62 protein-coding genes and 4 pseudogenes (2 of these 66 cut by a window edge) are annotated in these 55,265 nt (G+C 59.9%); 52 read left to right on the top strand and 14 right to left on the bottom strand.

Annotation, left to right across the window (positions count from 1 at the left end; all coding sequences use genetic code 11):
* From P3T25_RS19150 to P3T25_RS19125, 6 genes are all read left to right on the top strand, one after another.
* Window positions 1-2,465, top strand: partial view of a hypothetical protein gene (locus P3T25_RS19150; protein WP_429358700.1) — the 3' portion only. 28 nt of this gene lie to the left of the window's left edge; 2,465 of the gene's 2,493 nt are visible here — the last part of the coding sequence; its start codon lies beyond the left edge, outside the window; it ends in the stop codon at window positions 2,463-2,465.
* 108 nt (window positions 2,466-2,573) lie between these two features.
* Window positions 2,574-3,314 carry an acetoacetate decarboxylase gene (locus P3T25_RS19145; protein ID WP_429358699.1) on the top strand — a complete coding sequence of 247 codons (741 nt, stop codon included), beginning with the start codon at window positions 2,574-2,576 and terminating at the stop codon, window positions 3,312-3,314.
* Window positions 3,315-3,325: 11 nt separating this feature from the next.
* Window positions 3,326-4,108, top strand: a complete 783-nt coding sequence (locus P3T25_RS19140; RefSeq protein ID WP_429358698.1) for a 3-hydroxybutyrate dehydrogenase — start codon at window positions 3,326-3,328, stop codon at window positions 4,106-4,108.
* Between the two features lie 550 nt (window positions 4,109-4,658).
* Complete coding sequence (locus P3T25_RS19135) at window positions 4,659-5,957, top strand: TAXI family TRAP transporter solute-binding subunit (RefSeq protein ID WP_429358697.1); 1,299 nt, start codon at window positions 4,659-4,661, stop codon at window positions 5,955-5,957.
* A 1,921-nt stretch (window positions 5,958-7,878) separates the two neighbouring features.
* Window positions 7,879-8,079: a hypothetical protein gene (locus tag P3T25_RS19130; protein WP_154560257.1), complete on the top strand. Its 201-nt coding sequence runs from the start codon at window positions 7,879-7,881 to the stop codon at window positions 8,077-8,079.
* 642 nt (window positions 8,080-8,721) lie between these two features.
* Entirely contained in the window at window positions 8,722-8,994 is a 273-nt protein-coding gene (locus tag P3T25_RS19125) for a hypothetical protein (protein WP_429358696.1), read from the top strand.
* Between the two features lie 404 nt (window positions 8,995-9,398).
* Here P3T25_RS19125 and P3T25_RS19120 read toward each other — a convergent pair whose 3' ends face one another.
* Window positions 9,399-9,908, bottom strand: coding sequence for a hypothetical protein (locus P3T25_RS19120; protein ID WP_429358695.1), 510 nt, complete (start codon window positions 9,906-9,908; stop codon window positions 9,399-9,401).
* 452 nt (window positions 9,909-10,360) lie between these two features.
* Here P3T25_RS19120 and imuA point away from each other — a divergent pair, with 452 nt between their 5' ends.
* The 39 genes and pseudogenes from imuA (at window position 10,361) to P3T25_RS18925 (ending at window position 36,548) form a co-directional block, all read left to right on the top strand.
* Window positions 10,361-11,077, top strand: a complete 717-nt coding sequence (gene imuA / locus P3T25_RS19115) for a translesion DNA synthesis-associated protein ImuA (protein ID WP_429358694.1) — start codon at window positions 10,361-10,363, stop codon at window positions 11,075-11,077.
* Window positions 10,998-12,467: a Y-family DNA polymerase gene (locus tag P3T25_RS19110; RefSeq protein WP_429358693.1), complete on the top strand. Its 1,470-nt coding sequence runs from the start codon at window positions 10,998-11,000 to the stop codon at window positions 12,465-12,467. Before imuA ends, P3T25_RS19110 begins: the two co-directional genes overlap by 80 nt.
* Before the next feature lie 6 nt (window positions 12,468-12,473).
* Complete coding sequence (locus P3T25_RS19105) at window positions 12,474-15,617, top strand: error-prone DNA polymerase (RefSeq protein WP_429358692.1); 3,144 nt, start codon at window positions 12,474-12,476, stop codon at window positions 15,615-15,617.
* A gap of 46 nt (window positions 15,618-15,663) precedes the next feature.
* The gene (locus P3T25_RS19100; protein ID WP_429358691.1) at window positions 15,664-16,623 is read left to right on the top strand and encodes an SOS response-associated peptidase family protein; all 960 of its coding nucleotides are present in this window, start codon (window positions 15,664-15,666) and stop codon (window positions 16,621-16,623) included.
* A 365-nt stretch (window positions 16,624-16,988) separates the two neighbouring features.
* Complete coding sequence (locus P3T25_RS19095) at window positions 16,989-17,648, top strand: tyrosine-type recombinase/integrase (RefSeq protein ID WP_429358690.1); 660 nt, start codon at window positions 16,989-16,991, stop codon at window positions 17,646-17,648.
* Window positions 17,649-18,049: 401 nt separating this feature from the next.
* A complete protein-coding gene (locus P3T25_RS19090) occupies window positions 18,050-18,742 on the top strand; it encodes a hypothetical protein (protein WP_429358689.1) in 693 nt (230 codons plus the stop codon).
* Entirely contained in the window at window positions 18,739-18,951 is a 213-nt protein-coding gene (locus P3T25_RS19085) for a hypothetical protein (RefSeq protein WP_429358688.1), read from the top strand. The genes P3T25_RS19090 and P3T25_RS19085 overlap by 4 nt, the downstream gene beginning before the upstream one ends.
* A 291-nt stretch (window positions 18,952-19,242) precedes the next feature.
* Complete coding sequence (locus P3T25_RS19080; protein ID WP_429358687.1) at window positions 19,243-19,485, top strand: hypothetical protein; 243 nt, start codon at window positions 19,243-19,245, stop codon at window positions 19,483-19,485.
* A 17-nt stretch (window positions 19,486-19,502) separates the two neighbouring features.
* Window positions 19,503-19,796, top strand: a complete 294-nt coding sequence (locus P3T25_RS19075) for an H-NS family nucleoid-associated regulatory protein (RefSeq protein ID WP_429358686.1) — start codon at window positions 19,503-19,505, stop codon at window positions 19,794-19,796.
* 94 nt (window positions 19,797-19,890) lie between these two features.
* Window positions 19,891-20,160 carry a hypothetical protein gene (locus P3T25_RS19070; protein ID WP_429358685.1) on the top strand — a complete coding sequence of 90 codons (270 nt, stop codon included), beginning with the start codon at window positions 19,891-19,893 and terminating at the stop codon, window positions 20,158-20,160.
* A gap of 246 nt (window positions 20,161-20,406) precedes the next feature.
* Entirely contained in the window at window positions 20,407-20,853 is a 447-nt protein-coding gene (locus tag P3T25_RS19065) for a hypothetical protein (RefSeq protein ID WP_429358684.1), read from the top strand.
* 8 nt (window positions 20,854-20,861) lie between these two features.
* Window positions 20,862-21,305, top strand: a complete 444-nt coding sequence (locus tag P3T25_RS19060) for a hypothetical protein (RefSeq protein ID WP_429358683.1) — start codon at window positions 20,862-20,864, stop codon at window positions 21,303-21,305.
* An 81-nt stretch (window positions 21,306-21,386) separates the two neighbouring features.
* Complete coding sequence (locus P3T25_RS19055; RefSeq protein WP_429358682.1) at window positions 21,387-21,929, top strand: hypothetical protein; 543 nt, start codon at window positions 21,387-21,389, stop codon at window positions 21,927-21,929.
* 171 nt (window positions 21,930-22,100) lie between these two features.
* Window positions 22,101-22,910, top strand: a complete 810-nt coding sequence (locus tag P3T25_RS19050) for a DUF5677 domain-containing protein (protein ID WP_429358681.1) — start codon at window positions 22,101-22,103, stop codon at window positions 22,908-22,910.
* A gap of 236 nt (window positions 22,911-23,146) precedes the next feature.
* Entirely contained in the window at window positions 23,147-23,656 is a 510-nt protein-coding gene (locus tag P3T25_RS19045; protein ID WP_429358680.1) for a hypothetical protein, read from the top strand.
* Window positions 23,657-23,720: 64 nt separating this feature from the next.
* Window positions 23,721-24,416, top strand: a complete 696-nt coding sequence (locus P3T25_RS19040; RefSeq protein ID WP_429358679.1) for a hypothetical protein — start codon at window positions 23,721-23,723, stop codon at window positions 24,414-24,416.
* Window positions 24,417-24,592: 176 nt separating this feature from the next.
* Window positions 24,593-24,979 carry a hypothetical protein gene (locus P3T25_RS19035; RefSeq protein ID WP_429358678.1) on the top strand — a complete coding sequence of 129 codons (387 nt, stop codon included), beginning with the start codon at window positions 24,593-24,595 and terminating at the stop codon, window positions 24,977-24,979.
* A 17-nt stretch (window positions 24,980-24,996) separates the two neighbouring features.
* Window positions 24,997-25,425, top strand: a complete 429-nt coding sequence (locus tag P3T25_RS19030) for a surface-adhesin E family protein (RefSeq protein ID WP_429358677.1) — start codon at window positions 24,997-24,999, stop codon at window positions 25,423-25,425.
* A 25-nt stretch (window positions 25,426-25,450) separates the two neighbouring features.
* Entirely contained in the window at window positions 25,451-25,951 is a 501-nt protein-coding gene (locus P3T25_RS19025; RefSeq protein WP_429358676.1) for a hypothetical protein, read from the top strand.
* 3 nt (window positions 25,952-25,954) lie between these two features.
* Window positions 25,955-26,404: a hypothetical protein gene (locus P3T25_RS19020; RefSeq protein ID WP_429358675.1), complete on the top strand. Its 450-nt coding sequence runs from the start codon at window positions 25,955-25,957 to the stop codon at window positions 26,402-26,404.
* A gap of 62 nt (window positions 26,405-26,466) precedes the next feature.
* The gene (locus P3T25_RS19015) at window positions 26,467-26,688 is read left to right on the top strand and encodes a ClpX C4-type zinc finger protein (RefSeq protein WP_429358674.1); all 222 of its coding nucleotides are present in this window, start codon (window positions 26,467-26,469) and stop codon (window positions 26,686-26,688) included.
* An 83-nt stretch (window positions 26,689-26,771) separates the two neighbouring features.
* The gene (locus tag P3T25_RS19010) at window positions 26,772-27,110 is read left to right on the top strand and encodes a hypothetical protein (RefSeq protein ID WP_429358673.1); all 339 of its coding nucleotides are present in this window, start codon (window positions 26,772-26,774) and stop codon (window positions 27,108-27,110) included.
* Window positions 27,111-27,493: 383 nt separating this feature from the next.
* Window positions 27,494-27,811, top strand: a complete 318-nt coding sequence (locus P3T25_RS19005) for a hypothetical protein (protein ID WP_429358672.1) — start codon at window positions 27,494-27,496, stop codon at window positions 27,809-27,811.
* A gap of 122 nt (window positions 27,812-27,933) precedes the next feature.
* Window positions 27,934-28,368, top strand: coding sequence for a hypothetical protein (locus P3T25_RS19000; protein WP_429358671.1), 435 nt, complete (start codon window positions 27,934-27,936; stop codon window positions 28,366-28,368).
* A gap of 314 nt (window positions 28,369-28,682) precedes the next feature.
* Entirely contained in the window at window positions 28,683-28,892 is a 210-nt protein-coding gene (locus P3T25_RS18995) for a hypothetical protein (protein WP_429358670.1), read from the top strand.
* A 182-nt stretch (window positions 28,893-29,074) separates the two neighbouring features.
* Complete coding sequence (locus P3T25_RS18990) at window positions 29,075-29,584, top strand: hypothetical protein (protein ID WP_429358669.1); 510 nt, start codon at window positions 29,075-29,077, stop codon at window positions 29,582-29,584.
* Between the two features lie 162 nt (window positions 29,585-29,746).
* Window positions 29,747-30,211: a hypothetical protein gene (locus tag P3T25_RS18985; protein ID WP_429358668.1), complete on the top strand. Its 465-nt coding sequence runs from the start codon at window positions 29,747-29,749 to the stop codon at window positions 30,209-30,211.
* A gap of 29 nt (window positions 30,212-30,240) precedes the next feature.
* Window positions 30,241-31,050, top strand: a complete 810-nt coding sequence (locus P3T25_RS18980; protein ID WP_429358667.1) for a TIGR02391 family protein — start codon at window positions 30,241-30,243, stop codon at window positions 31,048-31,050.
* Between the two features lie 12 nt (window positions 31,051-31,062).
* Window positions 31,063-31,860 carry an AbiJ-NTD4 domain-containing protein gene (locus P3T25_RS18975; protein ID WP_429358666.1) on the top strand — a complete coding sequence of 266 codons (798 nt, stop codon included), beginning with the start codon at window positions 31,063-31,065 and terminating at the stop codon, window positions 31,858-31,860.
* Window positions 31,861-31,940: 80 nt separating this feature from the next.
* Complete coding sequence (locus P3T25_RS18970) at window positions 31,941-32,264, top strand: hypothetical protein (RefSeq protein ID WP_429358665.1); 324 nt, start codon at window positions 31,941-31,943, stop codon at window positions 32,262-32,264.
* 187 nt (window positions 32,265-32,451) lie between these two features.
* Window positions 32,452-33,269, top strand: a protein-coding gene (locus tag P3T25_RS18965; RefSeq protein WP_429358664.1) for an IS5 family transposase whose coding sequence is annotated in 2 segments (ribosomal slippage) — window positions 32,452-32,800 and window positions 32,800-33,269 — 819 coding nt in all. Because the reading frame shifts where the segments join, the coding sequence is not laid out codon by codon here.
* A gap of 142 nt (window positions 33,270-33,411) precedes the next feature.
* The gene (locus tag P3T25_RS18960) at window positions 33,412-33,624 is read left to right on the top strand and encodes a hypothetical protein (RefSeq protein ID WP_429358663.1); all 213 of its coding nucleotides are present in this window, start codon (window positions 33,412-33,414) and stop codon (window positions 33,622-33,624) included.
* A gap of 74 nt (window positions 33,625-33,698) precedes the next feature.
* On the top strand, window positions 33,699-34,124 hold the full coding sequence (locus P3T25_RS18955) for a hypothetical protein (protein ID WP_429358662.1): 426 nt from the start codon (window positions 33,699-33,701) through the stop codon (window positions 34,122-34,124).
* Between the two features lie 35 nt (window positions 34,125-34,159).
* The gene (locus tag P3T25_RS18950; protein ID WP_429358661.1) at window positions 34,160-34,441 is read left to right on the top strand and encodes a hypothetical protein; all 282 of its coding nucleotides are present in this window, start codon (window positions 34,160-34,162) and stop codon (window positions 34,439-34,441) included.
* Between the two features lie 18 nt (window positions 34,442-34,459).
* Window positions 34,460-34,942: a hypothetical protein gene (locus tag P3T25_RS18945; RefSeq protein ID WP_429358660.1), complete on the top strand. Its 483-nt coding sequence runs from the start codon at window positions 34,460-34,462 to the stop codon at window positions 34,940-34,942.
* Between the two features lie 97 nt (window positions 34,943-35,039).
* Window positions 35,040-35,303: a hypothetical protein gene (locus P3T25_RS18940; protein WP_429358659.1), complete on the top strand. Its 264-nt coding sequence runs from the start codon at window positions 35,040-35,042 to the stop codon at window positions 35,301-35,303.
* Between the two features lie 393 nt (window positions 35,304-35,696).
* Window positions 35,697-35,825 (top strand): annotated as a pseudogene (locus P3T25_RS18935) (DUF7673 family protein); the annotation flags it as partial.
* Window positions 35,826-35,854: 29 nt separating this feature from the next.
* On the top strand, window positions 35,855-36,073 hold the full coding sequence (locus tag P3T25_RS18930) for a hypothetical protein (protein ID WP_429358658.1): 219 nt from the start codon (window positions 35,855-35,857) through the stop codon (window positions 36,071-36,073).
* A 13-nt stretch (window positions 36,074-36,086) separates the two neighbouring features.
* Window positions 36,087-36,548, top strand: a complete 462-nt coding sequence (locus P3T25_RS18925) for a hypothetical protein (protein WP_429358657.1) — start codon at window positions 36,087-36,089, stop codon at window positions 36,546-36,548.
* A gap of 316 nt (window positions 36,549-36,864) precedes the next feature.
* On the opposite strand, the pseudogene hsdR reads toward P3T25_RS18925, so the two are convergent.
* From hsdR to P3T25_RS18890, 7 genes and pseudogenes are all read right to left on the bottom strand, one after another.
* Window positions 36,865-38,391 (bottom strand): annotated as a pseudogene (gene hsdR / locus P3T25_RS18920) (EcoAI/FtnUII family type I restriction enzme subunit R); the annotation flags it as partial.
* A gap of 274 nt (window positions 38,392-38,665) precedes the next feature.
* Entirely contained in the window at window positions 38,666-40,018 is a 1,353-nt protein-coding gene (locus P3T25_RS18915; RefSeq protein WP_429358656.1) for a hypothetical protein, read from the bottom strand.
* 89 nt (window positions 40,019-40,107) lie between these two features.
* Entirely contained in the window at window positions 40,108-40,398 is a 291-nt protein-coding gene (locus tag P3T25_RS18910; RefSeq protein WP_429358655.1) for a type II toxin-antitoxin system RelE/ParE family toxin, read from the bottom strand.
* Window positions 40,395-40,703: a type II toxin-antitoxin system RelB/DinJ family antitoxin gene (locus P3T25_RS18905; protein ID WP_201124230.1), complete on the bottom strand. Its 309-nt coding sequence runs from the start codon at window positions 40,701-40,703 to the stop codon at window positions 40,395-40,397. The genes P3T25_RS18910 and P3T25_RS18905 overlap by 4 nt, the downstream gene beginning before the upstream one ends.
* Before the next feature lie 602 nt (window positions 40,704-41,305).
* The gene (locus P3T25_RS18900; protein ID WP_429358654.1) at window positions 41,306-42,139 is read right to left on the bottom strand and encodes a hypothetical protein; all 834 of its coding nucleotides are present in this window, start codon (window positions 42,137-42,139) and stop codon (window positions 41,306-41,308) included.
* Between the two features lie 20 nt (window positions 42,140-42,159).
* Window positions 42,160-42,504: a hypothetical protein gene (locus tag P3T25_RS18895; protein ID WP_429358653.1), complete on the bottom strand. Its 345-nt coding sequence runs from the start codon at window positions 42,502-42,504 to the stop codon at window positions 42,160-42,162.
* Window positions 42,497-42,757 (bottom strand): hypothetical protein, encoded by a 261-nt coding sequence (locus tag P3T25_RS18890; RefSeq protein WP_429358652.1) that lies wholly within the window; start codon window positions 42,755-42,757, stop codon window positions 42,497-42,499. The genes P3T25_RS18895 and P3T25_RS18890 overlap by 8 nt, the downstream gene beginning before the upstream one ends.
* A 288-nt stretch (window positions 42,758-43,045) precedes the next feature.
* On the opposite strand from P3T25_RS18890, the gene P3T25_RS18885 reads away from it, so the two are divergent.
* On the top strand, window positions 43,046-44,041 hold the full coding sequence (locus tag P3T25_RS18885; protein WP_429358651.1) for a serine hydrolase: 996 nt from the start codon (window positions 43,046-43,048) through the stop codon (window positions 44,039-44,041).
* 112 nt (window positions 44,042-44,153) lie between these two features.
* Here the strand turns inward: P3T25_RS18885 and P3T25_RS18880 are convergent, their stop codons facing one another.
* Genes P3T25_RS18880 through P3T25_RS18870 form a run of 3 tightly spaced genes read right to left on the bottom strand, consistent with a single transcriptional unit; the run spans window position 44,154 to window position 46,268 of the window.
* A complete protein-coding gene (locus P3T25_RS18880) occupies window positions 44,154-45,026 on the bottom strand; it encodes a hypothetical protein (protein ID WP_429358650.1) in 873 nt (290 codons plus the stop codon).
* Between the two features lie 11 nt (window positions 45,027-45,037).
* Window positions 45,038-45,241 carry a hypothetical protein gene (locus P3T25_RS18875; RefSeq protein ID WP_074290261.1) on the bottom strand — a complete coding sequence of 68 codons (204 nt, stop codon included), beginning with the start codon at window positions 45,239-45,241 and terminating at the stop codon, window positions 45,038-45,040.
* 4 nt (window positions 45,242-45,245) lie between these two features.
* Entirely contained in the window at window positions 45,246-46,268 is a 1,023-nt protein-coding gene (locus P3T25_RS18870; protein ID WP_154566565.1) for a DNA-binding protein, read from the bottom strand.
* A 167-nt stretch (window positions 46,269-46,435) separates the two neighbouring features.
* On the opposite strand from P3T25_RS18870, the gene P3T25_RS18865 reads away from it, so the two are divergent.
* From P3T25_RS18865 to P3T25_RS18840, 6 genes and pseudogenes are all read left to right on the top strand, one after another.
* On the top strand, window positions 46,436-47,611 hold the full coding sequence (locus P3T25_RS18865) for a tyrosine-type recombinase/integrase (protein ID WP_429358649.1): 1,176 nt from the start codon (window positions 46,436-46,438) through the stop codon (window positions 47,609-47,611).
* Between the two features lie 128 nt (window positions 47,612-47,739).
* Window positions 47,740-48,009 (top strand): DUF1488 family protein, encoded by a 270-nt coding sequence (locus tag P3T25_RS18860; RefSeq protein WP_429358648.1) that lies wholly within the window; start codon window positions 47,740-47,742, stop codon window positions 48,007-48,009.
* 777 nt (window positions 48,010-48,786) lie between these two features.
* Window positions 48,787-49,143, top strand: a pseudogene (locus P3T25_RS18855) (SET domain-containing protein).
* A gap of 479 nt (window positions 49,144-49,622) precedes the next feature.
* Window positions 49,623-49,796, top strand: a complete 174-nt coding sequence (locus tag P3T25_RS18850; RefSeq protein ID WP_429358647.1) for a hypothetical protein — start codon at window positions 49,623-49,625, stop codon at window positions 49,794-49,796.
* A gap of 1,265 nt (window positions 49,797-51,061) precedes the next feature.
* Entirely contained in the window at window positions 51,062-52,351 is a 1,290-nt protein-coding gene (locus P3T25_RS18845; RefSeq protein WP_429358646.1) for a chorismate-binding protein, read from the top strand.
* Window positions 52,352-52,675: 324 nt separating this feature from the next.
* Window positions 52,676-53,040: pseudogene (locus tag P3T25_RS18840) on the top strand (IS6 family transposase); the annotation flags it as partial.
* Between the two features lie 382 nt (window positions 53,041-53,422).
* Here P3T25_RS18840 and P3T25_RS18835 read toward each other — a convergent pair.
* The 3 genes in view from P3T25_RS18835 to P3T25_RS18825 are tightly spaced (at most 41 nt apart) and all read right to left on the bottom strand, a layout consistent with a single transcriptional unit that may run on beyond the window.
* On the bottom strand, window positions 53,423-53,767 hold the full coding sequence (locus P3T25_RS18835; protein ID WP_429358645.1) for a GFA family protein: 345 nt from the start codon (window positions 53,765-53,767) through the stop codon (window positions 53,423-53,425).
* Window positions 53,768-53,808: 41 nt separating this feature from the next.
* On the bottom strand, window positions 53,809-54,837 hold the full coding sequence (locus P3T25_RS18830; protein ID WP_429358644.1) for a zinc-dependent alcohol dehydrogenase: 1,029 nt from the start codon (window positions 54,835-54,837) through the stop codon (window positions 53,809-53,811).
* Between the two features lie 27 nt (window positions 54,838-54,864).
* Window positions 54,865-55,265, bottom strand: the 3' portion of a protein-coding gene (locus tag P3T25_RS18825) for a hypothetical protein (RefSeq protein ID WP_429358643.1). The gene runs 295 nt beyond the window's last position; the window shows 401 of its 696 coding nt (coding positions 296-696); its start codon lies beyond the right edge, outside the window; its stop codon occupies window positions 54,865-54,867.

Here is a 55,265-nt window from a genome sequence, read left to right as displayed (position 1 = left end):
TGGCGCTGGCACTGGCGTTGTCGGCCATCCAGCCAATCCGCGCCGCGACACAAGACCCGGGTTGGCCGCGTGAGCTCACGAGAGACGACGCAACACTCGTCTATTACCAGCCACAGATCGACGACTGGAAAGACTTCAGGGAAGTGACCGGTCGAATGGCCATTAGCGTAACGCCACGTGGTGGCAAGCCGCAGGTAGGCATTATCACGGTGCAGATGCACACGGATGTTGATGTCGATAGCCGTAACGTGCTCCTGAGCCATCCGCAAATTACCGGTACGACCTTTCCTGACACAGACCCGCAAACGGCCAAAAAACTGGATCAGCTCGTGCGCAAATTTCTCAATCCGCAGGCTTCGCTGACCATATCGGTCGACCGCCTGGTCGCGAGCGTGGAGAAAAAAAACGCTGCGCCGGTTGCAGCCGTCAAGAACGACCCTCCGGCGATCTTCGCGAGTTTCGGGCCAGCGATCCTGCTGTTTGTGGACGGCGAACCGGTGCTCGCGCCGATCCAGAATTCAGACCTGTCATTCGTCGTCAACGCGAACTGGCCGCTGTTCGTCGATAATGCCGCCCACCAGTACTACCTGTTCACTGGCCAGTCATGGGTGACGTCGACCGACCTGAAAAGCGGATGGGCAGAAACGAAAACGCTCCCTGCCAAGATGTCGAAGGTTCCTGCCGATCCCACCTGGGCAGACCTGAAGCCCTATATCCCCCCGCCCCAAGGGCACAAGGGCAAGGCGCCGGGCGTGTTCTTCAGCAGTACCCCCGCTGAGCTGATCGTCTTCGACGGGCAACCGGTCTATACAGCGATCCCCGGCACCCAGCTGGTGTTCGCGAAGAATACCGACAGCGATGTGTTCGTCTATTCACCGACCAGGACTTACTACTATCTGACCGGTGGCCGGTGGTTTTCCGCGCCCGGACCTAGCGGGCCGTGGACGTTCGCGACCAATCAGTTGCCGCCCGCTTTCGCGAAGATTCCGCCCGATAGCGCGGCGGCCCGGGTCCTCGCTTCCGTGCCTGGGACGCCGGAAGCCTCAGATGCAGTACTGCTCGCACAGATCCCGACGACCGTCGAGGTGAACCCTGCCGCCGCTGCGGCCGCAGTCAAGGTTTCGTACAGCGGCGAACCCCAGTTCCAGCCGATTCAAGGCACACCGATGTCATATGCAACGAACACGCCTGACAAAGTGATCAAGGTGGAAAATCGCTATTACGTTTGTTCTCAGGGCGTGTGGTTCGATTCTTCGTCACCAGCCGGGCCGTGGCAAACCACCATGTCTGTGCCCCAGGTCATCTATACGATCCCGCCCAGTTCGCCCGTCTATAACGTGACCTATGTCACGCAATACGTGACCCCCACCGGCTCGGTGCAGGCAAGCTACACAGCGGGGTATCTCGGCATCTTCATCGCGGGCGCAGCGGTCGGCGCGATCATCGCACAGGGCAACGGGTACTACTACCCGCCCTACGTTGGCATAGGTGGCGGGCGCTATCCGGTTTACTATCCACGTCCGATGCCCTATGGCTATCGCACGTACAACCCGTATACGGGAGCGAGCGGCGTGAGAGGGGTCGCTTACGGACCGAACGGCAGCGCGCAATGGGGCGCATCGTACAACCCATACACAGGTACCTACGCGCGCGGCGCGACGGCTTCCGGGCGGGACGGCAGCGGAAGTGTTGCGCAAGCCTACAATCCCTATACCGGCGCCTATGCTGCTACGCGGCAAGGCTCGAACGCATACGGCCAGTGGGGAAGTTCTGTTGTCACGAAGGGCAACCAGTGGGCGGCGACCCAGCATTCGACGACGGCGAGAGGCTCGGTCGGTACGTATCAGAATTCCGCAGGCGGCAAGGCAGTTGCCGGCACAAGCGCCAACGGACGTGCGGTGGCGGGCAAAACCGCGAGCGGCGACATGTACGCTGGGCGTGACGGGAATGTCTATAAGAACACCAACGGTAGCTGGCAGAAATACGACAATGGCTCCTGGTCTTCGGTAAACAAGCCCACGCCACAGGGCACGCAACCGCAAGCACAGGGCGCTCAACAGCAGCGTCCCACCGGAACCCAGACCGCCAATTCCGCCACCGCCCAGCAACGAGCACAGAGCGCTCAACAACAGCGCCCCACCGCGGCCCAGACCGCGAATTCCGCTGCTGCCCAGCAAAAAGCACAGAGCGCTCAACAGCAGCGTCCCACCGGAACCCAGACCGCCAATTCCGCCACTGCCCAGCAACGAGCACAGAGCGCTCAACAGCAGCGCCCGACACCGTCGGCTGCGAACAGGCCGGGCGGCGGCCCTCCCCAAAGTCCTGCCGGTGGCTTTAACAGGACCGGCGGACAGTCCTCCTCCGGTGAACTGAACCAGCAAATGCAGAATCGACAGCGAGGTGCAGCCGGGAGCCAACGCTACGCCCAAGGCGCGGGCGGTGGTGGCGGCGGCCTTCGTCGATAGTGGTCCGCACCGCGCGCTCAAGTCCGGAGTGGAAGGAGGCAACGGACCTTGGCAATGGCATCCGCATCTATGACCTTACCCGTTGACCCGATAACAGGAGCACCTCACATGAAAGAAGCAGACGTGAAAGAGCGCGCCTTTGCGATGCCGCTCACGAGTCCGGCATTCCCGCCGGGTCCTTATCGTTTCGTCGATCGTGAGTTCCTGATCGTTACCTATCGGACCGATCCCGACGCGCTGGCTGCGGTGATTCCCGCTCCGCTGGAGATGACCGATCCGATCGTCAAATTCGAGTTCATCCGGATGCCCGATTCAACCGGGTTCGGCAACTACACGGAAAGCGGCCAGGTGATCCCGGTGAGCTTCCGCGGCGGACACGGCGGCTATGTGCACGCGATGTATCTCGACGACGGATCGCCAATTGCCGGGGGGCGTGAAATCTGGGGATTTCCGAAGAAGCTCGCCTCGCCAGAGCTGCGCGTCGAGAAAGACACGATCGGTGGCATCCTGAGGTACGGGCCGGTCCCGATCGCGCTCGCGACGATGGGTTACAAGCACAGGGCGCTTGCGCACGACCCGATTCTGGCGTCGCTGTCGGCACCGAACTTCCTGCTCAAGATCATTCCGCATGTGGATGGCACCACACGCATCTGCGAATTAGTGCGGTACTTCTGCGAAGACATTACCGTGAAGGGAGCCTGGGAGGGGCCGGCCGCGCTCGAGCTGTTTCATCATGCGCTCGCTCCGGTTGCGGCGCTGCCGGTGCTCAAAGTAATTTCGGGCGTGCACATTCTGACGGACCTGACGCTCGGGTTGGGCACTGTCGTCCATGACTATCTTGCCAAGTGAGGAGAACCATCATGAAACTGCAAGGCAAGTCCGCCATTATCACGGGCGCGGCCAGCGGCATCGGCAAGGAAATCGCCATTACCTACGCACGCGAAGGCGCGAAAGTCGCGATCGCCGACCTTAACCTCGATGCCGCTAACGCGACAGCCGACGAAATCCGTGCCGCGGGCGGTCAGGCGCTCGGCGTCGCTATGGATGTGGCCAGCGAGGACGCGGTTAATGCTGGCGTGGTGGCGGCGGTCGCGGCGTTCGGCGGCGTCGATATTCTAGTGAGCAATGCCGGTATCCAGATTGTGCATCCGATCGAGGAATTCACCTACGCCGACTGGCAGAAGATGCTCGCGATCCATCTCGACGGAGCCTTCCTCACGACGCGTGCCTGTCTGCGACACATGTACCAGTCCGGCCGCGGCGGCAGCATCATCTACATTGGGTCGGTGCACTCGAAGGAGGCCTCGCTGCTCAAGGCGCCGTACGTGACCGCCAAGCACGGCCTGATCGGCCTGTCGAAGGTGGTCGCCAAGGAGGGAGCGAAGCACGGCGTGCGCACCAACGTGATCTGTCCGGGCTTCGTGCGCACCCCACTGGTCGACAAGCAGATTCCGGAGCAGGCGAAGGCGCTGGGCATTTCGGAGGCCGACGTCATCAAGAACGTGATGCTCAAGGAGACCGTCGATGGTGAGTTCACGACGGTACAGGATGTAGCGGAAACCGCGCTCTTCTTCGCGTCGTTTCCATCCAACGCGCTTACGGGCCAGTCGCTCATCGTGAGCCATGGATGGTTCATGGAATAACCGTGTTCACATTTTTATCAAAGGCCCGTGGCGGACGTCCGCGATCCATGGACAAGATAGCTGCGGGCAGCTCGTCGTCGCATTGTGAGGTATTTTTTGCTCAGAATGCAGCAGGCAGATTTTGGGTAATGCCGGTGAAAAGACGCCAGGAATCGAAACCTGATTCCACCACAGTTCGCCGCGTCCTGTCGCAAATGCGGCGCCCAGGTTGCCCGTTGTGAACGGCCGGTGGCAGGCACCGGGTGGAGCCTCACCCATTCGTATCGTAGGGTTGGGAAAACGAAAGAATTGATCGATGATGGTGAGCTCGAATGCAGGTGTGGACAAGGTGCTCCGGCGGCTGCGCTGTCGAGCTTCCTGTTCGGCACGGCCAGCGAGGCGGCGAGCCCGACGCTTCTTCAGGTGACGAACTTTGCGGTGTCACCGGCGACTGCCAGCAACGCTGCCACACAAACGCTTGCCCCAAGTCCCCGCGCGGGAGAAGCCTAACGAGAGAGGCCGAACAATGCCCAGGCACAACCCAGCGCTTCGTCGTAGCCAGAAAACCCCCATGACACCGGGGCACCGGCGGCTTCTCATCATCGGCACGATACTACTGCTGGCCGCGCTAGGCTGGGCACTGGCGACAGTACTCAAGCCCGCCATCCAGCGCACGATCGTCATCACAACCGGGGCGGACAAGGGTATCTATCGCGGCTTTGCTGATCGCTATGCCCCCATCCTGAAGCGCGAAGGCGTCACCCTTGATATCCGCAGTTCTTCCGGGTCAATTGAAAATTATCAGCGGCTGAAGAATCCAGACGGCGAATACGAAGTGGGCTTTATCCAGTCCGGCACCACCAGTCCGAAAGAAACAGACCACCTGCAGACCATCGCTGCCGTCTCGTATGAACCGGTCTGGGTGTTTTATCGCGGCGACGCCACCGTCAACCAGCTGGCACAACTGCGCGGCAAAAGGGTGGCCATAGGCGTTCCCGGCAGCGGCCTGCTCAACGTCTCCCAAGAATTGCTCGCGCATAGCGGCATCACCGGCGACAACACGATGCTGCTGCAAATGGATGCTGTCAACGCATATCAAGGCCTCGAAAATGGCGAGCTTGATGCTGCTTTCTTTATCGGCAGGCCCGATGCGGCGATGCAGAAAACGCTACTGAACAGCGATCTGAAGCTGATGAGTTTTGCCCAGGCCGATGCCCTGGTGCAAAAGTTCCCGTCCCTCTCCAAAATTACTTTCCCGCGCGCCTCGACCAGCGTCGTCAACGATCTTCCGAAGGCAGATGTCACCCTGCTGGCCGCCACGGCGCTGCTCGTTTCCAAAGACACCATGCACCCTGCCTTGGTCTATCTGCTGCTGGATGCAGCCAAAACCGTCCATGGCGGCGAAGACTACTTCACGCCGCTCGGCACGTTTCCGAACCTGAACACCGAAGAATTTCCCGTTTCCGACGAAAGCACGCGTTACTTCAAATCCGGTCGTCCCTTTCTGCAGCGCTACCTTCCATTCTGGCTGGGCAGCTTTATCGAAAGGCGCCTGCTGATTCTGCTGCCCTTCATGGCCTTACTGCTAGGCCTGCTGCAGGCATTGCCGCGCATCGTGGAGGCGCGGATTAAACATCGGCTCGTGGTCTGGTATCGCGAAATCAAATCGCTGGAAGATGAAATATGGAGAACCAGGCAACCGACCCCGGACCAGATTGCGCAATGGCGCGACGAAATCGAGAACATTGATGCGCATGCCAGCCAGATCCGGATTCCGCAGCGCCATTTTCAAGATGTCTACGCCCTCAAACAGGCGATTGGCGTCGTACGGGAGCGGATTTTCCAGGTGGCGGGCAAGGTGAAGAAATAGCTGGGTGGCGAAAATGGTTTCCGCCGGCCGTGTTGCGTGACGAAAGGATGTTACTCAGCGGCTGGCGCACGAATACTTGATGGACAACCAGGCTCGGGACTCTTTTATCGCGTTGGCGCCGCCGGACCGCTCTGACGACGACTCCACTCGTCATGTTCGTGAAGCTGGACGGTATGTCGGTCGCCGGGTCGGTGAACCTAGTGAAGCCCCCGTTCCTTCGAAGGTTTCATCATGACCTCCGACGAAGCGTTTTTAGTTTATTCGCCTGGTATCCTGATGCAAGAGTTTTGTATGAAGTGGTCGCACGCGAACGGACGCGATTTCGATTTGCGTCCGTTTTACGCCCCCTATATAGCGCGTTGGGCGAATCGAGAAACATTCCACGTACGCAAACCGTGTTTCTGAACGCGCGTGGCCGGCTCCCGGAATTTGCGTGGTGCGTTGCTGACCGGCTATTGAGCCCGTCTGATACACAAACTCTGCGAGGGCACGCCCGACGGGCTTTCTGCTGCAATAACGTTCGCTACGCGATCATCGATGCCGTCCGTGTCGAAGTTGCATATGTGTTTTCGGGTCGCCGACCGGACGGAAGTCGAATCATTCAGGAGCAGCGGCAACCTCGCCGGCTCAAGTCTTAGACGCAGGTAAGGCGTAACAGCGGACAGTTGACATCGACGCCTGGGGTAAGCGCACGCCTTGACGTCGTATGCGAAAGCTAGTGTGAAGCAAAAACTGCGAGTCATTTACTGACAGATAGGGCGCGGGCATCACGCGGTAGTAAACGCCGTTCACGCCATAGGCGGGTTGAAACCACGTATTGCCGCACAGGTAGTACGTGCCGCCCGGAACCTTGGGCGAGATGCAGCCGGCGGGCAGCACCGCGTAGATCGCCCCCGCAAATAGGTTCCAAATTTAGTTCGTTTGACAACGTCGAAGGTCTGCAACTGGCTGAACATAGTTTGATGCGATCGGCATAGACCAACCCACAACGGCCCGTCAGCAGACTGCTCGTGAACGGCCGTAGCTCTGCCTTTTGCGGACGTTCCGCTTTCTCGCAGTTGCAGCGTTCGGCGATTGCGGTTCTGAAATGATGGTGGCAATAGCCAAATCACGTCTCCTTCGAAACTCCCAAAGGCTGATTGCTCAAGTGCTTCCCATGCGAAGGTCTGTCCGACGGTAATACGCTTTCCGTTCGAGCAGGTCGAAAGAAACAGTCCATACCCTTCGTCTACGAACTCGTCAGCAAGCTTTTTGATTGGGTCCGTGTAGTGAAACTGATGCACGTTCCATTTCAACTGCTCGCGGGAAAAATCCGTTTTGTGCAGCGCGCACAAGTGTGCGAGGAGTAACTGGTGATAACCAAACTCTACGTGCGCGAACAGGAGGCCGCTTTTTTTGTGATACAGAAAGTGGCCGGCTGAACCCGACCGAACGTCGTTCAATGCGTCGGCAAGCTGCTCTGCGAATCCAAAGCGGGCATGCCTCCAAAGATAGCGATCCAAACCTGCAGCAATGTCGGGTCGCGGCAGTTCCGTGAAAACTAACAGAAGCAGACGTGTGATCTCCGCAGAATCTTCTATTCGGTGTCGCATGTAACCTTTGTGAAAGGTGGTGCATAGTCTTCAGTCTCCCGCGTACCGGCGGTTGCGTTTGGGCAGGGCGTTGGCTCCGTTGCCTTCACAGCGGGGAACACGCATCGGGGATTCTTACTTTAATTCTGGTGGGCGGATGCCGACTTCGCGCCGAAGAAATTCCGATCGCCTTTCCCGGGGAGCGCACTTAATCGCCTGACCATCGTTGACGGGCAACTTCTTATCCTGGCAAAACCCGTTGTCCTCCGCCTGCCGGATTAGAACCCGGATTCCACCAGGACACCCGTCCAGCGCCGTATGATCGAGACACAAAAAATACGGGGGCCAAGATGAGCGATGCGCAAAGCATCACGTTTGAAGCGGTGCAGCTTAATGACCGATCGGGGTATTTCGTGCGAGCTACGTGGCCTGACGGTTACGAACAGCAGATCACCGGCTTTACCGACGATGCCGAGGCCCGCGAGTGGATAGCCAACGATAGCCGGGGCTGGCTAGACTGGATGCCGCACCGTCCACAGCTTGGCACCTAACGCCGGCTGATCCGCGCATGCTAGCAACGCCCGGCTATCGCCGAGTGCGCGGGGAGCCGGACAAAAAAAACCGATCCCGTAAAGGATCGGCTTGGAAAGGTCCTGGTATTTCCGAGGGGAAAACGCTGCCAGAACCTGAGAGAGCGGCCGGAATGTACTCCAGGCAAATCAAATGCAGCCGACTGTTTCGGCTCTTGGTCTAATAGTTAACGACAGCGTCGCGGTTTCCTGAAGTGCTGCCGATTAGCTGAGTTGTAGGGCGCGTCGCCCGCCGGTTCGTTAGCGGACGGTCGCAAGTCTTTGTCGATTGACTGAAGCGGGATAAAACGAGCCCTCTATTACGCACACGAATGTCTCGTCGGAGATGCGTTGCTTGCCGCAACATACCCCGAGGGGCTGTGTTCCAGCTGGACCTCATGAGCGCTTCGGCCCCTTCTGCCTAAAAGGGCATCTTATCTTTTGATTATCGATGTGCTGAAGCACTGGCGCAGGTCTATAACAGTATTGCGGCCCGAAGACAACGTGCTGCCTGCTCGTCGGCCCCGACGCCGGCAATTCAACATTGGAGGTTTAGCGAATACAGCCTGATGAATCCATGCTTTGTCTGTTCGAATCTCGATTGGCTAAGTATCAGAGGTAATCATGGAGTTCGAGTACCGCGGCTGGGTCATTGACGCAACCCCGGAATTTTCGCTTGGACAGTTCTTCGCACATGCGCGGATCGTCCGAGCGTCGCCTGACGATGATGCGGACACTGAAATGCACATCGAGCGCAATCTTGCCTGGTTCGAAAATCAGGACGAGGCGATCCAGCTTGCGCGGCAATGGGCAATTGAGTGGATCGACGCACGCGAAAGTAACATCGCCAGTCCGCACAATGATTCATCTAGACAGGCCACAACCCTGGTCAAGTGAAAGTCCGGATACATCATCCTGGAGCCAGACGACTGGCCCTGTCGTCATTTTGCAACGCCTGCAGCCGCGACTGACATAGGCCCGCCCCACGATAGATGCGGCAATGCGGCCTCTCGCATATTTTCAGACGAGATACCTGATTGCTTCAGAAACGCGGATGTGTAGGATGGAACCAACGTCAGCGCCTCTTGCGCGGCGTGTGTGTTTCGGGCCGCAGCAGTGTCTGCGGTCTTTTTTTTACATGCGGAATCTCTTCAGCGTTTGCGTGAGCATCCGGCGCCGCTAACTTCAACCGCACAAACGGCCGTGCAGAACGGCACGCCAATACCTGGAAAAGCTTCAACTGCCGTCGGCAAACGACATCGATCTTCCGGATCTTGGCTAGTGCCCGCCGGCTCTGATCGTCAGTGTTTGCGCCCGGCGACAGCATCGCTGACAACTTTCTCGCTCGTCTTACGTGTTTTATCCGGAATGCGTGGCGCCTCGTCACCGGCGAACCACGACAGATGCGTGCGCATGTGTGCCGCGTACGCCCTCCATCCCGCATCGTTGCCGGCAAAAAGCTCCCGGCGCATCGCAGCAGCAAACTCAGCGCGGCACGGCTGCATCCTGTCAAGCTCCGAACGCCACGATGCGAAGGCTTGATTCACACCGCGAATGAAGTCTCCAAACGACATCTCCGGATCGACAAAGTCCATCAGGTCGCGGGCGAACTCCCTGCTCCGTTGCAGTTCCGCCATGTGGACACCCAGCTGCCCGTCGCGCGGGAATTGTTGGGCGATCTCGCGAATCGTGTCCAAGCCGTGCCCGCTGAGAAATAGCCGATCCTGATTGCTCATGCGTGGATCGACAGAAGTGAATCGAGCTGTCAAATCCAGAAAGATGGCTGTGAGCCTGCGGAAAACGATAGTCATGCAAACAAAATCCTCGCGAGTACTTGAGGCAGTTAACGGCCCGGCCTCGCGAAAATTGATGATCCAAATGTCTTCGAGCGGAAAGCTCCCCGTATCAGTCACGCGTCCGCTGTCTGCTCCCCTGACGTGCGCCTGGGAGGCACCGCGTCGGCCGCCTAGTCTTCCAAATCCGGCGGCTCATTCCTGAAATTATCGAATGCAACTAACCGTCTGATTCTCCCAACACCACAGTGCCCGCCCGTCCCGGGCGGAAAACCTGTGCCTGCAGTGGCGGGGCCGGCATCCCTGTATCTGGCGACCGTAGCGGCCGAGCCGGTTGTGAAAGGTGGTCTTGCGCCCGTCTGGAACGGCTCGCCAGGAACCGCCCCGTCGTAGTCTCCAGACCTCCATTCACATTTTTCTCGGATAAGCGCTACACTAGATACTGTATATCCATACAGTATTCAAGCCCCATGAGCGCCCTGCCGCGTCACCCCGAAGACATCCACCCCGCCTTATGGCGTGCTTCGCAGCTAGCCGTCGGCTTCGATCGGGTGGTGTCGTGCGGCCACGCCGCGCTGGCCGCCGAGCTGCCGGGCGGCGGCTGGCCCGTGGGCGCGCTCACCGAACTGCTCACGCCGCATCCGGGCAGCGGTGAGCTGCGTCTGCTGCAGCCCGCGCTGGCGACTGTCGGATCCCGCCCCTTGCTCCTGCTGCAGCCGCCGCACCGGCTACAACCCGCCGGACTGGCGTGGCTGGGCGTTCCCGCAGGACAGGCCTGCGTGCTGCGCGCACCCCGCACGGCTGATGCGCTGTGGGCCGCCGAGCAGATCCTGCGTGCCGGCACCTGCGGCGCCCTGCTCTTCTGGCAGGCCGAAGTCCGGCAGGAAGCGCTGCGGCGCCTGCATCTGGCCGCGCAGGCCTCGGACACGCTGCTGTTTCTGTTTCGCCCGCTTGCGGCCGCCCAGGCGACGTCGCCGGCGCCGCTGCGGCTTGCGCTGCGAGCCGCCAGGGGCGGTATTGAAGTGACGTTCGTCAAGCGCCGCGGACCGCAGCGCGACGAACCCGTTTTCGTTCCTCTCGTACCTTCACCTGCCCTGTTGAGCCGATATGCAACTCTGGATCGGCGTACATCTGCCGCACCTCGCCCTCGAGTCGTTTCGCCCGCGCTGGTCGACGCCACGCAATGAGGCCGGGTTTGTCGTGCTGGAGAAGGACCGCGTTGTCGCGCTCGACCGCGCGGCGCACTCGGCCGGGATCGTGCCCGGCATGCGCCGCGGTGGCGTGTTGACGCTCGCCCCCGACGCGGTCATCCGGGAACGTGATCTCGCCCGTGAAGCGGAGCTGGTTCGTGGCGTGGCGTTCGCCCTGCTGCAGTTCACCCCCCACGTGGTGCTGGCTGAGGAATCGGTCGTGCTGGCCAACGTCTCGGCGAGCCTGCGCCTCTTCGGTGGCATCCGGCCACTGCGCCGGCGGGCGGGTGAAACGGTGAGCGCGTTCGGCGTGACCGCGACACTTGCCGTTGCGCCGACGGGACAGGCCGCGTGGCTCTTCGCCCGGTCATCGGCTGGCATCGCGCTCACGTTGGGCTCCGTCGACCGTACGCTGCGTCGCGTGCCGTTACCTGCCCTGCCGCCTGCGCGCCCCTACGCCGAATGGTTCGACGGACTGGGATGCGAAACGGTCGACGACGTCCGGCGATTACCCCGCGCAGGCCTCAGGAAGCGCTGCGGCGCGGCCCTGCTGGATGCGCTCGATCGCGCGACGGGCGCGGCGCCGGAAGTGTACGAATGGCTGGAGTTGCCCCCCGCCTTCAGCGCGCGGCTCGAGCTGCCCGACCGGATCGAGCATGCGGAAGCCGTGCTGTTCGCAGCGCGGCGGCTGATCCTGCAGATGACCGGCTGGCTGTCGGCGCGACAGCTGGCGATCGCGCGGTTTGTACTTGAGCTCGAGCATGAACGCGGCCGCGCGGCGGTGCCGCCGACGGCAATCGAAATCGCGCTTGGCGAACCGACGTCACGCGAGGAACACCTCGTGCGCCTGCTGAAAGAACGGCTGGGCCGCGTCGAACTGGCCGCGCCGGTCATCGCCGTTCGCCTCGATGCAAAGGACGTCCGCGAAGCGGACGCGCCGAGCGAATCGCTGTTCCCGGAGCCCGGCGGCTCGCCGCAGGATCACGCGCGCCTGATGGAACTGCTCGTCGCCCGGCTCGGCGCGCAGAACGTGCTCAAGGCGGCTCCGGTTGCCGACCACCGCCCGGAAGTCGCCGCACGCTGGCTTCCCATCGGCGAGACCGCCAGGCCCATGTTGCCGCCGCCCAATCTTCCGCGACCCACCTGGCTTCTGGACAACCCGGTGCAGCTCATCATGCGCGGCCACCGCCCGTTCTACGGCACGCCGCTGCGCATGGTCTCGCCGGGCGAACGGATCGAGGTCGGCTGGCAGGATGGGCATCCGGTGACGCGAGACTATTTTGTCGCGGAGTCCGAAGACGCGGTGCACTACTGGGTCTTCCGGGAGCGCGTCAGCGCCGTCGAGGAACGCGAGCCGCGCTGGTTCCTGCATGGCCTGTTCGGGTGATCGCCCATGGCGCCGACCTACGGCGCACTGCCCGACTATGCGGAGCTTCAGTGCGCGTCCAACTTTTCCTTTCTGCACGGCGCATCGCACGCCGAGGATCTCGCTGCTCGCGCCGCACAGCTCGGGTATGCCGCGCTGGCCGTCACGGACGAATGCTCGCTGGCCGGCGTCGTACGCGCGCACGTCGAGGCGAAGAAGGCCGGGCTGCCGTTCATCGTCGGGTCGCACTTCCACCTGACCAGTGCCGACGGCTCGCCAGCCCTGTCATTCACCGCACTGGCGATGACGCGCGAAGGCTATGGCAACCTGTCCGAGCTGATCACGCTCGGCCGCATGCGCGCACACAAGGGCAGCTACCGGCTCGCGCCTCTGGATCTCGCGCACCCGGAGAAGCCCTTTGGACACCTGCGGGGACTGCCCGGGTGCGTCGCGATCCTGTCACCGGACTACCCCGCCGATGAAGACAGACTGGATACGCAGGTTGAGTGGTTCGTCCAGACCTTCGGCGAGCGCGCATGGGTCGCACTGACATTGCACGCGCGTGCAATGGACGATATTCACCGCGGCGCCGTCGAACACGTCGCGGCGCGTCACGGCACTCCCGTTGTGGCGACCGGTGCACCCGTCATGCACGTGCGTTCGCGCAAACCACTGCAGGACGTGCTGACGGCGATCCGGGTCGGCAGACCGGTCGGCGAATGCGGCTATGACCTCGCGCCCAACGCCGAGCAACACCTGCGATCGCGTCTGCGGCTCGCCAACCTGTATTCGCAGCGCACGCTCGAGGAGACGCTGCGAATCGCTCGCCTGTGCACGTTTTCACTCGACGAGCTTCGCTATGAGTATCCCGACGAGCTGGTGCCGGCCGGCCATACGCCGACCAGCTACCTGAGACAGGAGACCTACATCGGCGCACATCGCCGCTGGCCAGCGGGCATCCCGCATCAGGTACAGCAGCAGATCGAACACGAGCTCGCGCTGATCGGGGATCTGCGCTACGAGCCGTACTTCCTCACGGTCTACGACATCGTCCGGTTCGCGCGCAGCGAAGGCATCCTGTGCCAGGGGCGCGGCTCGGCGGCCAACTCGGCCGTGTGCTTTGCTCTTGGCGTGACCGAGGTGGATCCTGCGCGCTCGTCGATGCTGTTCGAGCGGTTCATCTCGAAAGAGCGAGGTGAACCGCCTGACATCGACGTGGATTTCGAGCATCAGCGCCGTGAAGAAGTCGTGCAGTACATCTACCGCAAGTACGGGCGAGATCGCGCCGCGCTGACGGCCGCCGTCACGACATACCGTCCACGTAGCGCGCTGCGCGAATCGGGCAAGGCACTCGGCGTGGATCCGGCAATCGTTGATCGAGTCGCGAAGGCCCATCAGTGGTTCGATTCGAGCGGCGACCTGCTCAACCGCTTCGCCGAGGCGGGTCTCGACGCCGGGTCTCCGCTGATCGTGCAGTGGGCGAATTTCGCGGCGCTGCTGGTGGGCTTTCCACGACATCTGTCGCAGCACAGCGGTGGCTTCGTGATCAGCCGCGGCAAGCTGTCGAGGCTGGTGCCGATCGAGAACGCGGCGATGGCCGACCGCTCGATCATCCAGTGGGACAAGGACGATATCGAGGCGCTCGGCCTGCTGAAGATCGACGTACTCGCACTCGGCATGCTGTCAGCCATCCGTCGCGCACTCGACATCATTTCAGAAAAACGCGGCGAGCCGTTCGAGCTGCAGGACGTTCCTGCCGAAGATTCCGAGACCTACAAGATGATCTGTCGCGCCGATACCGTTGGCGTATTCCAGATCGAGTCGCGCGCGCAGATGAGCATGCTGCCCCGCCTGCAGCCGCGCTGCTTTTACGATCTCGTGATCGAGGTGGCGATCGTACGTCCGGGCCCCGTGCAGGGCGGCATGGTGCATCCCTACCTGCGCCGGCGGCAGGGGCTCGAGCCCGTCACCTATCCGAGCCCGCAGATGGAGCAGGCGCTCTCGCGCACACTCGGCGTGCCGATCTTTCAGGAGCAGGTGATGCAGGTCGCGATGCTCGCGGCAGGATTCACTGCCGGCGAGGCTGACCAGTTGCGTCGCGCGATGGCCGCATGGCGTCGCAAGGGCGGACTCGAAGCCTACTACGACCGCATCGTGAACGGGATGCTCGAGCGCGGTTACGACCGCGAGTTTGCCGAGGCCATCTTTGCGCAGATCCAGGGCTTCGGCGAATACGGCTTTCCGGAGAGTCACGCGGCGAGCTTCGCGCTGCTTGTCTACGCGAGTGCGTGGCTGAAGCACCATGAACCGGTCGCGTTCCTCGTGGCCATGCTCAACAGCCAGCCGATGGGATTCTATTCACCCTCACAGCTCGTCCAGGACGCCAGGCGCCACGGCGTAAAGGTGCTGCCCGTCGACGTGACGCTCAGCAACTGGGACTCGGCAGTCGAGGGCAGATCGACTCACGCGCCGGTGCGCCTCGGCATGTCGCTGGTACGCGGGCTGAAGGAGGAAGCCGCCGCGCGCATCGAGCTCGCGCGGGCCGTGCGACCCTTTGCCGATGTCTCCGATCTGGCACGACGCGCGCAACTCGATCGCAAGGACCTGCAGGCGCTCGCCGCGGCCGACGCGTTACGCTCGCTCGCCGGCGACCGGCGCGCAGCGCTGTGGCATGCGGTGGCTGCGGTACCCGACCGGGATCTGCTGCGCGGCGCGACTGATGACGACGCGACGCCGGTCCTCGCGCCGATGACTGAAGGCCAGCAGATCGCCAGCGATTACCGGACGCTCGGTCTGACACTCGGCCGGCACCCTCTGGAACTGCTGCGCCCTCGCCTGCTTGCCCAGCGCCTGCTGCCGGCGTCGACGCTGGCCGGATTCCGGAACGGGCAGCTCGCACGTGCCTGCGGCATCGTGACGGTCCGGCAGCGGCCGGGCACGGCCAAGGGGGTGATGTTTGTCACGTTGGAGGATGAGACCGGGCAGGTCAACGTCATCATCTGGCCGTCCCTGCTCGAAAAGCAGCGACGCGAAGCGCTCGGCTCGTCACTACTTGCCGTGTACGGCGTCTGGCAGCGTGAGGGTGAAGTGCGCCACCTCGTCGCTCACCGGCTGGTCGACGTGTCCCCGCTGCTCGGCTCTCTCGTCACGTCGACACGAAACTTCCATTAAGAACCGGCGTACCATATTCGCGCACCTTCCTTCAAGGAGAGCGACCATGTGCTATTCAGCCCAGATCCAGGCGGACTACCGCAAGTACGTCAGGATGTTTGGCGCACACATGAGCATCCGGGAGTTCGCACAGCTGTACTGGGAACGCGCCGAGGGCAGCAACATCAAGATTCCGAAGGCGATGGACGCCGCGTTCTCGGTTCCCAACACCGACGATGAACGGCGGATCAAGGAAGCCATCGACCGGTTCACCCGCGACCAGGCCCCGAAGCTGGAGCAGGAACTGTTCAAGCAGCGCGCGCGACTTGCCGACGCTGAACGCGCCCTGCAGAGCAAGACGACGAAGGCGGCCACCGAAAGCAAACGGATCGCAACCAGCAAGATCGAGTCGGCGCTGCGCGGGCTTGACGATCTCCGTCGCACCGATCTGAAAGACCGCGATTCGCGAATTTTCCCCGGCAACTATGCTCCGGTGATGGTCATGGAAGACGGCAAGCGGGTCATCAAGCCGATGCGGTATCACTGTCGCCCGGCTGGCAAGCCTGCGTTCTACGACAAGAAATATCCCGGACTCTACAATGCCAGGCGTGACAACCTTGAAGGCTTCTGGAAGGGAGTTTTTGGGTATTCGCACGGACTTATCGTCGCGAATGCGTTCTATGAAAACGTGAAACGACATCGCCTGGAAGGGCGCGAGCTCGCTGAAGGCGAACTGGAGGAAAACGTGGTCCTGGAGTTCAGGCCGCAGCCCGCCCAGGACATGCTCGTCGCCTGCCTGTGGTCGCACTGGCAAAGCCCTGGCGAGCCTGATCTGCTCTCCTTCGCGGCCATCACTGATGAGCCGCCCCCTGAAGTTGCCGCCGCCGGCCACGATCGCTGCATCGTTCCCATCAAGCCGGAGCATATCGACGCGTGGCTCAATCCCGATCCACGCAATCTTGCGGCACAGTACGCGATTCTCGATGATCGGGAGCGACCGTACTACGAGCATCGCATGGCGGCCTGAGCCGGGTCCACGGCGAGCATGGCGGCCGCCCTTTTCGGTACGCAAAGAGCTTTCGCACTCGCAGATCGGCCTGTTGTGAGTGTTCAACTCGTGGCAGCCAGCGGCGCGTGGGGCCAAAAAACCGGCGCAAGCCTATCCGGCGATAGAAATGAATTTGCATTAACGCAATTTTCTTGGGCTTCTCGCGGGCTGACTAACAGGCTGGTCTGAGAGTCCGCACATCCATCGCGCCGCAGGCCGGTGTGTTGCCAATGCGCAGTGGCATTTTTCCGAGGAAGTCCGCAATCTATTACGCGCCAATTGCATCCTCGTTTCTCGGCGCCCATACTATCTCGTAATGCAACCAATTCGAGGCGCGTTACGAGATGGCTAAGTCCCCTGTCATTGAACAACACCAGCTTCGACATGCAGTAAAGGTGGCCTCTATCACGGGGCAAAACGCGAAACGCGACGCAGCATTGCTTCTTGTGTTCTACGGGACTGGTCTGACACCGAACGAGGTCGCAAAGCTGCAAGTATCGGACTATCTCTTGGCAGACGGTCGGCACGTCGCGGAGACAACTTTGCGACCCGAAATAGCGTTCAATGGGAAGCGTCGACCGTTGCTGTGGGCCAGTCAGAAAATCTGTGCTGCCGTTGACGACTATCTGCAATCCAGATTGCATACCCGACAGGGCGTAACCACTTCGCCTGCGGCCTTCCGAGGCCTAGACCCAAGTAGCTCGCTGTTCTTGACGGCAGACGGCGAGCCCTTCAGCTTTACGCCTCGAAGGACGCCTTCAGGCGCGGTTAGCTATTCGTGCGAGTCATTGACCGAAATCGTGCGTCGACTTCATCATCAGGCCGGCATCGAGCATGGGAACGCCAGCGCAGCGCGCCGGACTTTCGCGGTCAGGCTGCACCGCGACGGACGCTCGCTGAAGCTCATACAACAATTGATTGGAGTTTCCAGCTTATCTGCCGTTAAACGACTGATAGACGGCGATCCGGTCAAGCTGGCTTCGGTGGTAAGTGGAGTGATTTGACCGTCACGACGGACCGGTTCGTGTCGACGGGAAAGGAAAAGCTGGTCGCGGCGTCACCGAGCTTCCAAGTCATCACGTTGGACGTTCACAAAACAAGAGCAGAACAAATGAGAAGAGCCTACTCCACGGTAGTTGTCCTGGCTTTAGTTGCTTGCTCAAGCACCGGCGTTGTCCCAATGGACGGAGATACGTACATGGTGTCCAAGAGAAGCGCACAGGTGGGATTTGGTCCGGCGGACGGCGCGAAAGCTGACATATACCGTGAGGCGAATGACTTCTGCGCGAAGCAGAACGAGAAGGTCGAGACCGTGTCACTGCAAATGACCGACTCCGGGTTCGCACAACCCGCCAGCGCCTCGCTACAGTTTCGGTGTAAGTAACTTTGGTAGGAAAAGCTAACAATGGCCGATGATCAGCAAGCTGACCGCACCGAGACCGCGTTACGTACGCTACGGAACAATAAGCTGGTGGCCGTCGTGCTGATCGCTGGCATGACCATCGTGGCACTCGCTAATTTTTCTGATTCCGTGGATAAGTTGCTGGTCGCATTGAAGTTGCGCCCGGACGCCCTTTCCCTTGCGCGCGAGGGGCAGCGAGATGACGTATCGCGACAATTGACGGCGCAGGCGTGGCGTCGGTTCTTCTGGGCGCGGGCGTATTTAGCTCGGGTCTCTCGCGGCGCCGCAGTACCGGAAAGCGAGCAAGATGAAGCGTGGCACAAATACATCGAAGCATCGGCAGACTGGAGCTCGAATGTCATGATCTATATTCTCGCTGTCGATAAATTTTACGGGCACGCAAAGTCGGTGGAGCTTGAAAATGTGCTTCAGCCGTGCCTGGGAACGATGGCCGACAAACTCGTCGTCGTGCGCTATCCTTCGGCGAATCTAAATGGGGACCAACAGCAGGCCAATATTGCTGCTGCCAGTGCGGCAATTGACGCCGCAAACGGTGGCTTTTACACATTTGTCAGCGGCTTCCAGCCTCCCAAAGCGGGCAACGGCACGGATCGAAGCGTGTACGCAACCGACTGTGAACTGGACGGAAAAAGCGCTCGCGCCGGTCTCGCGGGCCGAACCGGAAAACAACGATGACGCCCTTCGACACAGCCCGCCGTTGGCGGCAAGACAACGGATACGTCCGTCGCGCTGGTGTTGTAGTGCTGTTCAACGGCGAGGTACAGAGTTGGGTGAACAAGGTCCGCAATCCCGAACACTGGCAACCGGGATGCAACGCGGTCGATGAGGAAGGCCACACGTGGACGGCAATCGCAGGCGATCAGCGTGACGGCGCGCTGATGTAGCTCGCCAACGACGAGCTATAGGAAGCGAAGGCGGCTCAATATCGCCGGGCAATCTCGGCGGCGGGGACTAAAGAATGTTGTTCGGTATGCGCCGACTCACCAGCCGAGGATATTCAACTCGAAGGCGGGTATTTCGCAAGCAACGCCATCGCGACGTTCCGGCTTTGCACGGACTGCAAGGCTGTGTGGGTGGCGCGGGGCGACAAGGTAAAACCTGTCAACGCCGCCGACCTGACGGGTTAGAGGAAAAGCGCTCGCGCCTGTCGCGCGGGCTTCACACCGGAAAACGTCATGAACCTACCGAGTTTCGTTCAGCGAGTCTTGCAGCGGCGAGTTAAGCCAGCTATGACGCCCGAAGGCATTGCGTTCGGTTATGGGATCGAAAAGCTCGAAATCGTTCCGGGCGCTGCGCGCCGATTGGCCGCGCTACAGGCGCGTGCCGCTGTAGCGTCGATGGCTGGGTCGGCTGACCGCGGAGAAGCTGGTGTGGCCGTATTCCAAAAGTCGCGCTACAAACGCGAGACAACCAAGTGAACAGCCTGGAGAAATGAGTGACAAGCTACCGTGAACTTCTGAAGCAACATGAGGCACTGCAAAGGCAAATTGACGCCGCGCAAGAGCAGGCAGTCACTGCTGCGATCGAAAAGGTTCGCGAGATCATCACCGAGTACTCGCTGACGCCGGAGCAGGTATTTGCTCGACCCAAAGGCAAGCGCGGCCCGAAGTCGGGGACCAAACCGGCGAAGTATCGCGATCCAGTGTCCGGTGCTACATGGAGCGGGTTGGGACGTGAGCCGTTGTGGATCAAAGGGCAGTCGCGCGAGCAGTTTTTGATTAACCCCTGAGTCCGCGGAAAAGCCGGCTTGGCCGGCGCAATGGAAAACACTCGGCGCGAGAGCGCCCCGCACGGCCGGTTGCCGACACACAAAGTTTATCGAAATGGAAATTCTGTTCATCGGTGGTGTTGCTGACGGCGAGACTTATGATCTTCCTGGCAACCTTATGCAGTCGCGTCATTCCTTCAAGCTCTCGGGCGACTTTGCGTCCGATTCGCTGCGCCATCACGACTACGAACGCCAAGTGTTCGTTGTTCGTCGTCGTCACGCTGAGGAAGACGAAGGAGCGCAGTTTATGGTTTGGAATGGGCTTCCGAAAAGCGCGGTCGATACGCTGGTCGCGGCACGCGCCGGGGTGAAAGTGGTTTCGTAACGACGCTACGGAAAAGCGCTCGCGCCGGTCGCGCGGGCCAAACAGGAGACAGGAAGGGATATGAGTGAGCAAAAAGACACAACAACGTCGCCCCAAGTGCAGCGACCATGGGGGCGAGGATTGCATTACGCGTGTCTTCGGTTTCTTCGAGTAGTACTTTGGCGCCAGGGCGCTGCGTCCAATGATGTGGTTGACAGCCTCGCGGATGAACTTACTTTGATCGCCGAAGAGCATGCGGATTGGGCGATGGAGCAACGTGGGGACTGGGAGATCGTCTCACGCGCGATTGACTACATGGCTGCCATCCACGATGGGCCGTGGCAAGGCAGGGTGTGGTTTGAAAACACACTGCGTGTCCTATTGGAACTGGCCGTGCCGAACACTGGACTCGACGAATCGAGCGCGGCGTTTCTTAACGATGTCCAACGCGGTGTCGGTCAATCGTTCCAGTCGGCGCCGGTGGCAAAGTCAGTGCTCCGAGTGACGGACGAGGTTGCAGCGATGGTGAGAACGCTCACGGATGCCGGATGTGAATACGGGCTCGTCTCAGATCTACTGGACCTATGCGAAGAGATCTTCCATGGCGCGGTGATGTCGGACACCGATCGCTACACGTTGCTGGTCGCAGCAACCGCGGCTCCGTTTGCACGGCAAGAGCGACAGGCTCGGAAAATCGGTTCGAGCAGCACATAGGAAAACAAATGATAGCTAACTCGACGTTTCTGAGATTGGCCGGTGGGCTGGTCGCTGCGTTTCTCATCGGAGCCGCCTTTGCGCAATCGAGTCCCGATACGGTCCCGCCTTCGATCGTGTCGTCAAATGCGCCTGAGAGCAAATCTGGTTTGCCGCTGCCAAAGGGTTGGCCGATGCCAACTCGGTACCCAAACGCCCAAGACTTGGGTATGGCGCGCATCGCTTACACACTAGATGCTCAGAAACGCGGGGATAAGGAAAACTACGAAAAGGCCGTCGCGCTCATTCAGTGGGGCGACCATGCGAAGGCTGAGCAAGACAACCGCCGTCGCCAGTACCTCCCGAAGGCAATAGCCCTTGCTGGACAGCGCGCGAGAGAGCATGGCCGTTCTTATGCTACGCCTGATGATATCCAGCAGGCTTTGGCCGATCTTGAAGCGCAGGGACGGTGAGGTCAGGCATAGGAAAAGCCGTCTGAGAGAGGGCGCACCGAGGCTAGCCGCCAGTTAGAAACCGGAACAAGGGAGAATTAAATGGGTGAAGCAAAGCGCCGTAAGGCCGAAGGCAATCGCTGGCTTGACGGCCTAACGGACGCCGAACGCCTTGTCGCAGAGTCGGCGCGGTTGATCTACAAGCGAGTGGTAAAAGGCGTCGAAATGGTCCAGGGCTGCTACTACTGCGCTTTTGTACTTCGCAAATATCTCAAGGAGCAGCACGGCATCAGCGTCACGCCGGTGGTGGGCTGGGCAATGCACGGCGATATTCTGTTTGCTCACGCGTGGGCGGAATTCAACAGCAAGCGGATCGACCTGTCCTTGCAGCAAGTAACTAACCAAGACGTGCCGACAGGCGACCTCCTGATCCTCGATCATGTCGTTGAGGCTGGAAGGGTCTCGTATCAGTACCACGTGACCACGACAGATCAAATCGCGGCTGCGGCAGGCCCTGACCGTTTGGCATTCGCAGACAAAATGCGCGAGATTGCCGCAGACGACGCACGCATTGATTCCTACTTTTTGAATGCGCCGCCAGCGTACAGCTACGATGCCGCACTTGCGCGGATCAACGCCCGCTGACACCACGAGAGCGCCGCCTCGCTGGTCGCTGTCTAACCCACGGAAAAGCCGGTCTGCGCCGGCAAACAGGAAAACACCAGGAGCGCAAACGACATGGGGCAACTGATTTCGCCGCACGCGACTACGGACGGCAACGGGACCGTCACACAAGCGGGAACCGGCGAGTCGCGGATGTTGCTGAATCTGATCGTGCAACTGACGAACTCTCAGGCTGAAAAGGCAATCCCGGTAGGCGCGCCATGGATGAATGATGCGCAGGTCCTGGCGCTTAAGTTCTACTACCACCTCGCGTCGCTGCACGTTCTGGTGCAGCCTGTCACGGTGGTGATGCCACAGGGTACGACATCGCACATCGACCATGGTTCTGTGCTGGTTCTGGCGCGGGCGGCCCTTGAGACCTTTCTGACGTTTGCACACGTTTTCGGCTGCAGCGAATCTGGCCTGCGGGAATTTCGCCACATGACGTGGCGTTGCGCGGGCCTGCTGGACCGGCAAAAGTTGCGGGCTAGCGCGCGCCGTCCCGAGAACAAGCAAAGGCTCGTGGACGAAAGGGCCAGCATCGAGACGCTACGCGCCGAGATGCAGGCGCATGGCCTGTGGGCGCAGCATTCAGAAAAAGAACATGGGGCTTTCCTGAAGGGGGACTGGCGCGCTGGGCGGGGGTGGGCCGCAATCGGTGTCGAGGCCGGGTTTCATCCCGTACACATTCGCGAGCTCTATAGCTACCTGTGCGGCTATTCCCATACGAGCTGGCTGAGCATCTTGCAGATTCGGGATGCACGCGAGCTATCCCAGCAGGCCGCAATGACCGCGATGTCTGTAAGTACCGTGTGCGTGCTGATGAGCTTCTTCGCGCTTCACTACGTTGCGCTCTTTCCCGACGCAGAGCACGTCCTCGCCGCGCACCCGGAGGCGACCGCGTTGGTCCGGAAGTGGAATCTTCATGCTAAGCGCTTGGCCGTCCACTATGAGCGCGAGTAGCGGAAAACAGAGTGCGGCATGGCAAGCTACAACGACATTCAACTGTTCGTGAAGCGGCGGCATGGTGTGGTCGCGCAAAGCTGCTGAATCGCGCACGTGAAGGAACTCAACGGCCTGCCGTTAAGACGCAAACGAACTAGTGAGAGAGTGAAGCCTTGCCCGCCACAGTGGCGGCCTGCAATCGAGAAAGCCATGCGGCGTTTCGGCTGGCTTCGCTAACAACGGAAAACGTATGTATGACGTCCACAAAGGAAGCGGCGCAGGCGCGCGACGATGAGCGCACGACGGCAACCGGCTTGGCGCGCTACGCCTACGAATACATAGACGCGGCGCGACTTGTCGACACGCACCACGGCAAGAGACCAGGATTTGAGTTTGTATCGCCCATACCAGCATATTTTCTTGCGGCGCATGGGATCGAGCTGACACTCAAAGCCTATCTTCGGCATACTGGCATTGGCGCTCGAGACCTTTCGAGGCAGTATGGGCATGATCTGCACGCGTGCTATCGCAAAGCGAAGGAACTCCGTCTCCTAGATCACTTCGCGGAGGACGAGAGAGACAGACAGGCCTTGGGGATGTTGGTAGAACTCAGTCGAGGGCACGAACTGAGATATATCCGGACGGGGTACAAACAGTTTCCCTCGTGGGCAATCGTCGAGGCGCTTGCAGTCCGACTACACCAAGCGATCGCCCCGATCGTCGGCTATCACTCGTTGGCGGTGCGCTTCGGCGACTACAAGTGAACGACAAGCAACACCAAGGAAAACAAGGTGGAGACGCGTGCATACGCCAACTGGGGGGCTTGGAATGCTTGACGAACCTATGAAACCGGAGGACTTTTTCCATGTTTCTTCCGGCAACAATCTGCCGCTTCTCGACGAGGTCGGCCGACCTAGTGTCGGACTTCCACGCTCCTTGTGCGGTTTGGCTGACGTCGCCGCGTCCATTTACGGTCACGCTAGCGAACTCCCGGAAGACCACTTAGAGCAGACGATTCAATGGCTCAAAGCCCTGAAGGCGAAAGATAGGACTTCAGCAAGGCTTACATACGAGTTTCTCGATGTGCTGAACGAATTGCGAAACAGCTCCGAACAGATTGACCTGCAACGACGCGGCCACCGCAAGCTGTGGCTCGCGAAGGGAATATCGGTACTGCTTGCGCTCGTCCTCGCCTCCGCAGTGGGATTGGCGATAGCACATAATTGGTTCGGACTTGGGATTGCTCTTCTCGTCTCACTTGCACTGTTTTTCGCTGGCGAACGCGGTACGGTCTCAGCTATTCGGCTTTTCAAGGAGCAAGAGCAGCGATACCTGTGGGCGAGTATTCGACAAGCGCGGTCCGTGTCGGAGATCAATCATGCGGGAATCTTTGCTTACCTGCATGATACGACTTTCGGCGCGCCTGGATTTAGCGAAGAAGGATCGAGGGCAGCGATACGGGCTGAGCGAGAGCGGCTGACAGACGCCCTATATGCCGACCCGGATGACTATCTGGTTTCCTAACGGAAAGGAACAGGTGTCGGCAATGACGACCAAAAACTACCGCTGGCAGAGAATCAACGACGCGGTCCATCAGATCGGAAAGCGGAGCAAGGCGAGCGCGACATGGCGAGCTACAAGGACATACAGACGTTCGTAAAGCAGCGGCACGGCAACCACTCAACAATTTAGGGAATGTGATGGCAGATATTGTTTCGTCGCTTCAGGTAGCGCTAGAAATAGCCAAGCAGCTGCGCACGCTCAACGAGAAGGTCAAGGATGCAGAAATTAAGATGCTACTTGCCGACCTGCAAAGCGAACTAGCTGATGCCAAGGTGGAAGCGGCCGGGCTGAAGGAGCAGATTGCAGCCCTGACCCAAAAGAACACCGAACTAGCATTAAAACTCGAATCGCGGTCGCGCGAAGAACCGGAGATGATGTCTGGGGGATACAAGTTCGGCGGAGATGGCCCTTACTGCGCCCGTTGCTACGAAACGTCGGGGAAGAAGATTCGCCTGCCTCGCTCCGTCGGCATACACGCGCACTTCGGCCAGTGGACTTGTCCCGTTTGCCAGAACCATAGCTGACGACTACACGGAAAAGCATGGGGACCTTACGAAATACCGCGTGCGTTTGCGCGTTGATTGCCAGCACTGCGGGAAGTGCAGGCGCAGCCGAATGGGTCAACGTTGGACATGACGGCAAAACCCAGCTTGCCTTGGACGCTGAGTCAGTAGACTTGGACGTGCCAGGCGGTATCGGCAAGGTGTGGGCGCGCACACAATTCAATCCGCCTAGCATATATGCCGGAAAGAACGTGGCACGGTTAATGGCTCAGTATGAGGTTGATTGCGATAGCCAGAAGTTTTCGTTGTTGCGCAGCATCGCATACGACAGTTCGGGCGCGGTCTTAGTGTCGTCGGACACACCGGAGCCAATGGAGGCGACGGTTCCCGACACCACCGCCGAAACTGTGGTATCGGCGGTCTGTGCCCTTCTGAAGAAGACGGCGGCGCACCCTCACAACGAGTAGGAAAAGAGACGGGAATGGCACGGCAATGGATAAAAAAGGTGGTACGACGTACGAGATCCTAGCAAGGGCGCGCAAGGCGTTCAATGAGTATTTCGACGCCAACGTTAAACCGTTACTCGGACTCTCTGAGCGCGAAATGGAGCGACTCAACTTTGTGCAGGTGGCTGAGCGTATCGAGGATAGTGGTATCCGCGGCGAGTATCGCGACCGAGCTATCAAGTTGCTCGAAGCGAACATTTCATTTAACGAGCCGAGCGCGACGCCTATTAGCTCGCAGGAACCGAACGGCGCATTTGCAGTCGCCTCGACGCTATTTGTGTCCGCACTTGGGTACCGATTTGGTTCGGGAGTATTCTCAGCCCTGCTCGCGGCTGCCGTCTGGTACTGGTTCGTTGCAGAATACACATGGCGAAAGCGACAGGGAAGTCAGCAAGCAGCGAAGGAGCACAACGATCAGGTCGCGGAGTGGACGAAGACGATCCAGGATTGGAAGGCAGATCTCTTGAACCTCGAACTGCTTGAGTGAGACATGACGGAAAAGCCAGGCATGGTTGATCGTGTCGCCATTGAGAAGATCGCTATTGCGTGCCGGCGCGGCCTTCACGGCCTAGAGGGCGTTGGCGGCTCGATGTTCGCTGGTTTCCCACGAGGGGCATGTGGCCCTGCGTCTGAAGTTCTCGGGCGCTTGCTGAAGGAACAACTGCGCTACGACGGGGTGTATGTCTGCGGAAGTGAGCATCCGAAGCTCCCCGACGACTACTCGCATGCCTGGTTTGAGGTGGGCGACCTCCTGATCGACATCACCTACGACCAGTTCCATGGGACTGGGCTTTCCGGCTCGATCTTCACACGCGGAACCGGATGGCACGCTCGGTTTGCTTGCCTTGAGAAACACGACGGCTTCTGTATGCCATCCGACTGGCCAAGTTACCCGCATGACGGGTATCGGGCGGCCTTGAACGCGCTGGACTCGGCCTGATTGCTTTGGGCTGGTTGGTACGTCAAACTATCGAGACGATCCAATGAAAAGCAAAGGACACGATGAAAAGCGCCAATGATGTGTTGCTTTGCGACTATTGCGGAAACAGCCAGCACGTTGCCAAATTACTCGTCCGGGGCATTGCGGATGCGACGATATGCGATGAATGCATAGATGCGTGTGGTGAGATCGTCGCCGAGCGCCGCGCGCAGAAAACGGAGCGCATGCCGAAGATAGTGAACGCCGCCAAAGAGTGGGCGGCCAAGGCCATCGGGAGGCGATGAGGTACGGGCTGAACTACGGCCTCGCAGAATAGATCACGGGAAAACCCGGACGACTCAGCAAACCGACACTGGAGAAGAAGAACATGAAACGATGGATTCCCGTGCTGCTGCTCGCGCCAGCAATTGCGTCTCACGCGCAGGCGCCGACCGCTTCGGAAAGGCAGCGGCTGGAAGCGGCGCAAGCGCTAGAGTCACTCGACTGGTTGAAGCAACAGTGCGACGCGGATGGTTTCGTTCGTGGTACGCCAGAACATGCCGACTGTGTTCGAAAACGAGACGCAGTACTTGCGCAGAGGCGATGCCAAGCGATTGTTGAGCGCGTAAAACGGGTGTGCTCCAAGGAGTACGCGGATCCCGACCCGGTGGATGCCACCCGTGAATGCGGAGCCGCAGAGCAAGCCGATCAGCAATATTGTCAATAGCTCGGAAAAGTCACGCCCACGGTCGCGGCAAACAAAGGAGACGGGGATGCAGGGAACTATAGGTGCAATTGCGTTTATCGCATATTCGCTCGCGCTGTTTCGAGCTGGGAAGACTGATGGCACGGAGCAAGGCCCAATGAAAGCTTGGGCGGTCGTTTTCGTGGCCGGGATCGTCTTCGGTGTCTGCGCCCTGCATTCTTGAAATCGGAAAATCTCACATAAAAGCCCTCGTCAAACAACGTGACAGGCATCAACACGGATCGGTAGTCGGCCGGGCAACCGGAAGAGCTGGCCTATATGCGATAGCGGCGAGCCTGTTCCTGACAGCTTGCACGGGACAGGTAGTACTGATGCCGCGAGACTCGGGCAAAACGTACTCCGGCGTGATGAAGAGCAACGGCATGGGTAGCGGCACCATCTCCGTCACGATCGATGGAGCAGTGTTTAGCGGCCCGATCGTGAGAGTCGGTTCAAACGAAACCTTCGGGTTCGCAAGCGCGTATGCGGCCACCAACAAAGGGGGGACCGGTGCCGGATTCGGCACTTTTGCGTCCGAAGGCGACAGGTTTGCCAAGGCGATACTGTCAGACGGCAACGGGCATGGTCTTCGTTGTGACATGCGGGGGCAGAGTCACGGAGGCGGCGGAATCTGTGTTGACGACAATGGCAAGGTCTATGACATTCTGGTCATTGTCCAGTGATCTACTGTGGTCAAAACACCGGAACAGCCGTTCTCGCATGCGAGAACATCAAGGAAAAGCTTCGTAGGCGCAAGCACTGGTAGCTTGGGAACACCAACGCAAAATCACACAGAGGTATAAGCATGGCCAGCCACTACAACGGATTGGAATTCAAGACCACACTACTCGCTCAATGGGCCGGCTTCTTCGACCTCGCCGGTTGGTCATGGAGGACTAACCCGGCACCAGTTGGCGATTGGGTACCGGACTTCTCAGTTGCCTTCCTGTGTGGCCACTCCGAATGTCCGAAGCAGCACTCTCTGTTCGTATCAGTGTTGCCGATCGATAAGATCGAAGACATCAGCGCGCACCCTGCGTTGAAACACGTATATAGCGTTGCTGACGAAGCGGGGAACGTTCTCGCGGACGCTGGCGCAGTGTTCGGTATCGGGCCTTTTGTCTCGCATTGGGAGATGGCCCACGGCGCGGGTGGAGGTATCGAATCTGTGCCGAATTGGGTAAGCGATGCCGTAGAACTGTGGCATCGCGCAGGCCGTCTCGTTAAGGCAACGACGTAGCACCGGAAAAGGCACCCATGGCAACCGACACACTCATGCGCCGCTGCGACACCTGCGGCGGAAGCTTCCAGTTCGGCCTCCATCGTTATGATGGGAAGCACATTCCGTTGTACGGCATCACCGTGTGCATGACTTGCTGGGAAGCAAACTGGGATGGTTGGGCACCTCACCTTGAGGAAAAGGTGACGGCCAAACTGAGGGCTGCGAGCGCTGTCTTGCCGGCACGTAACGCAAAAGGCTGGCTGCCTCGCGGATAGGAAAAGCGCTCGCGCTGGTCGCTCGTGCCAACAGGACAACGAGGACAGGAGGAAGTAATGGCAACAACGATGTACTTTGAAGAGACGATTCGCGATCAAGGCGACAAGGCAAAGCTCGACGTTGAGCTAGGTCGCTCCTCGTTCTATAAAGAGGACAGCATTTACCTGATCGTCGACGGCAAGACCGTCATTATGGATCGAGCCACTGCAAAGCGGTTTGTGGATGCTGTGGTTGCCGTCGGTCAGTATCACGGCATGATCGATTAGCCGAGACAGCGGAAAAGCATCTACACGTTGAGGAGTACACACCTGTGAATGACAAACCTGTTCAGCGACCGAATATCCCTCGCGGCGTCGTCGATGATTCGTTGCCGCCCGTGCTTCGACGTCCGCCACCGATGCCGGTCGTTAAGCCGCCGAAGCCAACGAAGTGATCGACGAGGCCGACGGTGAATCCACAACAAAGATTCTGGCGAGCCCTGTATGAACTTGTGTCTCATGGCTATTTTCTCGAGGGATATTCCCAACGCTCCGTGCTTCTCGAGCGTCGAACGAACGCAGCCCTCGCGGTGACCTCGACCGGGAGCCTCGGCATTTGGGCGGTGTTCAAACAGTTCCCGTTACTCTGGAGCGGCATTATCGTCGTCACGCATCTCATTGGGGCGACGAGTCGGTTCCTGCCATTTTCCGCGCGTGTTCGAGCCTCTTCCGCCTGCGCGCACGAGTATCGGTTACATCAAAATTGGGCCGAGGCAAAATGGTGTGAGATCGCCGATGGGACGCTGACCGAAGCGGAAATAAGCAAAGCGCGAGTCGATCTTCAGACCAAAACTGCGAAGACTCTCAAGGCACATTTCCCTCTTGGAGGCTTGCCTGACAACCCGGCGTTGCTTGAAAAAGCAGAGCAACGTGCCGACCAGTATTTGAGACACCACTATGGTGATGACGATGACGAATAGCCAAAAGCCCACGATACCCACCCCGCCACCGAGAAATGATGAGAAGGGAGCCAACCTTCCGCCGGTGAATCACAAACCACCCCCAATGCCTGCAGTCAAGCCAGCGAAGCCGAGCAAGTAGGAAAAGCCGGCCTGTATTGGCCGACGTGGCGGAGGGAACGAATGGACTTCTACCAAGGGATCGTGACCGACTATCTGAGGGCCGATCGCGCGATGTTCGTGAATACCGAGTGCTGCATTCAGCTCAACCCGGGCGACAATCCTGACACGTCCGGTCCGCACTGGTATTGCGACGCCGTGGCAATCAATTTGAGGGACAAGGCCGTGTTGCTTTGCGAGATCACGTACTCCGTGACCCTTGCAGATCTCACGAAGAGACTTGGGGCGTGGAATGAGCACTGGGGAGCCTTGTGCCAGGCACTGGTCCGCGACCTCCATGTATGTTCTGATTGGCCGGTGCGCCCGTGGGTTTTCATTCCCGAGGAACGGTTGCCGCTGTTTGAGCGGAAGCTCTCGAGGCTGTTTCGCGAAGAGCATGGGACGGATGGAATGGCTCGGCCCAAGGTTACATCGCTCGAATCGGTAGCACCTTGGAAGTATCGCTCCTGGAACCATGTAGCTGGATGACGCATCAATAATCGGAAAAGGACATCGGCGTGAACGACAATTTGACGTTCTCATTGAACCAGATCCAGGCGATCGCCGACGCCCTCGGCGATACCACCGACGGACTGACGGGGACCGAGATTGGGTTGCTGCTTGCCAATGCCAGGATCGATGACGCCGACCCCGGCATCACGAAACGCAAGCGTCTCCTTAACGCGTTTGTCAACTCACAGAATCAACTTGGGCATCGCAAGCATATTCTCGCCTTCGTCCGGTTCGCGATGAAGCCCGAGCGATATGCACGCAGCCCGGAGCGATTCGAACCCATGCGGGCGAACCTCAACCGTGGGCTCGTGTTCGCCGGGCTCCAGATCGAAGAACGCGGCGAACTCGTATCGAGCGAACGCGCGTCGACACTCCCCGATGCGATCCGCAGGGCGAACGACCTGAGGGCAGATCTTGCGACTCGAGGCGTGCATCCGGACGTACTGGCGTTTTGCCGCGCAGAGCTCGTTGGGGACAACTATTTCCACGCGGTGCTGGAGGCGACAAAAAGCGTCGCTGCGAAGCTTCGCGACAGGACGGGCCTAACGGATGACGGTGCGGTGTTGGTCGACCGTGCGCTTGGCGGCAATCCTCCCATGTTGGCGATTAACGCGCTGGCCGACGAAAGCCAGCTGAGCGAGCAGCGGGGCTTTGCCCAACTGGTAAAAGGGATGTTCGGGATGTTCCGGAACACCACGGCACACGCGCCCAGGATGCTCTGGGACATGGCCCGTAGCGACGCCGAGGATCTGCTGACCCTGGCTTCGCTGATTCATCGCCGGTTGGACGCGGCCGTGATGCCGGCGAGGGTATAGGAGAAGCACGCGATGACATCGTTTTCCAGACGGTTCGGCTACGGCGCCACATCCACTCCCGCGCCAATTTCAGTTCGGGAAGATGCGCCCCACGAGTTTCGGGGCGTGCTCGTCGACCTTGCCTACGAATGCGGATTGAGACCGGGCCCGTTACGGGACATCGCATGCCGCGCGCTGCGTGTTCGTCCGGACTCCAACAACTGGTCCGAGTTTCCCAACATTGATCGGGAAGTGCGCGAGCTGCTGGATGACGCACCCTGGTTCAAGGTGTACGACGTTGCGGAGGCGATCTACAGCGCTTTGGAGCGCGGTCATCGTTCCGATGGTGCCGAGGACTTCCTGCGCGAGCTGAACGCCTATTTTGTCGAGCGCGGCATCGGCTGGGAGTTGCAGGTCGAGGGCCTACGTTATCGCGGGCCAGAAGGGTTCGAGACAGGCGTGAAACACGCGCAGTCAGATGTGTCCGAGCACGGCCATCGGACTGCTGCAAACGAGTTGCACCAGGCCATTGTTGACCTTTCGCGACGACCCGAGCCGGATCGCACCGGAGCTATCCAGCACGCGATGGCATCGCTGGAGTGCATCGCACGTGAAGTCACCGGCAGCACTGCGACACTCGGCGACGTGATCAAGGCGAATCGCGATCTCATGCCGAAACCCCTCGACGTCGCGGTTGAGAAGATATGGGGCTTTACTTCGGAACGCGGGCGCCACCTCGTCGAAGGACGGGAACCTACCGCCGAGGAGGCAGAGCTGATCGTTGGTCTCGCAGCGGCAATCGGCGCCTATCTGGCGAAGCTCGGCCGGTAAGTACCTGCAACGAAGGGCGGTTGCTCGGTGCAATCCGGAAACAATAGGAAATGCCGGTGCAGCCGGCGCAAGGAGAAGCGATGGAACACGAAGCACTCTACGATGCAATCCAGCATGCGTTCGACGTACTCGCGGCGTATGAAGGCAGGATCGAAGACGAACATCGCGCTCTCGTTGCTGGGCTGATCGAGCGATGCGAGATTGCCGCGATGAACACAGATGCCGACCTTGGACCGTGGGAGCGCAGAGAACTCGGTTTGGCTCGTGCGGCGCACTCAGCTGGCTGGCTTCGCTTGTCCTTGACTGCGGCGCATAAGGCGTTGCAGGTAAGCGAGTTGCCGAAGGATCAATACGATTACGGCTGGACCTACAGCCAGCATCAGATTGAAAAGTCTGCTGATTGACCGGAAAAGGCGACACTCGCGCAGACGCGCGATGTAGTGCTCGCAGGCCGCATCAAGGATCGGACATAGGGGGAAACATGCGAACGATCGAGGTCACTAAGAGGTGGTTTCAAAAGGACGTTGTAGGGGCTGTTAACTCCATGGGCATCCTGTTAACCTTGAGCATCGTAACGATGAGATCGAGGGCATGGACAAGCCAATCATTGACGACGAATTGTGGAAAAGAATCGAACATTTACTCCCGCAGCCGAAGGCTCGACGCGAGAAGTATCCGGGCCGAAAGCCAGTACCCGATCGCGCGGCTTTGAACGGCATTGTGTTCGTGTTACGTACGGGACTGCGCTGGCGCGATCTGCCTGCCGAAATGGGTTGCGGCTCCGGCGTGACGTGTTGGCGCCGGTTACGCGACTGGCAACAAGCCGGCGTATGGGACCGATTGCACGAGCTGCTGCTGGCCGAGCTTCGCGGCGCTGGCCAGATCGATCTTTCGCGAGTCATCGTCGATTCATCCTCTGTTCGCGCGATTGGGGCGGGCCAAAAACCGGGCCAAACCCCGTAGATCGTGCGCGACCGGGATCCAAACACCATGTCGCCACCGATGCGAACGGGGTGCCTCTCTCGATCATCCTCACGGGGGCCAATCGCCACGACATCACCCAACTGTTGCCGCTCATAGACGCGATCCCAGCTATTCGTGGCATTCGCGGGCGACCCTTGCAAAAGCCACAGGTCGTCTACGCTGACCGTGGATACGACTCCGAACCACACAGGCAGAGGTTGCGCGATCGCGGCATTAACCCGATTCTCGCGAAGCGGCGCACCGTCCACGGATCTGGCCTTGGAAAGTACCGTTGGGTAGTCGAACGCACACATGCATGGTTCCATAACTTCCACCATCTTCGAATCCGCTACGAGCAACTGGCGACGATCCATGAAGCCTTCCTCAAACTCGCTGCCTGCATGATCTGCTGGAATACTCTTCAACGATCTGCTCAGGCATTTTGAAACCACCTCTAAGTGCGCGGCGTGCGGAACGCACCTCGTAGGTACGGCGAAGTACTGTTCCCAGTGTGGCGCCGGATATGAGGCGATGTACGATCGGTACAAACCTTGGGCTTAACGGATTGGAAAACAGGAAAAGAGCGACATGGGAACTAGGGACCACTACCGCGTCAGTCTCAAGTGCATTGTGTGCGGCAGAAGCGGGACAGCGCATTGGTCGGAATGGGATCGTCCCACGGTGTATAGCGGCAATGGCCGTAGGCTCGAATCCGTTTCGGATGGCTTCATCGTTGGTTCGGACATGGACAAGTCGGGCGATCCGCAAATCCTGTGCGCCGAATGCGGTGTGCCGGCATAGGAAAAGCCTTGGCGATCCTGAGTTAAACGACGCGGCCCAGCAGCAGGACCCGGGTATCACGAAAGAGGACAAACATGGCGTTCAAGATCAAAGCCGCCGATCAGAAGCGCATCGATGCAGCGTTCGGTGAACTGACGGCGCAGCGGAGCACGTTGGAAGAGTCTGTGCGTGTGTTCAATGAGGCGGTTGCTGCTGCACGTGCGAAGCTGGAACTAGACGTGGACGCATATAACGAAAAGGTCGATGCGGCGCGGGGCATGCTCGACGACGTGCATCGCGAGCTTGAAGATGAATTCGATGATAGGTCGGCGAACTGGCAGAGCGGCGACAAGGGGATCGCGACGAAGGAATGGATCGCTTCGATCAGCGCGTTGGCCGAGGAATTAACCGAGGCGGCGCTCGACGTCTTCCCCGAATCGCTCGAATTTGAGGATGTGATCGGCGATGACCCCGCCGAGGGCTACAACGAACTGGACAAGGAAGCGCCAGGCGCAGAGTAATTAGCGGCGGCCTGACATACCGAGGAAAAGCAGATATGCGCATGATTGAGGTTGGCACCGACCTGACTGCTATGCCAGGGGTGCGCGACGTGACGCCTGACAGTGAGGGTGAACGAATTATCGTGACTTTCGTTGATGGCTCGTCGGCGACCATCGAGCGTGACCCTTTGGCGCTGTTCTCGCGCCGTGATTCATACATCATGAGGCTTTCAGGTGGCCGCGCCGATTGCGCTGGAACGGTCGTTCTTGGCCAGCCGCGGGCGAAGGTCATCGAGAAGCTAGCCGAGTTGGGTGGGCGCGCAGCGTCTGCCAACTAACGAATCGGAAAAGACAAGATGGATGACGAGAGCGTTCGCTACGATGGTTGGATGGCGCAGAACCGTGAGCTTGCGCAGAAACTTGGCGAAGCGATTTGGGCGTTCGCTCTCGTCGAGCGGGCCACCTATCGCTACATGAAGAAGCTGTCCAGCGACACGCTTGACGTGCTGATGGCCGATCAGTCGATCCCTGTCCGTATCCGAGTCATCAAGCAATTGATCGCGCGCGCGGATGGTTCTGAGTCGATGAAGCAGCTTGCGTACAAGTGCGTAAAAGCGATCAGCGACCTAGCGGAAGAACGCAACCTGTTTGCGCACAATCCCTTTAACACATGGATCGACTTCGATGCGCGTGAGTTCGTGCATGAGATCGAGAAGGTCACAGACCCTTCGCAGGTCAAGTCGCTCGGTGAGATGGAAGCGTTCACGCAAAAATCGCAGACGCTGGCAGCAGAATTCGAAGATGCGTTGTCGCATTTGACCTACAAAGGGAAGCCATAAAAAAGGCGAGCTATCGGGTTGCCGCAGTGTGATTCGCGGACCCGTTTCCGAATGTGACCATCAGTCGGCATAAGAGACAGGAAAACGGGAACAAATCATGAAAGTATTCGTTGTTATTGATGACGCAATGGGCGGGGACCAGTACGCTGGTGTTCATCGGGCTCAACCTGATGCTCGGCCGGGAGCTAGGGTGATTGAAGTCAAGGTAGTTGGTGCGCAGACGGACCCCGAGTTCGTGTATATCGCGCAGACCTATGACAGGACGATGGACGTCCATCGTTTTGAAGGAGTGTACGGCGATTATCAAAGCGCGCATCGAGCGTCTGGCCCAAAAGGCTCGCCGCTTAGCATCAAGATTTGAGCCAAGGAAAACAAACGTGCTCGCAAAAGCTCTTATATTGTGCAGCCTAGCGTGGCTGCTGACTGGATGCACCGACACTGGTCCGATCAAGATCGGACCGGATACCTACACGATTTCCACGCGCGTGCCATTGGGCGGCCCTGCTTCTGCGAAGGGACAGGCATTGCAGGAGGCAAACGCATATTGCTCGTCGCAAGGCAGAGAGATACTTCTCCAACATGAGCAATCGAGTGAATGCGCTCTGCATGGTGGCTGTGGAGAAGCAGAAATTGAGTTTTATTGCCTCAAGGCCGGGGACCCGATGCTAAAGCGCCCTGAGTTCAAAGCGGAACCCAATCAGCGGGTTGAGATTGACCAAAAGTAGCGCGTCGAGATTACGGAAATGGAGTTGATGTGGAAAAAATGACGGAACTGGAGCGCGCAGCATTGGAGCGGCTCCTTGGGCACGCCCAGCGTGACACGGGCCAGAGTCGTCGTGTCGCGGACTTTCTCCTGGCGTGGTGGAACGCGGCGAACTGCGGATGGAGTAGGAAAGGTAGACTGGAGATGGCATGAAGGGAAAGAGCAGTTTTTCGCCTGCCGAAGCGGCGCGCGTACGGGACCTCCTGCGGGAGGTTCGCGCTGCAGAGCGCGATGCGCAGAAGAAGCTTCAGGACCGGTTGCGTGTTGATGTCAGATTCTATATCTCCGACTTCACCAGGTCGAATGCTGACTTTACAGTCGCCGATTTCGACAGTCTGGTGGAGCAAGGAGCGATCAAGATCGTTTGACAGGGAAAAGACGATGCCCATTTGGCTTCAGGCACTTTTCGGCATAGTGACGCCCATAATTGCGGCTGCAGGCGTAGCCGTCGCTTTCCAACAATGGCAGATCGCTCATCGAAATTTGAAGCATGCCTTGTTTGATCGTCGATGGGCGGTTTATGCGGCAGCCAACGACGTTCTCGTTTCTCACATGAACGGCAGTGATGACGAACAAGAGGTACGACTAGCCGAATTTCTGAGGCGAAAAATGGACGCGCAGTTTTTGTTCGGCATAGCGCTGCGTCAGTATCTCGACTCAGTGCAGACGGCGGTGAACGAGTATTGCGCTGCGGTACGCATCCACAGGCGCATCGGGCCACAGACCGAACACGAGCGACCTGCGGCGGAAGCAGCGGTGCTTTCTGCTTCCGCCGCACTACGGAACCTGCATGAGCAACTGGTCGAGCAATTCAGGCCGAGCCTGGCACTCGATGAGATATAGGAAAAGATGCTTCAGACGTCGGGTCGTGAAACAGGGAAAAACAAACCATGTCTACGTTGACAGTAGCATTCGCGCTTCGGGCGGCGATCAACGTCCTTCGCGACTCGGCTGAATCGCGCAAGATGCCTAATGGCGATCCACTGAATGAAGTGGTTGTGCAACTGCACTTCGATGCTGCAGAGACCTTGGAAGAGTCTTTGTCCGACCTTCGGGACCACGAGTAGGAAAAGCCGGTGCGTCCGGCGTAAAGGAGAGATGCGTGATTATCAGGATTGAAGTTTCGGATGCAGAACTCGAAGAAATGGAATGCACCTCGCTCGAAGAGTTTGAGGATCGTACGATCGAGTACGACGAGCTTGCAGGTCTTCGCATCGACACCGGTCGTCATCAGGCGCGACGTGGTGGCAATCACCGGATAGTCTTTGCGGGGATTGATGAAGTTGTCGAGCTCAAGCTTGCCTTCCAGGTTGTCGCCGGTGATCTGCATCACGTACTTCGGATTGGCGCCCGCCAGGTCGGGGTTCGCGTTGATCAGCGCCTGGCGCATCCGGGCCGCGTGGTCGATGTCCTCGCAGAACACGATGGTCTTCGCCATCCGGTCGGTCGCACGCAGGAATTCGGTGATGCGTTTCGCGACCGCTTCGTCGCGGCGCGTCAGCACCAGCGACCGGTTCATGTCGGACTGGTTGTAGATCCGGTCTTCAACCAGTTGCCCCAGCCTGTCGACCATCCCGGCTGTGGGCCGCCAGCCCAGGTCCTTGTCGAGATCGACCCGGATCACCTTGTACGGCGCCAGAAAGCCGTCCTCGATGCCTTGCCGCAACGAATACGTATAGACCGGCTCACCGAAGTAGGTGATGTTCGACACGTCGGCGGTTTCCTTTGGCGTCGCGGTCAGCCCGAGATGGGTCGCCGAGCTGAAATAGTCGAGGATCTCGCGCCAGGCCGAATCCTCGGCCGCACTGCCGCGATGGCATTCGTCGATCACCACGAGGTCGAAGAAATCGCGGCTGAACTGGCGGTAAATGTTCTGCGTTTCTTCCGTGCCCGTCACGGCCTGATACAGCGACAGGTAGATCTCGTAGGATTTGTCGACCTCACGATTTTCGATCTTGGTCATCGCGCCGGCGAACGGCTTGAAGTCATTGGTCTTGGTCTGGTCCACCAGGATGTTGCGGTCGGCCAGGAACAGGATGCGCTTCGCCGTCCGCGCCTTCCACAGCCGCCAGATGATCTGGAACGCCGTATAGGTCTTGCCGGTGCCCGTTGCCATCACCAGCAGGATCCGCGACTGCCCCTTCGTGACCGCCTCGATCGCGCGGTTCACCGCGTTCAGCTGGTAATAGCGCGCCGGCTTGCCGGGGTAGTAGTCCTGCGCATAGACCGGCTCCGCCTCCGGGCCGATGCCCTTCCACGCGAGATAGCGCTGCCACAGGTCCGCCGGCGACGGAAACTGGTCCATCGCGATCTCGCGTTCAAGCACGCCGTCATGCAGGGTCCTGTCATGCCAGATGAAGCCGTCCCCGTTGCTCGAAAAGGCGAACGGGACGTCGAGCATGTCGGCATAGGCAAGCGCTTGCTGAATGCCGTCCCGCACCGTATGGTTGTTGTCCTTCGCTTCCACGATCGCGAGCGGGATGCCGGGCTTGAAGTACAGCACGTAGTCCGCGCGCCGGATGGTCTTTTCGTCGCGCTTCGCCCTGTTGCCCCGCACCACGACCCGACCGCTGGTCAGCGCCACTTCTTCGAGCAGCTGGGTGTTCAGATCCCAGCCCGCGCCGGTCAGCGCGGGTGAAATGAACTTGCTGCAGATGTCGCGCTCAGAAAGTGATTTCTTGTTCATTCTTGTCAGGTTTTATGGGGGCTGCGCTACCGTCTTGCATACAGAACGATCGCATCCCGATCAAGGTGCCGACCTTCGAACAACTCAGGCATGATTCGCATCCGGTCATGGAGGGTGCGACAGGTCTCCTGGATCAGTTGCCAGCCAGTTTACCTTCGTTCCCAATTTGTACTGGGTTATCCCACAAACCGTTAGTTCGAATGTGCTACCACAATTGACACCCACATGGCATCCCGCCGGTGACAACTTTATCGCGCTTCACGGCAGCCGAAAGCTAAGCCTGTCTCGCGTCGACATGCTGCAAGCGAGCCAGGTTCATCTTTTCGACCAGGCGAAAATTGTGTTCCGGATGATTTGCCAGCAGGCCAGCGATCGGCGGGTATAACGCAGGATCGGTGTCGAAATGTTCGCGCGAGACGACGGCGGAAAGCATCCCAAGCAGGTTGCTATAACCGAAGACCTTGTCGCCGGCCAAATTCGCCTGCGCAGCGGCCACGCCGTCGACAGTGCGCCCCATGCGGTGGAGCGCAAGGAAGACGAAGTAAGCCACATCTGCATAGACCGACAGTTTATTCAGGTGGCTCAGAAGGTAGTCTTCAAAGTCGCCTTTAGCCGCGTCGTCGAACGCAGCATACAGCCGCATCAGGCGGGAGAAATTAGGGGAATCGACAGCCGGCTGTCCTTCTTCCCGCTCCCACAGCAGCCGCGGTACTGCTCCCTCGCGCGTCCATCCATGATTAGGTTCGCTCTGCAGCGTCACGTTGAGGCTTCCGAGACCGCCGCGAGTCCTTCCGTTGGCGGCATAATTGCGCCTTTCCTCCGCCAAGATCAGATCGACGTCCTGAAATCTACCCTCGTGCTGCCAGATCGCCGGCGGAACAGGCCCAAGATCCTTGTCACCGAAGAAATGCTTGAGCTTTTGTGTGGCTGCAGCAATGCGCTCTCGCCATGGCACCGGCGGCAACGGCTGATTTCTTGAAGGGATGCGGATACCTTTCAGACGGTATTCCTCGCCCGATTGATCAGTGAGACCGATCGTCACCCGGATGGGTTTGCCCTGTCGGCCTAACGAACCGCGGACCATGATATGCACTGACGCTTCGGCAGCCCCATTCGCCGGTACCGGGTGTCTCGGACTATGATAAGGACTGCCTTCCATTGGGAGCATAACGTACGCGTTTACGACTTCGTCGCGGTGCCGCGGCCGGATCAGCTTCACGCTGAGAATTCGAACTGGCTGATCGGTTAGATTGGACGCATCGACGCGAAGTGAAATCTGCGACGCGTAGCTGTCGTCTTGCTGTTTCGCAAGATACCACCATGGATGGAGGCGCGGAACCAAAACCAAAGCCTTCCGGCCGCGAGCGGTGTGGCGGCGCAGTCGATAGCTGGTAACGCCCGAGTCGATCGCACGCCCGATCGCCAAGGTCGAAAACGCCACTGCCTCAACCCAGGCCCATACGCCCCAATTCGCCCTGAAAGCATCCAAAGCTACCGGTGTGATCGCGCCGAAGGCTGGAAGAAACAGCACGGCATAGCCGGCGACAGCCAAGCCTCCAAGCACCCAAACCGGAAGCGCCCGCAAAGCGGTCAGAATGGGACCCACGGCACCGGCTGCGTCTGGCATCGAGAAATTCCTTCGCCCCAAAAAGGACCAATGTACGAGCTGCTGTAGCAGCTCGCCGTCGGCCATGAATGATTACCCAGCGAACATGGTTAATCCAACATTTCATCGGGCCATAGCCGCGCCCCGTGCAACACCCGCAGGATGCGCACTGTTTCCCCCGTGATCCGATAGGCCGCGACATACGGTGTTCGGCTTATGACCAGTTCGCGAGTACCTTCGATGCGCCCCGGACGGCCAGTCTCGGGAAACTGCAGTAGCTGCCTGACTTGCACACGGATCCGATCATCCACGACGACGGCCGCATATGGACTGTCCTCTTCGATGTAGTCAAAAATCGCGTCGCGATCCTCTATTGCGAAAGCGGACCATTCAAGCCTCACGCGTCACCTTCGCCGGCTTTGCGAAGGGCCGCGGCGCGACGCTTGGCGAAATGAGCTTCGACTTCATCGTCCGAGGTAGCGGGGCGCGGGTCGTCCAATGCTTCCTGCACCTTCGCGCGGAACCAGGCGTCATGTACGGCCGGGTCGGTCGCAAAGGCGAACGGCAACGCACCTTCGTTGGCAACGCGCGTCAGGAGGATTCGCACGGCATCCGAGACAGTCAGTCCCATGTTGTCGAGCACCGCAGCCGCGCGCTCTTTCAGCGCGGGGTCGATGCGTGTTTGCACTAATGCAGTCGCAGCCATGACGATTACTCCTACGTGTAGCTCCAGATTCCACATTGTAATTCATTTGAATTACAATGGGTATCACTATTCACAAAACGGGGACGGTCAATCGTGACACATCACGCCTCACCGGCGCCTGGCGATCCACGTTCGAGCAGCTCATCAAAATCGAGCGCGATGCGTGCAGTCAGGGGTGGACACAGTATTCGGACGAGAACGTAAGTTAGCTGCGCCGCACAATCAATCGAATCAATGACTTTGACGTGGGCGACGACTCTCGACCGAATTTCTGAAAGCAGAGCTTGCGCCCAGCCTTATGGGACCGTGCTCTGCGGACCTCTGGCGTACGCAAAAATCCGAATCCTGACGGCACCCCGAGTCACCCTACCGCATCGCGCGGCTCACAGGCAAACCCAAGGCAAACCTGACGCTGGCCGACGTCAGCGCGGCCCCGGCGCCCTGCCCTTGCCCGCAAGGTCCCGGGTTGCCGGCGACGACCGGAAAGCGCCGTGCAGAAAAATCACCAGATCTGATAACTGGAGTAATCACGAACCGGCACCTCCGGTTGGAACCCGCGCACCGGCCCGATGGGCGGCGAACCGCGCCGGCGTGCCGCGCGCTCAGCGACTCCCGGGCGGGCGGGTCGACAGGGTGCGCCGGTACTGATCGACTTCCAGCAGCAGATGGTCGATCCGCTCGCGCAGCTGGCCATTCTGCGTGCGCAGCGCGTCCGCCTCCCCGCCCGCCTGCAGCCGCACTGCATCGTTCTGCATCTTGAGAAACCGCTCGGTCCCGGCCAGCTGCGCGGCCGTCTGCGCAAGCGTCTTCGAGCCGACGCCGGCGCGCTCGATCGACGCGAACAGGTCACCAAGCAGCCGGTTCACGTGTTCCCCGGCCAGATCCCGCGCCGCATGTGCCTCGCCGAGCTCGCGGTGCAGCTGCGCATTGTCCTGCTCAAGACGCCGGATCCGCGCATGCGCATCTTCCAGCGCCGCCTGCAGCAGTGGCTGCTGCGCCATTGCGTTCGAGTCACCACGATCTTGGGCCGTACCGCTCGCCTGCTGGAGCACACTCTCGCGCTGCGACGCGTACAGCGGCGCGAGCGCCTCGCGCACCACCGGGGCGAGCGCCTGTCGCATCAGCTCGAGATCGGCCGGCCGGTTCTCCGCACTGCCCGGCTGCGGCATCGGCGCCAGCGCCTGCGCGCGCAGGATCGCCTGCTGGACCGTCGGGGCACTCGGATGGCGCTGGACGCCAACCTGTGGCGCGACATCGCGCAGCAGCCGGCTGTAGGTGGTGGCACCGAACACGCGCCCGGTAATCGCCCGGACTTCCGCAATCAGTCCATCCAGAAAGCGCGCGTTGTCGCGCGGGAAATCCCGGTCGATCGCCGCGATGCCATTCATGATCGCGAGCAGCTGCGCATCGTTCCATGCAATCCGGGGTCGGCCCATTTTCAGCTCCTCAGGCTCCGTCAGAAAAGATCGCCCTGCCGCGGATCGCGCGCGGGCGGTTTCGACGCCTTCACCGGACGCGCCGACTGGCGCCGCCGCTTCACGCGCCGCAGATGCGCGATGAGCCGGACGGCCATGCCATCGGCCAGCAGCGTCAGGCTGAAAAGGCCGGTGTCACCCGGCGCCGTCGCGCCGTGCGCTCCGAGGGACGGCTGAAGGGCACGACGGCGGGCGCGCGCGACCAGCTGCGCGCGGCTCATCCCCGGCCAGCATTCAGCCACCAGCCGCTTCACCGCGTCAGGCAGAGCATCCGGCGCGAACCCGGCCGGCAGTCCCAGCGCCACCAGTTCGAACGTGTCAGCCATGGGCGCCCCGCCCTGCCGTCGCCGCGGTCCTCGTCTCGTCACGCATCGCCCTGATCTGCCCGTCCATCCGCCTGCCCGCTCCGTGTGGTCCCTTGATGCCGCCGATTCTGCCATAGCCAGCGTTATTTTTACCATCGTATTTATTACTGCACTTTTCACTAGTGGACATTACCGCCAGAATGTTCAGGGGTTTCGAAGCGAGCTGATATTGCGCTACTACATTCAACAAACCATCCAGGCGGATCGAGCCCATAATCAACGGCGCCTCCGAGCGCAAGGCCCCCGCCGTACCTTTGCCAGGCAATTTCTGTTCGCCGCTGAGGTGCGGCTGTACGGTTCCGCATACGCGATCGAGTCAGCGCAGTACAAAGTGATACTGCCGGAACGGAGATCGGAGGGCGAATTTCTTGCGCACGGAATCTGTCCTCCTTCACACACTCATTCCTGCAGTTAGCAACTACAGTTTAATTGCCAGGGACGATCCTGAACGTTGGACCGTAATCGCCTGTTCGCCTGATTGCAGTCCCAGGGTGTGATTGACATGAAGAAACTCGCCAGCGTGCTGCTTCTCGCCGCAGCACCGCTCGTGACGTCCGCCGGGACGCCGCTCCTCTATTCCCGCAGCGCGATCGTGTACGACGTCGGGCGCAGCGAAGTCCTGCTGGAAAAGAATCCTGACGAAGCTGAACCCGTCGCATCGCTCACCAAGCTGATGACGGCGATGGTCGTGCTGGACGAAGCGCAGGCCTTCGGAGAAACACTGACGATCGACGATGCCGATATCGATCGCCTTAAACATTCGGGCTCACGTATCCCGGTCGGTGCTGCGCTCGCACGCGAGGAGATGCTGCGCCTTGCGCTGATGTCGTCCGAGAACCGCGCGGCCTCCGCGCTCTCGCGCGCCTTTCCGGGCGGTCAGCCTGCCTTCATCCGCAAGATGAACGACAAGGCACGCGCGCTGCAGATGGCCGCCACGCACTTCGACGATCCGACGGGGCTGTCACCAGACAATCTCTCTACCGCGCGTGACGTCGTGAAGATGGCGGAAGCCGCGTCGCACTATCCGTTGATCGGCGACTTCACGACACTCCCGCAATACGAGGAGGCGGTCGGCAGCAGAACGAGGTTCTACCGGAACACCGACCCGGTAGTCGATTGGCGGGACTGGGACGTCCAGCTCGCGAAGACCGGTTATACCGACGAGGCAGGACGCTGCGTCGTGGTCGACGCCAACATGCCGAATGGTCAGGTGATTATTGCGCTCCTCGGCGCGCGATCTTCGAGGGCGCGTTCGGCGGATCTGGTCGCGATTCGCCGCTGGCTGGACGGCGACGCAACGCCCGTTGTCATGCCACGCCAGTACTACGCGGGCACGCAGCATCACCATCATCATCAAATGGTCGCCCAAGCGCATCGCGTCAAGGCGACGCTCGCAGCGTATCGGACAGGATCCGTTTCAGGTGCGCGTCGGCCGGATATCAGGCTCGATACTGGCACGCGGCACCGCCGTGCGTCGCCAGGCGCCTGGGTCCAGTAGATGTCGCGCGCTGCGACGGGAACGGTTTAAGCGTTTTTCTGTCGTCCAATGAAGTAAAGCGGGTCGCGCTCCGGAAGTAAATGGAGGAAACCTGCGCTCCACGACGCCTCGCTCACCGGGTCTTCATGTACGCCGCATACAGTCCGGCATGCAGATCGCGCAGTGCCTTGCGCCGTTCGACCAGTTCATGCTGGTTGCCCTGCCGCTCGAGGCTGAGGATCTGCAGCAGCAGCCGCGTCGCCCGCTCCGGCGCCGTCTGGCGCGACGGCTGCGCTTCACGCAGCAGCGGTGCCAGCCCTGGCTTTTCGATCAGCACCCACGCGGGGAACCACGCGAGATCCGCTGTCTGCCCTGCACCCTCGAAATTCGCGTCGAACTTTCTGCGCAACGTGTCGATTGACGCGTCGGCGAGCCGGTGCAACAGTCCAGCCAGGCGGCCAGGTGACAGCCAGGCGAGTTCGGTGAGCAACGGCAACGCAGACTCCAGGCCATCCGCGCGATGTCGCACCTCTGCCATCCACGTCAGCGGCGCCGGGATCCGGCGCCACGACTCGATCCGCTCGACGGCCCGTCTTGCCTCATCCCAATCGCCCGCGCGCAGCCAGAGCGGCGCCGCGTGAAGGTCACTGACGTCAGCGCGAAACGGCAGGGCCGCGGCCTGCTGCGCGACCGTCCGCCAGCATGACGCCGCCCACGCCCGTCCGGGCGCGTCGCCCAGTAACCGCCGCGCCGCCGGTTCAACCTCATCATTGAGGTGGCCACAGGCGGCAGCCAGCGCCGGATGATCGGCGAACGACGTGGCGACATCGCTGTCGAGCACATCGATCAATGTCGCCAGCCCCGCCAGGGTGTCGTCATCGGGGAATTCGCCTGCCAGTCTCTTCAAGGCCTGCCGGGCAGAGACTGCATCGCGACGGTGGAGGGCATCCACCACATCGTTGCGGAGCATGACGTCGCGGCTGTCGGCGAAGATGTCGAGCTGCATGATGGTCAGCGTCAGAAGAGTTGATCGTTCAGACCGGCCAGATTAGCCCATTTCACCACGCTGCGGAACGACCGGCCATTGACGTCGACCGATTCGATCACCGCGCGTTGACCGCTCGCTTCAGCGATCACACGCACGATGCGATCGCGATACCGCATCAGGGCGCCGATCGGTGGACAGACGGCCTTCTTCCTTTTCCGGGCGGTCGGGTTCATGCGCTTATCCCGGCTTCTTCGCCGATCCCGCTTTGCGGGCCGCACGAGGCTGCTTGCGGGCGGTTACCGTGACAGCCCCACCCCTGCGACCTGAGCTGCGCGGGGCGACCGTCCCCGTCATCTGCTGTCGCAGCAACCCGAGCTCACGCGCATAACCGGCGTTTGCGTCTCGCACGGCCACCAGGCTACCCTCGAGGACACCAGCCTGGTGCCGCGCATCGGCAAGTTGCGCCTGCACGGCCTGCAGCTCGCTGCGGTGGCGTGCCTCGCCCTGCTCCGTGCGGCGCGTCGCGGCGTCGAGTTCCTTCTGGAGTCGCGCGCCGGCAACCCGCTCACGCTCGATCTCGAGCAGCGCCCGCTTCTCGGTCACCCGTAGTCGCTCCTCCGCCAGTCCGGCGCTGGCCCGCAGCTTCTCGAGCTCCTCCGAGAAATCCGTCCTCGCCTGCACCAGCGCCAGGTCGCGCGCGGCGTTTTCGTCCTGCAGCCGCGTGATTTCCGCTTCGAGTGCACGACGCGTGGCCTCACTTGCGGCCTGCCCTTGCTCAAGTTCCTGGATCCGGACCTGGGCGGCGAGCAGCGCGCTGGTGCGCTGCTCGAGCGCGGTTTCGGTCCGGCCCAGTTCGCCCTGCATCGACGTGACAGTGTTCTGCGCGGTGACCTTCTCTGCCTCGGCTTCGACCCGCAGCGCCTCCAGTGCCGCCTGCGCCGATGCGGTCGAGCGCGTCCACAGCGTCGCGACCAGTTCGCCGGCGGCGGCCTGCAGGTCGGCCGGCAGGTCCGGGTGGTCGATCCGCACGCGGCTCTTTTCGCGCAGTTCGGCCCAGAACTCGCCCAGCACCTGCGTCGGCGTGCTCATGCTGCCGCGCTTCACCAGCTGGTAGAGCCGGTTCGCGGTCGGCGTAATGCCGAAGCGGAAGAACAGCAGCGCGCAGACCTCGCGGTACAGCTCGCGGGTCTTCGGGAATGCGGCCTTCAGCCGGTCGATTTCGGCGGCGAGGCGGGTTTCGTCGGGCAATGCGTCGGACATCGGGATCGATCTCGGTCATTTGACAAAATAATATAACGTAAACCGTTAAATTTCTATCATCTGTAGCTATAATTTTGACATTAATCCTATAATGTTGGAATTTGCTATCGCCTGTGCGATACTCGTTGCGTGACACCACAGCCCGCCCCGAGTCCCCTCCATCGCCCATGAAAACCGTCCTGCTCGCGCCGCGCCCACTCGACGTGCTCGCACCGCCCGCCGACCTCGATGGCCGCGACGGCACCAACCGGGCGCGCGGCCACGCGCAGATCGCAGCCAGCGACGACCTGAATGCGGTCCGCGCGTGGCTCGGGCGGGTTGCCGACAAAAAGACCACCTTCGAGAATTACCGCAAGGAGGCCGAACGGCTGCTGCTATGGGCGATCATGCAGCTGGGCAAACCGTTGTCGTCGCTGACGCACGAAGACCTGCAACTGTTCCGGCAATTCCTGCAGGACCCACAGCCGCGCGCACGCTGGGTCGCGGAAGGCGGCCGCAAATTCCCGCGTCATGACCCGCGCTGGCGTCCCTTCTACGGCGCGCTCGCAGCAAGCAGCCAGCGTCAGGCCATGGTGATCATCAACGCGCTGTTTGCGTGGCTGGTCGAAGCCGGCTATCTGGCTGGCAACCCGCTGTCGCTGTCCCGTCAGCGCACCCGCCGCACGAAGCCGCGCATCACGCGCTATCTCGACCGCGAGCTGTGGCAGGAAGTGAAGCTCCACATCGACAGTCTGCCGAAGGACACCCCACGCGAGCGCGAGCGTTACCTGCGCGCACGGTGGCTGTTCACGCTGTTCTATCTCGGCGGTCTGCGCATCTCCGAGGTCAGCGGCAACACAATGGGATGCTTCTTCTGCCGGCGCGACACAGATGGTCACGAGCGCTGGTGGCTCGAGGTGCTCGGCAAGGGCGACAAGGAGGGGCTCGTGCCAGCCTCCGCGGAAATGATGGTCGAACTCGGGCGCTACCGGCGCGAGCGCGGCCTGTCCGTCCTGCCCTCCCGGCACGAGGACACGCCGCTCGTGCTGCCGCTGGGCAGATCGATGAAACCGCTCACGCGCGCCGCGCTGCACACGATCGTCAAGGGCATCTTTGCCGGCGCGGCCGAACGGCTCCGGTTGCGCGGCGACGGGTTCAACGGACAGGCCGATCTGCTCGATCAAGCCTCCGCACACTGGTTGCGCCACACCGCAGGCTCCCACATGGCCGACGGCGGCACCGATCTGCGTACGGTGCGCGACAATCTTCGTCACGCCTCACTGACGAGCACGAACCCCTACCTGCACACGCCCGATGAACAGCGTCACCGGGAGACTGAGGAAAAGCACCGTATCGACTGGTGAGACGGATCGCCCAGGGGGCAGCCAACGCCTCGCACTGACGCCCATGAACAAGCCCGATACTCAAACTGCGTCGCGCATGCAAGAATCTTGTCGACGCGCCCGATAGCGTTGCCCCCCCCTGACCGCCCATGGAAACCGTTGAAGTTGAACCACGAGTGCTCGCCAACCGCCGCGGCGTGGCGTTTGGTCTCGTACGCCAGAACAGCACGGTCGAATGCATGATCACGATCGCGACGCTGGAGATCCATTTCTGGCTTGAGCCAGCGGCCAGTGAGGCCCGGATTGTGAAGACCTTCCGGGACGGGTATGGTCGCATCCGGGCGATCGCTGAACGCAAGCTGCTCGCCCATCCGGCAGCGCGTCTCGAACTGACGCCAGACGATTTTGCGCGTCCCTGACTGCAGGCTACCGGCAACGGCACCAGACCGTTCCCCGTGGCGTCCACTGCTGCGTCAACCCACCGACAACCGACGCGAAGGTTTTTGCTCCGTCAACCTGGTCATGCGGCGAAGCCGGGGGTCGCATTGACCCGGAAGCCTGACTGGCAGTGCGCGCACAGACTGCTCGAACAGCATTCACGATGTCCTCGAATGCGTTGCCGGCGGTAATTTAAAGTTTTTTTAGCCGCTGGGATCGTGACGGTCTCGCCCGTCCACGGATGGTGCCACCTGCGTTCGGCACGCTCCTGTCGAAAACGGTTCGGAGCCGATCATCTGCACCGCATCGCCGCGCGTCACTGCATCTGTCACGGCATCTGTCACGGCATAAAGGCCGTCACCGCCTCAACGATCGCTTCGATGGCAGCACCGGTGCGGGACCTGCTTTCGCCCGCCTGCGGCGCGACGGGATCGATGAACTCCTGTTTATCCATATCTGCGCCCCATTGATCAAACGTCGGCGAATCGCGGACGGGACACTCCCCTCGCACGTGTGCAACAAAAGGCAACCGGTGAGGTAAGCGGAAAGAGGCTTCACAGTGCTGTCTCCACGAGCCAGGTCCTACGTGAAATGGACCCTATGACCGGCGACCCCCCTTCCTGTCGACTGATTGTTGGCGAAGCTGGGTAGGTATGCGAATGAGCCTGACCGTTAGTTGCGCAATGATTGAGCTAGACGCCCGTTGAATGCTCGTGTGTACGGCGATATGCATCGCATCGACACGCGAATCGCGATGACTGACTGACATTGAGTACAGGGGCGAAGTGACCCGCTGGCGGCGGGCAACAGCCCGCCAGCGATCCGCGGGCTGAGCACACGTTTGTGTTCGAGCTGTCCAACGGACGTATGATCGATGGCAGCCGCGGTGGCAACAGTGCCCGCTTTCTGAATCACGCATGTTCTCCCAGCTGCGAGGCAATCGAAGTGGGCGATCGGGTCATTCATGCACTCGCCGCCGTCGATCCCGGTGAGGAGCTTTTGATTGGTTACGGACTTGCGATCGAAGGCGATATCACCGATGACATACGACCCAGTAAGCGTGCCATTGCGGTGCTCCAAACTGGAGCCGATCACACGTAGAGCAGAAAGACTGAGCCCATGCCTCCTTCTCTCAAGATAAGAAAACTGTTCTTAATAGCGTGACCCACAAGCGCATCTGTAGCAACGCCTTCGTTCGTTTGCAAAAAAAACAATCCTGTTCTCAGCGTAAGACTGTTCCCAGTATCAGAGACGCCAAGCTCGAGGCTCACCGGAGTGCGCGAAGCTGCCACCGCGCGGGATATGAAATCGTGTGCGTTCCGCCTCGACGGAACAGGTTTGCTCACAACACGCGGTGTTGGACTTGTTCTTTCGTTAATGTCCGCGCATTACCGTGTCCGAAATTACAGGTACAGATTTATGCAAATCAACTTTGGAATACTATCGTTCGTTATCCAAGGCATTTTACATAGAAGAATTTATCAACACTTTTGTTGTAGTAGCTTTATAGAAATGTCGTGTTCTAGCCATTTAGAAATGTCGTGTTTTGGCCTCGGTATGCTGGCCGGTTCCCCGCGGGACTACGGAGCCGGCCATGCATCCAGCTGTACTGGTGACATTGAACATGCGAGAACTCGACCGTCTGAAGGTCATCCAGGCCATTGTCGACATGGGCCTCAAGCCTGGTCGCGCGGCCGAACCTCTGGGCTTGACCGTGCGTCACGCGCAATTGCGCCGTCGACCTCGCGCCCGCGGATTGACAGCATGAAAATCACGGCGCGTCCGTCCGGCAAAACAGCGGGCGCGCGATCAAGAACTTCCACGACGTAGCTTGACGATATCATTCGCGGTCTTTGTATTTGTACTGCGCCGCGCAGCGATAAATGTACCAGAAGTCACAAGCCCATCGATTGCCAACGACGTTATGATTCAGCCGTTGCCCGGTGCCATGATCGCTGGTCACCATGAGGTTTTTACTTCAATTTCTACATTTGCCGCCCGCGACGCGTATCGGCGACACAGTGAATGTAAATTGTGCCGTCTCGCACCTCAAATATAACCCGGTTCCGGCCGCTCAACGCTTCCCGGAAGTTCAGGCCGCCGAAATCTGAAAACTCCGCCGGAACGTAACCGCGCTGCGGGAACTGCCTGATATTTCCAAACGTAGCGGTCAATTGTGTGGACGTTTGTTTCCACATCTCAGCACCGGAAGCTCTTGAGGATGTAGCGACGCAAATCTTTCGTATCCTCTTGTGCCTCTCGAGAATCAGGAGCTTCGACTGCGTCTGCACCATCAGCCGGTCTTCTCCTTCCGATCAAGCTCGGAGTGTTGAAAGCGCTTCTGACGAGGTCGGGACGTACCGGCGCCTCATCATCCTTCTTAACGCCATCAGTGCCGGCTTTAACTTCGCCTCCAGACCAAAGCTAACCAAGCCGGAAAGCGCGCCGGGCACAGCGGCGAACCGGCTGAACACAAGCAATTTCCTGACGTCAACCATACTTTCCAGATTCCGCGTTCTGAATTTCTAGTTTGATGGTATTTCGGTGATTTCATCTCGGGGATAATTTCCCCAAAAGCGTCATCCGCGGTCAGGTATCTTTTGGGGAAACGGGACGCCGAACGTCACCGCAGTCGACCGGAGAGGGTGTGAACCTCAGGGTGTTTGCCAATGTGCGCATACGGCATTAACCCTACGGGTATCCGCCGCTGGCGAAGCAATTGTTGATGCAATAGTCACCGGGATCCGCGACTTCAATCTCTGCGTTCGTCCGGTGACCAATCGGCTAAGTGTGATCCCCTCGATCGCAACTCATCGCTCTGAGGGTTCCCTTGTAACAAACTGTCGGCCGAAACACAGAGATAGCCACGCGAAGGGATGCTCCCGTTATGTGTCGCGTCGAATAGCGGGAGCCCTGGTAGGACTGGGATGGAGCACTGCTGGATTGAAGCCGCGAGCATTGACCGGTCGCATCGCGCGAGATGTCCCCTATTGCGATGGTTAACCGTTGTCATGCAATCAGAGGAGTATGCAGGTGAATCAACGGATCATTAAGTTCGGGGCCGATGCCCTAGATGCAGCGAGCCTTGCACACAGCTTGTCACCAGACGACTGCCTGGTCTTTGAGCGCTTTTCCCCCACCACCCGGCAGCGCAGCGTAAGTATCGTGGGGCTCCGCTGGCGACCGGTGTCAGGCGAAAGCTTCCAGCAGACTTTTGAGGCAGCTCTAGCCGCCGCCGCTCACGACTCGGAGCTACTCAATCTGATTATCTGCGGGCATGAGTCGACCGCTACCTTAGACCGAGCGGACGACTTCCCCGCCTTCGCGGTCTTTCAAGTGGCCGAGTATCTGGAGATTGATCACGAAGCAGGCACTGTGCGTCACAAGTCGAGTGGGGACGTCTCCGTTTCGCTTGAGGTGCTGGAAAAGGCAATTGCTGTCGCCACAATGCCGGAACACCCAAGCCATGATCGACAGGAAAACGTGGGCGCAGGATGGGCGATCGATACAGACTTCGACACATATGAGGCCCGTGTGAGGGCGATACAGGAAGCAATATCGCGAGGGCAAATTATTGGTGCGGTGCTGTCCGTTGGCATGAGCCGCGCCACAAGGGCGGCACCTCTGCAGGTCTACAAGGAAATGATCCGCATCAATCCGTCGACCTTTGGCTATTGCGTGACCACAGAGGGCCGCGCACTGATTGGAAGCTCACCACTTCGTTTCCTGGACTTCAAGGACGGCCATGTGAACCTTGAGACTGACGCCGGAACGCGGCCGATAACGGGGAACATTGCTATAGACGCCTTGGCAAGAGAGGATCTGCTGTCCAACCCAAAGGACGCCGCGGAACATGCAGTCGTTGTGGATGAAGAGACTGAATCGCTGGTGCGCTTGTCTGGCCCGAACGGGGTGACGCGAATCATCGACAGGGAGGTACGCGCTTTCTCACATGTCATGCACCTCTACACGGTATTGTCAGCTCAGGTTCAGGCGCAGGTCGGCCTGGTTGGTGCGGTGCTCGGACTATTTCCCCCGGCCGCAGTCTCTGGACGACCGCGGGGCGAGGCGCTAAGGCTAGGTGTGCGTGTCGAAGGGCGGACTCGCGGAGTTTATGGGGGAATCATCGGACTAACGCGCGGCGCGGCCAACGCTGAGATTGCGGTTGTAATCCGATCCATGTGGATATGCCGCGGCGTAGCTCACCTACGCGTTGGTGGCAAGATTATTGCCGATTCGATAGCTCAAGACGAGTATGCGGAAGCAAAGAACAAGGCAAGTTTCCTGATTGCAGCCTTGCACCACGCTGAGCAATCGGATTGATCGGAACGGGCTTCTCGTGGAGTGTATCTGTACCTGATGACACATTCCACAGCTTATTACAGATGCGCGAAAGCGGTCGTTACAGTCACCCGTAGTGACATTCGAATGAAATGGTCCATATGCCCGGGTTTCCTTCAGCTTAGGATCAGCAAAGTCAGTCTCAGCCTGTGAAGCAGTTTTCAATGGACTTTCTTTTTTGAGTGGGCTGCTATTTCGCCAATCTCCGAGAGGTGACTTGAAAAAATGCAGGGGCGCGTTTTCACGATGTTAATCGGGTACTGTCACATTGTTGGCATGGTGCAGAAATGCAGCGACAATCGGGGGATGAAACGAACTGCTCTCCAATACATCGCACCTGCCAAAGACGCTCTCTGCTGTCCCGGCTACCGATTTCCGCCCGACGTGATCAGTTATTCGGTGTGGCTGTACTACCGTTTTCCGCTGAGCCTGCGCATGGTCGAAGAGTTGCTGGGGCTCGGGGCATTGACCTTACCTACGAGACGGTGCGGCGCTGGTCGGCAAGCTTCCGGCTGGGCATTGCCCGGCGCATCCGCTCTACCGCGCTAGCCGGAGGCGATAAGTGGCACCTCGACGAAGTGGTGGTCACCATCAACGGCAACAAGCACTGGCTGTGGCGCGCGGTGGACCAGCACGGTGAGGTGCTCGACGTACTGGTGCAGAGCCGCCGCAAACAGATCCTATGAGCAGGGGACGTCGACGAACTGATACGTAAAATCAGCGTGTCGAGTCCTGTTCAAAGGAGAGAGCATCATGCGCACGGATCAGACATTCACGGCGGTCCACGATCAGGTGGCAAACCTGTTCATGCACCGCCGTCACAACGTGAACGCGTAAGAGAAGCAGCAGGTGTGCACGCAGGCTTTTGAAGTGTGGCAAACCATAACCGGCAATTCAATGCTAGATCGCCTTGGCGCAGAAATCAGAAATACTCACGTTATACGCCTTCGCTCGCACACCATTTAACAACGTGATTATCAGTACCGTCTGGATATTGCCGCGTGCCGAGAAAATCACAGAACGTCAAGAAAATGTAGCGGGTTTCACGGGAGACTAACGACTTCTTCCGTCCACGTGCCGCAGCGGAATCGCTGACACGTCGAGCCCGTCGACGCAGAACGCATTCACACTGTACATGGCAGGATCTATGCGCCGCTGATGAAAAGTGTAAATGCCACAAGTCGAACAAAAGTGATGATGGGCTTGGCCGGTATTCCATCGATACGCACTCAACGCACGGTGTCCTTCCAGGATCTGCAGACTATCGCTCGGCACGCTCACCATCGTCGCGTGCCGTTTCGTGCATAACGAGCAATTGCAAATCACGAGTTCGTCGATCTGCGCGTCAAAGGCAAACCTGATTGCACCGCAATGGCACGAAGCTGTATAGCGCGGCATCCTTCCTCCTTTTTGAGCACGTCGGCAGCGCCGCACCATCTTCACGGCATCAGCAAAATTTTCGAGCCGATCTTGTTGCGCGCCATTTCGAAACCTTCGAGCGCATCGGCAAGCGGCAGCCGATGGGTGACCATCGGCACTAGCGCGGCATGATGCTCGACGACAAAATCGCGCACTTCCACCCATGTCGCGCGAGAAGCGCGGTAGGTACCGCGAATCTGATGACGGTTACGCACGAGTTTAGCCGCGTCGAAACTGACCGGCGCACCGTGAATGCCGCAGATCACCATCGCGCCCGAAGGCCGCAAGAGATCGAGGCCGGCCTGCACTGTCGACGGCACACCGGTCGCCTCGATGACGATATCGAACTCGTCTGCGCCGCTCAGTTGCTTCGCATCGGACAGTCGCTGTTCCTTTAGATCAAGTGTCTTGTCGATGCCAAGCGCCTGCACCCCATTGAGCCGCTCTCTGTCGTCGTAGCCGGCTACCACCACGTCCGCGCCGCACGCCTTTGCAAGAAACGCGATGCCCTGCCCGATGGTACCGGGCCCCATCACGAGCACCTTGTCGCCACGCTTCACGTCGGCGACCTTCAACGCGCTCAGTCCGATCGACAGCGGCTCGCATAGCGCCGCGATTCCGAGATCGAGATCGCCGGGCAACGCGAGGCAGTTGATCGCCGGCACGCGCACGGACCGTGCAAAGCCGCCGTCGCGCAACATGCCGATGCCGCGACGATCACGGCATTCGTCGAGCCGCCCTGCCGTGCAAAAGCTGCATACACCGCACTCGACGGACGGAATCACAACGACCGGCTGCCCCGCCTGAAGATCGACGACGCCCTCGCCCACACTCGCAATCCTGCCGGCAATCTCGTGACCGATCGTTACCGGTAACGCCTGCTTCAGAAAGTCGTAACCGCCCGACCAGTCGTAGATGTGGACGTCGCTGCCACAAATACCGGCGGCGACCACGTCGACGATCGCTTCGTGCGCGGCGGGCGCTTGTGGCGGCGCAACCTCCCGGAGTTCGAGGCCGAACGCGGCGGCAGTTTTTTGTAATGCTTGCATGAGTTGCTCCTGACAACAGTATCGGATTCAAAGCGGCGAATCGGAGGCTGGTACGGATCGCCGCAACGACGCATCCACCTGCGAATGCCTGATATCGAAGACGAGCTCGTAGGCGTCAACGACAGCCGGCCGTGCGGCTCCAGCAAACCGGCGCGCGAGCTCGCCGAGCGCCGCCTGGTGCGCTCTCAACGGAACCTCGTCGACACCTTCCACCAGCAGCACGTGCGTCGGGTCGTCCGCATTCGACCATCTCTCGAATGCGTCCGGGACCGACGATCTGGACTGCCCAAGATGCGCCGAGCTCACGCCGGCCAACGCCATGCATGCATCGATCAGCGCCCGTCCATCGAACCGTTCGGTCACGCTGATCCGGACGCAAGCGATGGCCTGTCCCGACACGTTGCCGGTGGACGCGACGGTGTCGCACG

Source organism: Paraburkholderia sp. GAS32, assembly GCF_050434225.1.
Lineage (GTDB): Bacteria > Pseudomonadota > Gammaproteobacteria > Burkholderiales > Burkholderiaceae > Paraburkholderia > Paraburkholderia madseniana.
Note: the sequence above shows the minus strand (reverse complement) of the source record. Positions and strands in the feature narration are given on the sequence as shown.

Excerpts from the sequence above, each read along its gene's own strand:
- P3T25_RS19145 (WP_429358699.1), top strand. The coding sequence starts at position 2,574 with ATGAAAGAAGCAGACGTGAAAGAGCGCGCCTTTGCGATGCCGCTCACG.
- P3T25_RS19140 (WP_429358698.1), top strand. The coding sequence starts at position 3,326 with ATGAAACTGCAAGGCAAGTCCGCCATTATCACGGGCGCGGCCAGCGGC.
- P3T25_RS19135 (WP_429358697.1), top strand. The coding sequence starts at position 4,659 with ATGACACCGGGGCACCGGCGGCTTCTCATCATCGGCACGATACTACTG.
- P3T25_RS19130 (WP_154560257.1), top strand. The coding sequence starts at position 7,879 with ATGAGCGATGCGCAAAGCATCACGTTTGAAGCGGTGCAGCTTAATGAC.
- P3T25_RS19125 (WP_429358696.1), top strand. The coding sequence starts at position 8,722 with ATGGAGTTCGAGTACCGCGGCTGGGTCATTGACGCAACCCCGGAATTT.
- P3T25_RS19120 (WP_429358695.1), bottom strand. The coding sequence starts at position 9,908 with ATGACTATCGTTTTCCGCAGGCTCACAGCCATCTTTCTGGATTTGACA.
- imuA (WP_429358694.1), top strand. The coding sequence starts at position 10,361 with ATGAGCGCCCTGCCGCGTCACCCCGAAGACATCCACCCCGCCTTATGG.
- P3T25_RS19110 (WP_429358693.1), top strand. The coding sequence starts at position 10,998 with ATGCAACTCTGGATCGGCGTACATCTGCCGCACCTCGCCCTCGAGTCG.
- P3T25_RS19105 (WP_429358692.1), top strand. The coding sequence starts at position 12,474 with ATGGCGCCGACCTACGGCGCACTGCCCGACTATGCGGAGCTTCAGTGC.
- P3T25_RS19100 (WP_429358691.1), top strand. The coding sequence starts at position 15,664 with ATGTGCTATTCAGCCCAGATCCAGGCGGACTACCGCAAGTACGTCAGG.
- P3T25_RS19095 (WP_429358690.1), top strand. The coding sequence starts at position 16,989 with ATGGCTAAGTCCCCTGTCATTGAACAACACCAGCTTCGACATGCAGTA.
- P3T25_RS19090 (WP_429358689.1), top strand. The coding sequence starts at position 18,050 with ATGGCCGATGATCAGCAAGCTGACCGCACCGAGACCGCGTTACGTACG.
- P3T25_RS19085 (WP_429358688.1), top strand. The coding sequence starts at position 18,739 with ATGACGCCCTTCGACACAGCCCGCCGTTGGCGGCAAGACAACGGATAC.
- P3T25_RS19080 (WP_429358687.1), top strand. The coding sequence starts at position 19,243 with ATGAACCTACCGAGTTTCGTTCAGCGAGTCTTGCAGCGGCGAGTTAAG.
- P3T25_RS19070 (WP_429358685.1), top strand. The coding sequence starts at position 19,891 with ATGGAAATTCTGTTCATCGGTGGTGTTGCTGACGGCGAGACTTATGAT.
- P3T25_RS19065 (WP_429358684.1), top strand. The coding sequence starts at position 20,407 with ATGGAGCAACGTGGGGACTGGGAGATCGTCTCACGCGCGATTGACTAC.
- P3T25_RS19060 (WP_429358683.1), top strand. The coding sequence starts at position 20,862 with ATGATAGCTAACTCGACGTTTCTGAGATTGGCCGGTGGGCTGGTCGCT.
- P3T25_RS19055 (WP_429358682.1), top strand. The coding sequence starts at position 21,387 with ATGGGTGAAGCAAAGCGCCGTAAGGCCGAAGGCAATCGCTGGCTTGAC.
- P3T25_RS19050 (WP_429358681.1), top strand. The coding sequence starts at position 22,101 with ATGTTGCTGAATCTGATCGTGCAACTGACGAACTCTCAGGCTGAAAAG.
- P3T25_RS19045 (WP_429358680.1), top strand. The coding sequence starts at position 23,147 with ATGACGTCCACAAAGGAAGCGGCGCAGGCGCGCGACGATGAGCGCACG.
- P3T25_RS19040 (WP_429358679.1), top strand. The coding sequence starts at position 23,721 with ATGCTTGACGAACCTATGAAACCGGAGGACTTTTTCCATGTTTCTTCC.
- P3T25_RS19035 (WP_429358678.1), top strand. The coding sequence starts at position 24,593 with ATGGCAGATATTGTTTCGTCGCTTCAGGTAGCGCTAGAAATAGCCAAG.
- P3T25_RS19030 (WP_429358677.1), top strand. The coding sequence starts at position 24,997 with ATGGGGACCTTACGAAATACCGCGTGCGTTTGCGCGTTGATTGCCAGC.
- P3T25_RS19025 (WP_429358676.1), top strand. The coding sequence starts at position 25,451 with ATGGATAAAAAAGGTGGTACGACGTACGAGATCCTAGCAAGGGCGCGC.
- P3T25_RS19020 (WP_429358675.1), top strand. The coding sequence starts at position 25,955 with ATGACGGAAAAGCCAGGCATGGTTGATCGTGTCGCCATTGAGAAGATC.
- P3T25_RS19015 (WP_429358674.1), top strand. The coding sequence starts at position 26,467 with ATGAAAAGCGCCAATGATGTGTTGCTTTGCGACTATTGCGGAAACAGC.
- P3T25_RS19010 (WP_429358673.1), top strand. The coding sequence starts at position 26,772 with ATGAAACGATGGATTCCCGTGCTGCTGCTCGCGCCAGCAATTGCGTCT.
- P3T25_RS19000 (WP_429358671.1), top strand. The coding sequence starts at position 27,934 with ATGGCCAGCCACTACAACGGATTGGAATTCAAGACCACACTACTCGCT.
- P3T25_RS18995 (WP_429358670.1), top strand. The coding sequence starts at position 28,683 with ATGGCAACAACGATGTACTTTGAAGAGACGATTCGCGATCAAGGCGAC.
- P3T25_RS18985 (WP_429358668.1), top strand. The coding sequence starts at position 29,747 with ATGGACTTCTACCAAGGGATCGTGACCGACTATCTGAGGGCCGATCGC.
- P3T25_RS18975 (WP_429358666.1), top strand. The coding sequence starts at position 31,063 with ATGACATCGTTTTCCAGACGGTTCGGCTACGGCGCCACATCCACTCCC.
- P3T25_RS18970 (WP_429358665.1), top strand. The coding sequence starts at position 31,941 with ATGGAACACGAAGCACTCTACGATGCAATCCAGCATGCGTTCGACGTA.
- P3T25_RS18960 (WP_429358663.1), top strand. The coding sequence starts at position 33,412 with ATGGGAACTAGGGACCACTACCGCGTCAGTCTCAAGTGCATTGTGTGC.
- P3T25_RS18955 (WP_429358662.1), top strand. The coding sequence starts at position 33,699 with ATGGCGTTCAAGATCAAAGCCGCCGATCAGAAGCGCATCGATGCAGCG.
- P3T25_RS18950 (WP_429358661.1), top strand. The coding sequence starts at position 34,160 with ATGCGCATGATTGAGGTTGGCACCGACCTGACTGCTATGCCAGGGGTG.
- P3T25_RS18945 (WP_429358660.1), top strand. The coding sequence starts at position 34,460 with ATGGATGACGAGAGCGTTCGCTACGATGGTTGGATGGCGCAGAACCGT.
- P3T25_RS18940 (WP_429358659.1), top strand. The coding sequence starts at position 35,040 with ATGAAAGTATTCGTTGTTATTGATGACGCAATGGGCGGGGACCAGTAC.
- P3T25_RS18930 (WP_429358658.1), top strand. The coding sequence starts at position 35,855 with ATGAAGGGAAAGAGCAGTTTTTCGCCTGCCGAAGCGGCGCGCGTACGG.
- P3T25_RS18925 (WP_429358657.1), top strand. The coding sequence starts at position 36,087 with ATGCCCATTTGGCTTCAGGCACTTTTCGGCATAGTGACGCCCATAATT.
- P3T25_RS18915 (WP_429358656.1), bottom strand. The coding sequence starts at position 40,018 with ATGCCAGACGCAGCCGGTGCCGTGGGTCCCATTCTGACCGCTTTGCGG.
- P3T25_RS18905 (WP_201124230.1), bottom strand. The coding sequence starts at position 40,703 with ATGGCTGCGACTGCATTAGTGCAAACACGCATCGACCCCGCGCTGAAA.
- P3T25_RS18900 (WP_429358654.1), bottom strand. The coding sequence starts at position 42,139 with ATGGGCCGACCCCGGATTGCATGGAACGATGCGCAGCTGCTCGCGATC.
- P3T25_RS18895 (WP_429358653.1), bottom strand. The coding sequence starts at position 42,504 with ATGGCTGACACGTTCGAACTGGTGGCGCTGGGACTGCCGGCCGGGTTC.
- P3T25_RS18890 (WP_429358652.1), bottom strand. The coding sequence starts at position 42,757 with ATGGGCTCGATCCGCCTGGATGGTTTGTTGAATGTAGTAGCGCAATAT.
- P3T25_RS18885 (WP_429358651.1), top strand. The coding sequence starts at position 43,046 with ATGAAGAAACTCGCCAGCGTGCTGCTTCTCGCCGCAGCACCGCTCGTG.
- P3T25_RS18880 (WP_429358650.1), bottom strand. The coding sequence starts at position 45,026 with ATGCAGCTCGACATCTTCGCCGACAGCCGCGACGTCATGCTCCGCAAC.
- P3T25_RS18875 (WP_074290261.1), bottom strand. The coding sequence starts at position 45,241 with ATGAACCCGACCGCCCGGAAAAGGAAGAAGGCCGTCTGTCCACCGATC.
- P3T25_RS18870 (WP_154566565.1), bottom strand. The coding sequence starts at position 46,268 with ATGTCCGACGCATTGCCCGACGAAACCCGCCTCGCCGCCGAAATCGAC.
- P3T25_RS18865 (WP_429358649.1), top strand. The coding sequence starts at position 46,436 with ATGAAAACCGTCCTGCTCGCGCCGCGCCCACTCGACGTGCTCGCACCG.
- P3T25_RS18860 (WP_429358648.1), top strand. The coding sequence starts at position 47,740 with ATGGAAACCGTTGAAGTTGAACCACGAGTGCTCGCCAACCGCCGCGGC.
- P3T25_RS18850 (WP_429358647.1), top strand. The coding sequence starts at position 49,623 with ATGCATCCAGCTGTACTGGTGACATTGAACATGCGAGAACTCGACCGT.
- P3T25_RS18835 (WP_429358645.1), bottom strand. The coding sequence starts at position 53,767 with ATGCCGCGCTATACAGCTTCGTGCCATTGCGGTGCAATCAGGTTTGCC.
- P3T25_RS18830 (WP_429358644.1), bottom strand. The coding sequence starts at position 54,837 with ATGCAAGCATTACAAAAAACTGCCGCCGCGTTCGGCCTCGAACTCCGG.